The 57,671-nt window shown below is 59.7% G+C and carries 42 protein-coding genes, 2 tRNA genes and 1 pseudogene; 20 read left to right on the top strand and 25 right to left on the bottom strand.

The genetic code is table 11. The annotated features are described in order from the left end of the window. Positions 1–1,185 (top strand): autotransporter outer membrane beta-barrel domain-containing protein (locus tag LB529_RS25235; RefSeq protein WP_224712612.1); only part of this gene is annotated, 1,185 nt, incomplete at its 5' end. Positions 1,186–1,283: 98 nt separating this feature from the next. Continuing rightward, a complete protein-coding gene (locus tag LB529_RS25240; protein ID WP_224545080.1) occupies positions 1,284–1,820 on the top strand; it encodes an invasion associated locus B family protein in 537 nt (178 codons plus the stop codon). Between the two features lie 400 nt (positions 1,821–2,220). On the opposite strand, the pseudogene LB529_RS25245 reads toward LB529_RS25240, so the two are convergent. Beyond that, positions 2,221–3,422, bottom strand: a pseudogene (locus LB529_RS25245) (tyrosine-type recombinase/integrase); the annotation flags it as partial. Positions 3,423–4,421: 999 nt separating this feature from the next. Between LB529_RS25245 and LB529_RS25250 the strand changes: the two are divergent. Further along, positions 4,422–4,862 carry a MucR family transcriptional regulator gene (locus tag LB529_RS25250; protein WP_224712613.1) on the top strand — a complete coding sequence of 147 codons (441 nt, stop codon included), beginning with the start codon at positions 4,422–4,424 and terminating at the stop codon, positions 4,860–4,862. Between the two features lie 921 nt (positions 4,863–5,783). On the opposite strand, the gene LB529_RS25255 is transcribed toward LB529_RS25250, so the two are convergent. Then, positions 5,784–7,775, bottom strand: coding sequence for a caspase domain-containing protein (locus LB529_RS25255; protein ID WP_224712668.1), 1,992 nt, complete (start codon positions 7,773–7,775; stop codon positions 5,784–5,786). A 40-nt stretch (positions 7,776–7,815) separates the two neighbouring features. Next, complete coding sequence (locus LB529_RS25260) at positions 7,816–8,781, bottom strand: glycoside hydrolase family 25 protein (RefSeq protein ID WP_224712614.1); 966 nt, start codon at positions 8,779–8,781, stop codon at positions 7,816–7,818. Between the two features lie 1,328 nt (positions 8,782–10,109). Between LB529_RS25260 and LB529_RS25265 the strand changes: the two genes are divergently transcribed. Beyond that, a complete protein-coding gene (locus LB529_RS25265) occupies positions 10,110–10,637 on the top strand; it encodes a hypothetical protein (RefSeq protein WP_224712615.1) in 528 nt (175 codons plus the stop codon). A 1,404-nt stretch (positions 10,638–12,041) separates the two neighbouring features. Here LB529_RS25265 and LB529_RS25270 read toward each other — a convergent pair. Beyond that, positions 12,042–12,206, bottom strand: a complete 165-nt coding sequence (locus LB529_RS25270; protein WP_224712616.1) for a hypothetical protein — start codon at positions 12,204–12,206, stop codon at positions 12,042–12,044. Positions 12,207–12,349: 143 nt separating this feature from the next. Here LB529_RS25270 and LB529_RS25275 point away from each other — a divergent pair, with 143 nt between their 5' ends. Beyond that, positions 12,350–13,069, top strand: coding sequence for a hypothetical protein (locus LB529_RS25275; RefSeq protein WP_224712617.1), 720 nt, complete (start codon positions 12,350–12,352; stop codon positions 13,067–13,069). A 145-nt stretch (positions 13,070–13,214) separates the two neighbouring features. On the opposite strand, the gene LB529_RS25280 is transcribed toward LB529_RS25275, so the two are convergent. Beyond that, the gene (locus LB529_RS25280) at positions 13,215–13,478 is read right to left on the bottom strand and encodes a helix-turn-helix transcriptional regulator (protein ID WP_224712618.1); all 264 of its coding nucleotides are present in this window, start codon (positions 13,476–13,478) and stop codon (positions 13,215–13,217) included. A gap of 129 nt (positions 13,479–13,607) precedes the next feature. Beyond that, positions 13,608–16,655, bottom strand: a complete 3,048-nt coding sequence (gene traA / locus LB529_RS25285) for a Ti-type conjugative transfer relaxase TraA (protein ID WP_224712619.1) — start codon at positions 16,653–16,655, stop codon at positions 13,608–13,610. A gap of 173 nt (positions 16,656–16,828) precedes the next feature. On the opposite strand from traA, the gene LB529_RS25290 reads away from it, so the two are divergent. Next, entirely contained in the window at positions 16,829–17,155 is a 327-nt protein-coding gene (locus LB529_RS25290; RefSeq protein ID WP_224712620.1) for a conjugal transfer protein TraD, read from the top strand. A 1-nt stretch (position 17,156) separates the two neighbouring features. Beyond that, positions 17,157–17,375, top strand: coding sequence for a conjugal transfer protein TraD (locus LB529_RS25295; RefSeq protein WP_224712621.1), 219 nt, complete (start codon positions 17,157–17,159; stop codon positions 17,373–17,375). A gap of 322 nt (positions 17,376–17,697) precedes the next feature. Here LB529_RS25295 and LB529_RS25300 read toward each other — a convergent pair whose 3' ends face one another. Next, positions 17,698–21,840: a hypothetical protein gene (locus LB529_RS25300; RefSeq protein WP_224712622.1), complete on the bottom strand. Its 4,143-nt coding sequence runs from the start codon at positions 21,838–21,840 to the stop codon at positions 17,698–17,700. A 371-nt stretch (positions 21,841–22,211) separates the two neighbouring features. Here LB529_RS25300 and LB529_RS25305 point away from each other — a divergent pair, with 371 nt between their 5' ends. Genes LB529_RS25305 through LB529_RS25350 form a run of 10 tightly spaced genes read left to right on the top strand, consistent with a single transcriptional unit; the run spans position 22,212 to position 40,198 of the window. Further along, a complete protein-coding gene (locus LB529_RS25305) occupies positions 22,212–22,691 on the top strand; it encodes a GIY-YIG nuclease family protein (RefSeq protein ID WP_224712623.1) in 480 nt (159 codons plus the stop codon). Then, positions 22,682–23,938 (top strand): DGQHR domain-containing protein, encoded by a 1,257-nt coding sequence (locus LB529_RS25310; protein ID WP_224712624.1) that lies wholly within the window; start codon positions 22,682–22,684, stop codon positions 23,936–23,938. The genes LB529_RS25305 and LB529_RS25310 overlap by 10 nt, the downstream gene beginning before the upstream one ends. After that, entirely contained in the window at positions 23,938–25,167 is a 1,230-nt protein-coding gene (locus LB529_RS25315; RefSeq protein WP_224712625.1) for an HNH endonuclease domain-containing protein, read from the top strand. The genes LB529_RS25310 and LB529_RS25315 overlap by 1 nt, the downstream gene beginning before the upstream one ends. 2 nt (positions 25,168–25,169) lie before the next feature. Then, positions 25,170–26,120 carry a DUF4007 family protein gene (locus LB529_RS25320; protein WP_224712626.1) on the top strand — a complete coding sequence of 317 codons (951 nt, stop codon included), beginning with the start codon at positions 25,170–25,172 and terminating at the stop codon, positions 26,118–26,120. Next, positions 26,113–29,577 carry a hypothetical protein gene (locus LB529_RS25325; RefSeq protein ID WP_224712627.1) on the top strand — a complete coding sequence of 1,155 codons (3,465 nt, stop codon included), beginning with the start codon at positions 26,113–26,115 and terminating at the stop codon, positions 29,575–29,577. The genes LB529_RS25320 and LB529_RS25325 overlap by 8 nt, the downstream gene beginning before the upstream one ends. Then, entirely contained in the window at positions 29,574–30,392 is an 819-nt protein-coding gene (locus tag LB529_RS25330; RefSeq protein ID WP_224584884.1) for a phosphoadenosine phosphosulfate reductase family protein, read from the top strand. Before LB529_RS25325 ends, LB529_RS25330 begins: the two co-directional genes overlap by 4 nt. Beyond that, a complete protein-coding gene (locus LB529_RS25335) occupies positions 30,389–32,248 on the top strand; it encodes a hypothetical protein (RefSeq protein WP_224712628.1) in 1,860 nt (619 codons plus the stop codon). Before LB529_RS25330 ends, LB529_RS25335 begins: the two co-directional genes overlap by 4 nt. After that, positions 32,245–33,813 (top strand): hypothetical protein, encoded by a 1,569-nt coding sequence (locus LB529_RS25340; RefSeq protein WP_224712629.1) that lies wholly within the window; start codon positions 32,245–32,247, stop codon positions 33,811–33,813. Before LB529_RS25335 ends, LB529_RS25340 begins: the two co-directional genes overlap by 4 nt. 1 nt (position 33,814) lies before the next feature. Next, positions 33,815–39,058 carry an FtsK/SpoIIIE domain-containing protein gene (locus LB529_RS29150; RefSeq protein ID WP_224712630.1) on the top strand — a complete coding sequence of 1,748 codons (5,244 nt, stop codon included), beginning with the start codon at positions 33,815–33,817 and terminating at the stop codon, positions 39,056–39,058. Between the two features lie 3 nt (positions 39,059–39,061). Continuing rightward, complete coding sequence (locus LB529_RS25350) at positions 39,062–40,198, top strand: cysteine desulfurase family protein (RefSeq protein WP_224712631.1); 1,137 nt, start codon at positions 39,062–39,064, stop codon at positions 40,196–40,198. Positions 40,199–40,281: 83 nt separating this feature from the next. Here the strand turns inward: LB529_RS25350 and LB529_RS25355 are convergent, their stop codons facing one another. The 13 genes from LB529_RS25355 to LB529_RS25415 form a co-directional block, all read right to left on the bottom strand. Next, complete coding sequence (locus LB529_RS25355; RefSeq protein ID WP_224712632.1) at positions 40,282–41,037, bottom strand: hypothetical protein; 756 nt, start codon at positions 41,035–41,037, stop codon at positions 40,282–40,284. After that, positions 41,034–42,458: a dGTP triphosphohydrolase gene (gene dgt, locus LB529_RS25360; RefSeq protein WP_224712633.1), complete on the bottom strand. Its 1,425-nt coding sequence runs from the start codon at positions 42,456–42,458 to the stop codon at positions 41,034–41,036. Before dgt ends, LB529_RS25355 begins: the two co-directional genes overlap by 4 nt. A gap of 1,088 nt (positions 42,459–43,546) precedes the next feature. Next, a complete protein-coding gene (locus LB529_RS25365; RefSeq protein ID WP_224712634.1) occupies positions 43,547–44,734 on the bottom strand; it encodes a tyrosine-type recombinase/integrase in 1,188 nt (395 codons plus the stop codon). 169 nt (positions 44,735–44,903) lie between these two features. Then, positions 44,904–44,979, bottom strand: a tRNA-Phe gene (locus tag LB529_RS25370). 165 nt (positions 44,980–45,144) lie between these two features. Then, the gene (yacG, locus tag LB529_RS25375; protein ID WP_095765709.1) at positions 45,145–45,366 is read right to left on the bottom strand and encodes a DNA gyrase inhibitor YacG; all 222 of its coding nucleotides are present in this window, start codon (positions 45,364–45,366) and stop codon (positions 45,145–45,147) included. A gap of 13 nt (positions 45,367–45,379) precedes the next feature. Beyond that, positions 45,380–46,006 (bottom strand): Maf-like protein, encoded by a 627-nt coding sequence (locus LB529_RS25380; RefSeq protein WP_095765708.1) that lies wholly within the window; start codon positions 46,004–46,006, stop codon positions 45,380–45,382. A 128-nt stretch (positions 46,007–46,134) separates the two neighbouring features. Then, positions 46,135–46,353, bottom strand: a complete 219-nt coding sequence (gene infA, locus LB529_RS25385) for a translation initiation factor IF-1 (protein ID WP_006200926.1) — start codon at positions 46,351–46,353, stop codon at positions 46,135–46,137. 198 nt (positions 46,354–46,551) lie between these two features. Further along, positions 46,552–47,001: a low molecular weight phosphatase family protein gene (locus tag LB529_RS25390; protein ID WP_224608971.1), complete on the bottom strand. Its 450-nt coding sequence runs from the start codon at positions 46,999–47,001 to the stop codon at positions 46,552–46,554. 100 nt (positions 47,002–47,101) lie between these two features. Further along, complete coding sequence (locus tag LB529_RS25395) at positions 47,102–47,587, bottom strand: UPF0262 family protein (protein WP_224712635.1); 486 nt, start codon at positions 47,585–47,587, stop codon at positions 47,102–47,104. A gap of 2 nt (positions 47,588–47,589) precedes the next feature. Further along, the gene (gene hisD / locus LB529_RS25400; protein WP_224712636.1) at positions 47,590–48,882 is read right to left on the bottom strand and encodes a histidinol dehydrogenase; all 1,293 of its coding nucleotides are present in this window, start codon (positions 48,880–48,882) and stop codon (positions 47,590–47,592) included. A gap of 6 nt (positions 48,883–48,888) precedes the next feature. After that, positions 48,889–49,323 carry a DUF2948 family protein gene (locus LB529_RS25405; RefSeq protein ID WP_224712637.1) on the bottom strand — a complete coding sequence of 145 codons (435 nt, stop codon included), beginning with the start codon at positions 49,321–49,323 and terminating at the stop codon, positions 48,889–48,891. A 341-nt stretch (positions 49,324–49,664) separates the two neighbouring features. Continuing rightward, positions 49,665–50,957: a UDP-N-acetylglucosamine 1-carboxyvinyltransferase gene (gene murA, locus LB529_RS25410; RefSeq protein WP_224549125.1), complete on the bottom strand. Its 1,293-nt coding sequence runs from the start codon at positions 50,955–50,957 to the stop codon at positions 49,665–49,667. 140 nt (positions 50,958–51,097) lie between these two features. Beyond that, complete coding sequence (locus LB529_RS25415) at positions 51,098–51,298, bottom strand: hypothetical protein (RefSeq protein ID WP_224712638.1); 201 nt, start codon at positions 51,296–51,298, stop codon at positions 51,098–51,100. 223 nt (positions 51,299–51,521) lie between these two features. Between LB529_RS25415 and LB529_RS25420 the strand changes: the two genes are divergently transcribed. Continuing rightward, positions 51,522–51,596 (top strand) — tRNA-Thr (locus LB529_RS25420). 135 nt (positions 51,597–51,731) lie between these two features. Here LB529_RS25420 and LB529_RS25425 read toward each other — a convergent pair. The 5 genes from LB529_RS25425 to LB529_RS25445 form a co-directional block, all read right to left on the bottom strand. Then, complete coding sequence (locus LB529_RS25425; RefSeq protein ID WP_411962577.1) at positions 51,732–52,208, bottom strand: DoxX family protein; 477 nt, start codon at positions 52,206–52,208, stop codon at positions 51,732–51,734. Next, a complete protein-coding gene (locus LB529_RS25430) occupies positions 52,205–53,005 on the bottom strand; it encodes a DNA-binding domain-containing protein (RefSeq protein WP_224712639.1) in 801 nt (266 codons plus the stop codon). Before LB529_RS25430 ends, LB529_RS25425 begins: the two co-directional genes overlap by 4 nt. Beyond that, on the bottom strand, positions 52,992–54,026 hold the full coding sequence (locus LB529_RS25435) for a DUF692 domain-containing protein (protein ID WP_224712640.1): 1,035 nt from the start codon (positions 54,024–54,026) through the stop codon (positions 52,992–52,994). Before LB529_RS25435 ends, LB529_RS25430 begins: the two co-directional genes overlap by 14 nt. 43 nt (positions 54,027–54,069) lie before the next feature. Further along, positions 54,070–54,339, bottom strand: a complete 270-nt coding sequence (locus LB529_RS25440) for a DUF2282 domain-containing protein (RefSeq protein WP_140700495.1) — start codon at positions 54,337–54,339, stop codon at positions 54,070–54,072. 232 nt (positions 54,340–54,571) lie between these two features. Continuing rightward, positions 54,572–55,594, bottom strand: a complete 1,023-nt coding sequence (locus LB529_RS25445; protein ID WP_224712641.1) for a patatin-like phospholipase family protein — start codon at positions 55,592–55,594, stop codon at positions 54,572–54,574. A gap of 496 nt (positions 55,595–56,090) precedes the next feature. On the opposite strand from LB529_RS25445, the gene LB529_RS25450 reads away from it, so the two are divergent. Together LB529_RS25450 and LB529_RS25455 are read left to right on the top strand one after the other, a co-directional pair. Then, the gene (locus LB529_RS25450; RefSeq protein WP_224523767.1) at positions 56,091–56,366 is read left to right on the top strand and encodes a hypothetical protein; all 276 of its coding nucleotides are present in this window, start codon (positions 56,091–56,093) and stop codon (positions 56,364–56,366) included. 205 nt (positions 56,367–56,571) lie between these two features. Further along, positions 56,572–57,483, top strand: a complete 912-nt coding sequence (locus tag LB529_RS25455; protein WP_224523769.1) for a LysR family transcriptional regulator — start codon at positions 56,572–56,574, stop codon at positions 57,481–57,483. Positions 57,484–57,671: the final 188 nt, after the last annotated feature.

The following is a 57,671-nucleotide window of genomic DNA, read 5'->3' on the forward strand; positions in this document are numbered from 1 at the left end:
GAAGGCATCAAGATCGTCGACATCGACGGCAGCTCGGCCGGCACCTTCACGCTTGCCGGCGACTATGTCTTTGAGGGTGACCAGGCGGTGGTCGGCGGCGCCTACGCCTACCGGCTCTACAAGAACGGCGTCAGCACGCCGGCCGATGGCGACTGGTATCTGCGCTCCACCCTGATCAACCAGACCGGTCCGCTCTATGCGCCCAGCACGCCGCTCTACGAGGCCTATGCAGGCGTGCTGCAGAGCTTCAACGAACTGGGCACGCTGCAGCAGCGCATCGGCAATCGGGCCTGGGGCGAGGGCGCGACGCCGCAGGGCGCGGACGTGCCCGGCCAGGGACCTGTCGACGGCAAGGCCATCTGGGCGCGTATCGATGCCGCCCATGGCAAGTTCGAGCCCAAGACCTCGACCACCGGCACCGACTACGACGTGACGACCTGGAAGCTCAATGCCGGCGTCGACGGCCTGCTGCATGAGAGCGAGGCCGGCATCCTGCTGGGCGGCATCACCGTTCACTACGGCACCGTCTCGTCGGACGTGTCATCGAGCTTCGGCACCGGCTCGATCTCGGCCACCGGCTACGGCGTCGGCGGCACGCTGACCTGGCTCGGCAACAGCGGCTTCTATGTCGATAGCCAGGCCCAGGCGACCTGGTATGACAGCGACATCAACTCGGCCGTGCTGGGCAAGCTTGCCGACGGCAACAAGGGGTTCGGCTATGCGCTTAGCATCGAGAGCGGCCAGAAGATCGCGCTGCGCTCCAACTGGTCGCTGACCCCGCAGGCGCAGCTGTCCTACTCGGCAGTCGACTTCGACAAGTTCACCGATCCGTTCGGCACTGTCGTGTCGCCCGGCAGCGGCGACAGCCTGATCGGCCGCCTTGGGATATCGGCCGACTATGAGGACCAGTGGGCCGACAGCGCCGGGCAGGTGAGCCGGGCGCATGTCTACGGTATTGCCAACCTCTACTATGACTTCCTCGACGGAACCGATATCGATGTCTCGGGCGTGAAGCTTTCCAGCCAGAACCAGAAGGTCTGGGGCGGCGTCGGCCTCGGCGGCTCGCTCGACTTCGGCGACGGCAAATACTCGGTCTATGGCGAGGCGCTGGCCAAGACCAGCCTGGCGAGCTTCGGCGACAGCAATGCCATCAGCGGCAAGCTCGGCTTCAGCGTGCACTGGTAGCGGCGTCAACGAGGCTGGACAATCGGAATGCGGGCAGATGTGCGCACTCTCTCCGTTCGCCTCTTGGGCGTGATGAATTTCTTGAAGATGGAAACGAGATGAAACGAATTGGATATGCCACGCTGATCGCCGCAAGCCTGCTCTCCCTTGCGGCCGCATTCGCGCAAGACACGGCAGCTCTCCCTGGCGGTGCGACTTCGCTCAGGGAAGGGCATGGCGACTGGACCGTCTCCTGCAATCTCGCCAGCGAGAACGGCGCCGCCGTCAAGGTCTGCACGCTGTCGCAGGAGCAGACCGACAGCCAGTCGCGCCAGCGCGTGCTGGCGATGGAACTGCGCCCGACCGGAGAGACAGTTCAGGGAACGCTGGTCCTGCCGTTCGGCCTGGCGCTGGATCAGGGGGTGACGCTGCAGATCGATGACGGTCTGGTGCTACCGCCGCTGCGCTTCCGCACCTGCCTTCCCGGCGGCTGCATCGTCGATCTGAACTTCGACGCCCAAACACTCACAAATTTGCGCGAGGGCAAAAGCCTGAAAGTCAAGGTGGTTGCCGACGGCGGCAAGGAGACCAACCTGGCGCTTTCGCTGAACGGCTTTCCCAGCGCCGTCGACAGGACGGTGGCGCTGTTGAAGTGACCCGGTTGCGCGACCGACGTTCCTTGCAACTGGGCAGAATGTCCGTTCTGAGACGCAATGCAAAGCTTGGCTTTGGCCGGTCGCTCCGGAAGCGGTTAGACTGCTTGTTGGCCTAAAACCGTCATTAGTCGCGCCAACGATGGTAGCCAACGATCTTTAAATCAGCTGCGAAATCGTGCGGGACCATACGGGAAGATTTCTGATTTTGGCCCGCGAAAAATCCAATTGAATCAATATTCTGGATACGTCCTCCGGGCCCACCATTTCGCTTTCAGAATTGCCGGTGTTCGATCAGTAGGTTTTTCGGGCGTGGGATATTCGTCTCACCGTTTGGTGAATTCTCGACATTGGGTTCAAAGTCGACCCTGCCGGTGGCGTATAGACAGCTGGGCTTGCCACGTCCTCCGATTGAGATCACCCGTCCGCTGTTGCTCTCGAGTTCATCCAGATAGTCGGCCCACCATTGCATCATCTTGACGCGCTCTTCCCAGTGCTCAGCCCGGGCGTAGGCTCGACGAACGTCGTTGTTCTCAATGTGGGCCAGTTGGCGCTCTATCGCATCCGGATGCCATTTTCCGCATTCGTTTGGCAGAGTTGATGCTGTTGCTCGAAAACCATGCGCGGCGCTTCCTCCTTGCCGTAGCCCATGCGGCGAAGGGCGGCGTTAAGCGTGTTGTCGGAAATCGGACGCGAAACCGATCGAACGCCAGGAAAGAGCAGCGATCCACCACCAGAGATTTCTTTAAGCGAAGTCAAGACGCTTATGGCCTGCCTTGAAAGGGGTACGCGGTGCGGCCGGCGCATTTTCATGCGTGCTTCAGGAATGATCCACATCGAGCTTTCGAAATCGAACTCTTCCCATTCTGCCGCGCGAAGTTCGCCGGGGCGGGGAAACATCAATGCCATGAGCTTCAGGGCAGCTCGGGTTGTAGGCTGTCCGTCAAACGCATCGACCGCCCTCACCAAGCCGCCGAAGGCCTTAGGATCGATGATCGCGGCACGCGGCGTGACCGTTGGAGTGATTAGTGCGCCCCTTAACGCGATCGTCGGATCAGCCTCGGCGCGTGCGGTCGCAATTGCATATCGAAACACGGTGCCGATGGTGGAGCGCAGTCGCCTCGCCGACTCATATCGACCACGAACTTCCACGCGGCGAAGGGCAGTAAGGACGGTGGCCGGATCGATCTCCCGAATGCACTTGTCACCAATTGTCGGATAGGCAAAGTCGAGCAGCCATTTGACCTTGCTAATCGTCCGGTCGGCACGTCCCTCCTTTTTCAGCTTGTCAACATATTCGTCCGCGATTGAACGGAAGGTGTCTTTTTGCGAAGTGGCCTTATGGAATCTTCGCTCCTGAGCTGGGTCGGCACCAGCCTTAAGGAGACGTTTGGCTTCATCGCGTGCTTCGCGGGCATCGGCGCGAGAGATGACCGGGTAGGTGCCGAGAGACAGCAGCTTCTGCTTTCCGTCAAATCGATAGGCTAGGCGCCATAGCCTGGTTCCCGACGGCTGAATCCATAGCTGCAGCCCGCCGCCATCGGACAGTTTCTGGAGCTTGGACGCGGGCCGGGCGTTGCGGCATTTCACGTCGGAGAGAGCCATTGTGGGACCTCCTGTTTTGGCGCTTCGATACCAACAGGGTCTCAGATACCAACAAAAATACCAACACCTCGCCCCGTTGGACGAAATCTGCCGAACTGCGATGAAATTCGCTCAAGCACACTGTTCGTGCCGAAAAGAGGGGAAATTCAGTGGCTTGCGGAGACTTGAGCGTTAAAGCTTCGGCGAGACGGAATGTCGGGAGAAGAGGGGATGGTGCCAGAGGCGGAATCGATTAAGTGAGTTATCTGTTTAAATTTGTTGATTAAAATTCAGTGTGGATAACCTCGAATACCCGCCTAATTACCCAATCCAAATTCATGCCGGTGATTCGAATCCGTTATCCACAGGAAATTGCCCTGTTTAGACCTGTGACGACCTTCTCTCACTTGCATCAGCCACCGATTTTACGGCCCCGAAGGGCGTTGGTCCGCACACTACTGAAACACAATTTCCCAGCGCCGCTTGGTCGAGCCGCTGTGGGTGATCTCAAGGTTGGCCACCGCGCACGACGACCGGCACCCGGTTCGATGCATTGTCCATAGGTCGTCAGCCGGCAGCAATCCTGGCGAATTTGTTCGGTCTGGCCCCATTTCCCGCGCCGCCGTTCGGGCAAATCGGCCAATCGATCCCGATTGCCACGGCAGAACAGCTTCGGCAAACGGGAAAGGATTTCGCAAACTGCCTGAAAGGGGGGGCGAGGAACTGGCTATGCCTGACATCCTTACTGACCGGTCAGCGCTATCGCTGGAACGGTGATCACCCGACGCAATCTCATTCTGCAAATGTAACCAGCAGGGTGGATTCTGGCCGAACCTTCCGGTCCGAGAAAATGCCCGCGTTCGGAAGTGCTGAGACATGTGCCTAATATCTTCGTCGGCAACCGTGGGGCAGAAATGCTGGGGTGGATCTGTTCGTGTTAGACACGATGGCCTTTGGTCGCCTGTTGATTAGCTTTTCGCCAGAAGCTACGAAGATTGGCTGCTCTGAAGGAGAACAATCTTGGCGGACGACACCCTGAATCTGATCGAGCTAACTGCAGAGATCGTGTCTGCTTACGTCGGCAACAACGCAGTGCCGGTAGCCTCACTACCGGACCTGATCCAGAGCGTGAATTCGTCGCTTTCAAAAATTGGCCAGCCTGCTGAGCCGGAAAAGGTCGTCCAGACTCCGGCGGTCAATCCGAGGCGGTCGATTTTCCCGGACTACGTGATTTGTCTCGAAGACGGGAAGAAGTTCAAATCGCTTAAGCGTCACCTGATGACGCACTACAATCTGACACCCGAACAGTACCGCGAGAAGTGGGGTCTTGCGCGCGAATATCCGATGGTAGCGCCGAACTATGCGGAGCAGCGGTCGGCGTTGGCGAAGGCGAGCGGGCTCGGGCGGAAGATGGCGGCTAAGCCTGCCAAGAAGGCCAGCGTGAAGCGTAAGGCCAGCTAGCCACAGAATTGCAAAGCGCCAGCCGCCGGCGTCGGTACTGTTGAGACTGCAGCCAGATCAACCAGCCCCCACCGGCTTGACGCTGAAAAACTCAGGAGGTGCCTTTGCCGACTGCCCCTTCCGAGTAGGCGGCCAGTGTCCAGGCTTTCCCGAACTGCCCGCTTCGATCGCCTGAAGTGTCTTGTTGGATCCGGTCTGGTGAACCCAAATGCCGTGCAACGCCCTCTATCGCCGCTCGGCCGCGTGCCGGCGGTCTGTCAGGTGATGCATTCTGCGTCGTCGGGCGACAATCTCAGCGCGGCCCGCAGCACCCCCCAATTGATACGCCGCAAGAGACAGGTCCCAAATCTCCTGTAGGTCATCTCGGATCGACATGGTGCCCTCCTTCGCTACACGAGACGCGATAGCTAATGATTGCGACTAGGGCCGTCGAAAGCCTCATTCATCTCCGCGAGATCACGCTTCTCCCACCGGATTTCGACCAGCCGCCGAAACGGATCGTGTGGGCCTGCTCGCCGGTCGCGTGGAATAGCTGCGCGCTCTTCCGCCCTTCTGAAAGCGAGCAACGCGACGCTCACGCGCTGGGCGTTGGCCGAGCGTACCGCGACGGATGATCTTCGTCACCGTTGCCGCGGCCGGCGCGCTGGTCGCCCAAACCGACCCACAGCACGGCGATGGCTTGCCCGAGATCAATCAATACTGCAGAACTTGATCGGGCCGAAGCCGCAGCCGATCACCGGCGTCGCCTCTGTCGTCGACCGCGACACGATCGAGTTCAAGCTTCCGGGGAGCAGGGCCTAGTCAAGCAGACAACGAAGGCTCGACCTGGGCGCTGGATGTCCCATCAACGGCGATCGAATGAAGAGCTAAGAGGCAGTGCGCAACCCCCGAGGGACCAAGTCTGACCCAAGCATCGCTGCGTTACTGTTGCATCGCTACGACTGCCTCTTTGTCATTCCTCGATACGATGATGTGTGCTTTAACCCATGGGGACTGGTACAGGGGCCCTTGATCTCCGACTATAGTGAAGCGCAATCGATGATACGATGACCTCTCCGGCACCAGCGCCACAATCCCTCTGAACACATCGCCGGCTTTTATTAATTTCTTGCCGATCGCCTTGTGTATGTTGTGGTTTTTTCCATCCACTGGCAACTTTATCCGCTCATGCAAATCGTATTCGAGGGCGCCACCTCCGACTCCCGGTGCAATCAGCAAAAGCATCGCTGCGAAATCGGCGACTTGCGTTTCACCACGACGGTTAGCCGATTTCATTCGGCCAGCTATATTCAAAGTGTAAAGGTCGGTGGACTCAAAAGCACCCTTATTCTTCTGATACCACTCTTTGAACCCTGCTGGCAGTTTGACCTTTTTATTGGTATCATAGTCTGTAACTGTGATTCGCCCTGTGCTGTCCTCTTCGACCGCCCTTCCCCACGTAAGTGCAAAAAAGTTCAAATCGTCCACGTGCGGGGCGAGGACCTCTTTGAGGTCGAAATTCTCGTATCGATCGATGCCTTTCGCGACGTAACTAATGCCGTACCTTGCATCGCGAGGCTTACTGTCCACGTAAGCCAGTAACTCCTCATACGTTGTAGCACCTCGGCCAACTACATCAAATTCCAGTTCGACTTGGGAAATCGGTTCCCAGCTGTTATTTATTATAGTCAACGCGCAGCAATCCGTACCTGGCGCCTCCAAATCTACATATGGTGCCAAATCGAGGCTGGAGTCCGTGCTCTCTACGAGGAGTTCCTTCACTACGACTGCCTCAGGCCGCAGTTTTCTCGCGATGACATCCAGTATAGGGTACGAGAGACTCCACCCGGTAGAGGATTCCTCCGGCGCATAATAACCGTTATTTGAGGCCATAACAAATGGTCTGCCACGCGATTCCGCAGTCTGGAAATAATCCAGATCCGGAATTATCTCGGCCTCAGTTCGATCCCCCACCGCGGGGCGCCACGTATAATCAAAAGCAAATTCCTCACTAATATTGCCAAGCACTTGCTGCACGACCGGGTCCCCGGCCAACCCCATCTTGATACTGACCAAAAGAGGAGATTCAGCCGGTGATGTGGTGGAGGTCGTTCCCCAATAGATGGGAACGGCTCCAAGCGAGGTATACAGAGCAGGCCGCTGACAGAACACATCCTTTCTAGGAGGTGAGCCAGGCTTTGCGCCTGCCGTTGTCATGTCACAAACAGAAGTGCTAACACGATCAAATGTGTCTTTGACTGTCGCGCCGGACTCCTTTGCTAAAGTGAGCCAGGCTTTCGTAAAGGGACTCAGCCCAACGCCATCCCCATCTGCAGCGACATGGTCCGCCGCGGTCGAGTATGCGACGACAAACCGGTCTCGCGGTTCAATCGGCGCCAGCCCCTTCTTGATCGCAGCCTGTTGTGTGTCGAGAGGATTGTTGGCTAACGCGCTGACAAACGGATTGTCACGACATGCATCCAAGACAACGACCCCGATTGTGTCCGGGCCCAAATCTGCTTCGATGGCCCAATCGAGGGAAACCAACTGTTGCACACCAAAAGTCAGGTCGACTACATCAACCGGCAAAAGGTAATTTGTTCCGTCAATTTGCACCGCGTGGCCGGAGTAATAGAACAACGCCACGTCGAACAAAGCCGATTCACGCGAAAACTGGGAAACTACCGTCTGGAACTGCGAAGACGGTAGATCGTGATAGGAGACAACCTTGAAGCCGCTCGACTTTAAGAAGGCCGCGACATCGGTCGCATCGTGGATTGGAGACCGTAGGCTGCAATGTTTCCGACCGCAACCAATGGCACCATAGGCGGCGTTTCCAATAACGTACGCCATTCGTGAGTACTGTTGCGCCGGAGCAGCTTTGGAAGAACTCAAACCCGGGATCAGCAGGGAACCTCCGGCGGCCGCAAGCACGCTCAACAGGAATTCTCGCCGGTGAAGCAACATGTGCAACCTATTGTTGGTCGGCTATCCCCAGCGCACGCTTGAAGTCAGCGAAGTTCATAAGGACAGCATTAGTGTCTGTACAATGTGAATTCTTGTCCGAGGGATTGCATGTGTCGGTTAGCTTCCCATTGTCTGTAAACTGCCACATTATCGATTGTAACCCTGCGGGGATCGGCGGATTAGATGTTTTCTGGGACTTCTTCGTATAATCTGCTATCCACAATTTGTTAGCTGCGAGGAACGTTTTGTCGGAAGCGTCATTAAGGTGGCGCTCATTCCACCATACGTTGGATGTATAGACAAGCGCGTCCACGTTTAATTCCTTCTTCAGTTGTGCCAAGAAACTGGACACACGAGAAGTTATTTCGTCCGGGGTAAGGTCGGACCAATTATCATGGGCACACCGGCCGTTTTTATATATTGGCCGACCTTTGGCGTCCCGCTTGCAGTCCCATTCCAGATCGACGACCGGGGGCAAATCTCGCCCGACCTTATAGTCTGACTTTTCTTTGAGAATGTTGACAAACGTGACGGCTTGTTCTCGCGGATCGTCAAGCGCACGGAGGAAGTGGTATGCCCCGCGAACAGGCCCGTTTGCCATAGCACCTAGAGAATGCCAACTTCCCTCAAATGTTCCGTCGTAGTAGGATACCCCTTCGGAAGCCTTGATATATACAAAGGATACCTTTTTACTGCCTAGCTCGTCCCAGTTGATTGATGCGCCATTCGAAAACGTGTAATGAGATATATCAATCCCATAAGTAATACCGTCTTTAGCGCTCTGGGGCAGATAGAACGGCACGCCGACCCCCTTCGAGCCGGGCTCAGTTGTTCTGGCTGCCAACTCCCCGAGGAAGCCGCGAGGCACGTCTTGATACGTTAGCGCCGTGAGCTTATCGTCCGCATGACCGCCATATACCGACAACAGTACTGCCGCAGTCGACACAAGTGTTAATGACACTCGTCGCTTCATCTTGACCTCGCTAAGTGGTCTGGAAGGCGTAGCTCCTATTCCCGGTGGAATATTAGCACTTGTTTATCAGGATGAGAAGTGTGCGGTGAAAGCGCCGGGGACGGGAAGGACTCCGTCCCAAGCGTTTGATCAGTGATGCCGAGCTTTTCAGCGCCAAGCTCAATGGCCAGTCGCTGTAGTTTTGTCGGAAGTATACGCTATTCGGGACAAGCCGCACCTCACCGAAGATCTCGGCGTTCAAGACAAAAGCATTCTCGCCAACGCCTGTGAGGGCATTCTGCGGGATGAGGATCGCATGGCCCAGCTCTGGGAAGCGCTGCGGGGGTACTCGGTCTTACGACGGGTGGGAAGTGCAGCCGCTCCCGTGATTCCGTGGTCCCGGAAAGTGCGCCTGTGCGAGTCACTTTATCCGCAGGTTTCAGCGCAGTCTGCAGAAGGACAGCGCATTCTAAAAGAGGTGCGAGCGATTGAACGCAATCCGGCCCTATTTAGAGCAGTCAAAGAGCTCAATCGGGCCAGACACCGCGGCGCGATCGTTTGCGAAGGCGAATGTCTGGTCACGGTTGACGCCGGGCGGGTTTCGCCGCGATAGCCGCCCGCGTTTAATTAGCCACAATATCAGTATGGCTGAACCGCCGGGTTGCGGATCGCGGCGTCAGCTGAGAACGGACATTGCTGCCGCCGTACGAAGTGCCTTAGTCGCAGTGGGCACGGTGGCAGGCCTTATGACAGTCGCGCATCCTGCACCTAACAGCTCCATGCTTGACCGGCACCAGGTGGACCGGCGGTGCCGCCCATTGTGAGACGTTGCCTTCCACATCTAGCCTGTCGACCGCTTGACGATGAAAGTGCCGGACGCCGGCGATCGAAACTCTTGTATTTTAGGTACTTACCGTCTGTGCTTTGCCGGCAACCGTCACCTTAACATTCTGATTGAAAAAAAAGGATATTAGAATATTATTGAAAGGGGATATTCTCGGGCCTCTGGTTGCTCATGGCTGCCGGAGGAGAGTGATCGGATTGCACTGTTCCGATGAAAAGGCCGGGATTGCACGCCGGCATGAACCTGTTTGGTGTTGGTTAATAACAACGGTGCTGTGTGCCGAAGTAATCGCTGGAAATTGTGAGCCTCTTGCGATTACCTTTCATAGGGGGATGTCATGTGTGGTGAATGTACGCGCAGGTCATTTTTACTCGGAGGTATGGCGTCTGTGATTGCCGTTCCCGCATTGAGTCAGAGCAGGTTTGTCTACTGTTCGTGGGCTATGTCAGATCTTCAGCAATTTCAGAAATATTCAACGTCCGGGAACTCAAACGTAGACCACGCGATGATTGCCGAGATTAGGAAAATTCTGAATGTGTTTCCTATCGATCCCGGCTTTAAGTTTATTAGAGACGACAGCCCAAACGCTTTCGCAGTGGCGGAAAGCGATGTTCCAAATACGCGAGGAACGGTGTATATCGGGATGAACCTGATAAACGACGAGTTTACTCAAGATCAGTTTGGTGGGGTTGCTGTAGCGGGTATCTGTGCGCATGAGTGTGGTCACATCTTCCAATATGACAACGGATATATGCAATCGCTTCATGGCCCCACTGCACAGTGGATCGAGCTTCACGCAGATTATCTGGCGGGATTCTACTTAGGTAGGGATGGGTCTCACTCGAGAGATCACGTTGAGATATTTGCGAATAGCTTGTTTCGGAAGGGTGATTTTGACTTCAATAATGAGCGCCACCACGGCACACCGGACCAAAGGGTAGCAGCAATGCGAGAAGGCTACGGCGCTGGGCAAGCAGGAACGGATGTGAGGACAGCAGCGGAAAGCGGCGCCAGTTTCGTGAGGGCCTTATGATCAAGAGGCTCGTGAAAGTAGTCCTCCTAACATCGCTGCTAGGGATAGCAGATCAAGCCCACGCCCAACTGTTCCAGATGGTGTGCCAAACGCCAGCTTTTTGGTGTGGGTTTCAGGCTCCGTTTGCGGCACCAAATGGCACCTCTTGCTACTGCAATACATACTATGGGCGAGTTAACGGCTATTCGATCAATCCTCAGCTAGTGCAGTCTTTCCCCCAGCCCCAGCCCCAGCCCCAACCCCAGCCTGGTCCAGTGCCCCAGCCAACGCCAAATAATGGCACCGCAACGAAGGATGATTGCTTCAGAGGGTTGGGAAATTGTGGGGGCGCCTTCTCCAATTAACTTAAGCAACCGCTCGGCCGCTTCTATTCGTGACAATAGAGACTTTTCCTTGGTGAAGTCTGCGTAACAGTAGTGAGGCTAATCAGCACAAAAGGATGCTGTTGCTAGCACTCACGATGACCTTGAAGCTATTAAGTGGTGTATGCTGCTGCATCGTCATGTTCACCGCTGCTGACGTGGGAACTATTTCTAGGGTCGGTGACTATCAGCACTCCAAACAGGGCACGCGGAATTGGCAAATGTGCCACTCAAAGCCCTCAAAGACGGCTCACATCAGCATTGCCGACAGCCATTTCAAAAGCAACAGGAAGGACTTACGCGATGTCACTTTGGCGCGCTGCGCAGGTGCCCCGCAAATTGCTCATGTGCCTTAGGTACCATAGGTATGGGCACTTCGTGGTCGTTTGAGCAGCGAGCATGGCGCCGTTTAATTATCCACACCATCAGAATAAGCGACCCGCCCCTCCCATCGACCGGACTCTATGGTAGCAGACCCAGCTGTCGTAACCTTCACGTTTGCGGAACATCTCACCCCCGGCTGAGTACTATCCGGCTGGAGCAACTCTATGGTTTTGATGCTGGCGACCTTTGGTTTGACGCCGGCCGGTAAGCCCAGCTGATCTCGGGTCTGGTGACAAGTTCGTCACGCGCGTCCTCGCAGCTGGTTTGTGCTGCCCACGCAGGTTGCAGGATCCAAAGGGCGGGGAGAGCTGGCTGCCACCTGGGTATCAGGCTCAAAATAAATTATAGCAGAACGTCTGGCCCGGTCTGTTGATGCCTAGGACGCACTCCACATTCTATTGCCGCCTGTCGCCTGAAGCTGGCGAGCTTCCATTATGCGCCTCCCGTTAATGTCGCCGCACGAGCAGCAAGCTTGCCACCTGCCCTGTAGCGGAGGCGCCGGTCCCGCCGTCACCCGCTTCGCCGTCACAATAGTGACGCTTAGGCCGCTGGCTTAACCGATTTCAGCGACGCAATTTGTTTCGAAGCCCCGCCAACGAATCGCAACACAGTTGGCGCAGCTTAACCAGCGGGATTTCTCCAAATATCCCGACCAGGTTTACTGATCGTCGTCCTTGTGCGGCTTGAGTCCGCGTCGTTCCGCATATTCGAGAATTGCAACTTCGATCACGGCTGTGATCGAGCGCCGGTCAACTACCGCGAGTTTCTGCGCCAGCGTTAATATCGCTGGATCAATGCGGGTAGTGAAGGACTTCTTTGGCATTTCCACTCAGTGCTTGAACTTCGCGCTCGGCTGTGCATACATGTGCACGTGCTATGCAATTGCATTGCACGTGCATCGGCAGAAGAGGGCGCGCCAACGCCCTGATCTGCCTGACCACGTTCAAGCTGGTTGGAGCTCGGATCATGGCTGATTCCGACAATACCACGACTTTGCCCTACGTCACGCATCAGCGCGACGGTGGGAGAATCGCAACTGATCCTGTAGCGACTTCGCTATTGAAGACAGATAGGACTGTCTCCGTTCGTGAAGATCCTGCTATTGCCTTGTTGCGGGAATGGCGACGAGCGCAACACGTATCGTCGTTGCTTTGCCGGTTACAGCAGCGCTTGGAGAGACGTGTCATAAATGAAGCTGACTGCCCGAGGCCGGTGTTGGTTGAAGCCAGGGGAGCCAACGGGATTAAACTAGAACTCCGACACCAGCCGGAATCTGATCGGCTTTCTCGCGGAAAGGGTGCGAGCAATGCTAACGCGCAGGTATGGCGCGCATGCAGGGAAGTGGCGGACCAGAAGTTTGCCTATGCTGTTGCCTGCGAGGCGGAAGTCTTGGCGATGACTGCAGCCTTGAAGCTCAAGGACGAGCTTTCGAATACGCAGGCCCGAACTCTGGCGGGCATTGTCGCAAAGCTGGAAATCATAGCCAAGGCAGATCACGAGATAGATGATCCGACCGATTTTCCTTGGCTGCAAATCGTTTCGATCCTTCAGGATTTGAAGGGGATTGCCGGAAGTGTGCATGTCGAACATCCCGGCCGATCCACCATTCGCGCGGACGTCGCCGGTTACTTGACCATGGCGGAAAACCTGATGCGTCTGGAGAGGGGCGACGGTGACGCTCATTGATCCCCAGCGTCCGGATTCGGTTTAGAGCTCTGTCCGCGTTTGATTCTCGCACTGAACCGCGTCGATCGCAGCCGAGGCAAACACCGCCTCCTTAGTTTCCAACTAGCGGGGGCGTGCTCTGTCCTCGGCAATCCGCTCGATTGGACTAAGTCGGTCGCGGCTGGCCTTTCTGCATCCCGCTTTCATATGGCGCCCCGTCTAGCCGCTCGGCTTTGTCCTTCGGCTGCCACCGAACAGGATCGGCAACCCAGCAATCAATCTCGGATTCTTGCCAGCCTGCTCCATTGACGCTGATCTTGATCTGGGCAGGGAAGGTGCCTTCGGCGATCTTGCGGTAGAGAGTGGAGCGGGTTAGCCCGGTGCGGAAGAGGACGGTTTTGAGGCGGATGATCCGGTCTGGTTCTCGCATGGTTTTCCTGCCTCCTGCTGGTTGTTGCTGACCGCTGTCGGGACCAGTCGGGCAGGGTATTGGTAGGCACGCAAGAAGCATCATCCCGTCGAGCGGCCATAGCGTGGTGTCGGCGGCAGATCGGAGGGTTTAGATTCCTATGCCACGCCCGCTGCCAATGCCGTGGTTGAACGCGAGTTCCACACCCAGGCGGCGGCCGGATTCGACTTGGATGCCAAGCGCCTGCTTATGATTTGCAAGCAGCGATTCCAGCTGCGGATCGCGTTCGAGGCTCTTGGCCATGTCGGACATGGCCGAGCGCGTCGACTTGTAGCCGGACATATCGCCGGCTTGGTATTGGGCCTGGCTTGTCCGCTGGAGCTTTTGCCAACGTTCCACGAAACCGTCTGCGCGGCGGCCCGGATCGATGTCCAGTGCGGTTCGGATTTCGGTTTCAAGCTGGAGAGCTAGTACGATACGATTGACCTGGCCGGCGCCCGCCTCACGAACCAGCTCGGGATTCTTGACATAGGCCGCTTCGGCATCGCGCCAGCCATGCTGTCGAACCTTCTCGAACGCGCTACGCGCATCTCTCAATTCGCGCATCTGCTCATAACTGCCCTGCCCGTCTGCATCTCCGCTGCTGATAACCGCGTCGAGCGCACGCGCGTGGCGCACAAGCGCCTTGGTGCGAGCACTGCGCAACACCGCTTCCGAGTCCATCGGTGCATCCGTTTCGCGCTGCATGCCCCTTGAGGAAGCTTCCCTCCCGGGCGCGGCGCCGACATCGCCGTTTTGCCTTCCACCGTTTCCTCTTTCCGGGCTGCGCCCACGGTCCTGGCCGGCCTCGGCGTCTACGGGCAGGCGCAACCCGTCAAGCAACCCGCCGATCCTATCGCGCAACTTCTCCGGCACGACCCGGCGCACGATCTCCGCCACACGCTGTCGGAAGCGGATCCCGCGCCGCTCGGCATAGGTCTGCGCCGGGTCGATCTGCTCGTAGTCCGACGCCATGTCCTTGGCGCGGTCGCGTGACAGCGTGCGGACAAGTCGAGGCTGATTTCCGAACTCATCGCTGCCATAGTGCAGATCCATCCCGTCTCGATGACGCGATAACCCAACATAGCTCCCGTGTGCGTCCATGCCCGGCGTCGCCAGCACATGAGTTCGATCAACCGTCATGCCCTGCGCCTTGTGGATGGTCGCGGCATAACCGTGGTCAACGTGGGCGTAGTCTTTCAGGTCGAACCGCACAGACCTGCCGTCGTCGGTGCGCACGGTCATACTCTGTGTGCTGACCTCTTCGATCACGCCAAGTGTGCCGTTCTTGACGCCGAGTCCGCGCTCGTTGCGCAGGAACATGACCCGGTCGCCGCTGGCGAAGTTTCTTACACCGCGTTCCACATCCACGTGGACATCGTCGCCGAGATCGCCGGCAGCGCGCATGCGCTCGCGCGCTGCCTGGTTGAGTGCGCGCACCTCGTCGTTTGTGTGGGTGAGGATGATCCGGCTTGCCTCTGGAAGCGCCTGCCTGTCGCGATCCCAGCGATCAACCAGTTCAGCTCGCGCCTCCTCGCGCGTTGCAGCCTGATGCACCATGCCTTGCGCCTCGTAGGCGCTGATCGCGGCACCGATCCTGCCGGTTGCAAGATCACGCGTCGCGTCTCGCTGCCAGTCCTCGCGCTGCCGGCGCACCTGGCCGATTTCGACGCCGCCGTGGCGTTCATGGATCGACCGGAATGCAGCGCCGGCCTCGATCGCCTGCAACTGCTGAGGGTCCCCAACCAGCACGACCTTCGCACCAACGTCCGAGGCATGTGAGAGCACGCGCTCCAACTGGCGCGTGCCGACCATGCCGGCCTCGTCGATCACCAGGACATCACGGGCGGTGAGCAAATCGCGGCCCTGTCCCCAACCATGTTCCATGCTGGCGATGGTGCGAGACAAAATGCCTGATCCGCTTTCCAGATTCTCGGCCGCGATGCCGGAGAGTGCCGCGCCGCGAACCTCATAGCCCGCTGCTGCCCAAGCCTGGCGCGCAACCCCCAGCGTGGCGCTCTTGCCCGTTCCGGCAAAACCGATAACGACACCGAGATCGCGACCGTCCGTGATGTGATCCAGTGCATCGGCCTGCTCGCCTGAAAGGACAAGCCCGCCTTGCGCTGCCTGTGCGAGAGCCCGCTCGCGATGTGCATCACGCACCGCATGGTGCTCCTCCCCAGCCATGCGTTCCGCCGCGCGATGCAGGCGCTGTTCGGTCTCGATCATCTGTCGGGTAGTGAAGCGATCGTCGCCGCGTCCATCCTTGCCGAGTTGGACCAGATCGGGCGCATTGCTGATGGCTCCCTTCACGGCGTTGAACTGCTCCATTCCGTCGCTGTGTCGATGCGCGAACTTCGCAATATCCTTTCGGGTAAAGGTCGATTGCTGATGCGTGATCGCATCCAGCGCTACGGATGGATCCGCAATGATCCGCGCGCCATTGTTGCGCGCGATCTCGCGGTGCAGTTCGGCGCGATCTGCTTCAATGCCGGCAGCGTCAAGGCCGCTTCCCTCGATGCGTTGAGCCGGTGCACCAATCTGGGTTTGCGGCTCCAGGTCAATGCCCTGCGCTTCCAGGCTGCGATGATCGATGCGGGCGTCGATGTCGAGTTCGGCAAGGCGTTCATTGGCGAGCTCGGCCCATCGCTCGCGCCAGCGCTCGACCAGCTCCGTGCTGTTCCAATCTCGAACCTTTGACCCAAAACCGCTCTCGTCTACCGACCGCATGGTCAGCATGACATGGGCATGCGGCTTTGGACTGCCATCCTCTGCCCTGTCCCAATGCACATTGAGATCGGCGACCATGCCCCGGCTGACAAACTCGGCCTGCACGAAGTCACGCGCCAGTTCGATGCCTTGCGCCTGGCTCAGTTCGCGCGGAAGGGCAAACTCCACCTCGCGGGCAAGCTGCGCATCCTTACGGATCTCGAACGCCTCGACATCGTTCCACAGCCGTTCGCGGTCGCTCCAGGCACTCGGAGCATTCTGCGGCAACATCACCTCGGAATGGACAACGCCGCGCTTGGCCGAGAAGTCATGCGTGCGTCCAATCCGCTCGTCGCGCAGCCGCGAAGCCGAGCGGTAGGCGGCTGAGGCCACTGCACTGCTCCCGGCCTTGCGGCCAATGACCTTGAAGTGAAGATGATAGATCGCCATGGCGACCAGATCATTTGCACGTTAAAGCGTACGTCGGCACGACGTATAAGCGCGCCCTCCCTCGAAAAAATCTCGGAATGGACCAGCCCGTCCCGCGCTGTCTCGGCAACCCTGAAGCCTTCTAGCACTGGCTCCCCTATCATTGCCGCATCGACAATCGATGGAGATTGGCAATGCGGAAACCACGAGACTTCGACGCAGAACTGAAGGCGCTTGAAGATAAGACACGGGAACTCAAGACGCGAAAGGTGCAGCAGCTTGGCGAGCTGGTGATCGCCACCGGCGCCGATCAACTCAGCCTCGAGCAACTGGCCGGCGCGCTGGTCGCGATGGCCGAGACGAAAGATACCGCAAAGCATGAGGCATGGTCCAAGCGTGGGGCGATGTTTTTCGAGAGCTGGTCCCGGCGAACTGCTCCGGCATCTCAGCGCAACGTACGCAGCGCTCCAGCACAACAGGGCAGTCCACAATCGTCAGCAGGCGGTACGGGCTCGCAGTGACATGCGCACCTGGCAGATCGATCGCCGCAAGCGCACGCGGCATCTCATCGAACTAGGCGGCCTGGTCATCAAGGCCGGGATTGTGGACGTGATAGGTGATGATCGCGCTACACTCCTCGGCGCTCTGCTTTGGATGGCCGATAAGCTCAAGAGCGATCAGGGCGTACAGGCACGCAAGCTATGGGCCGCAAAGGGAAAGCAGGCGTTCGAGAATGAATGAAACATCAGCATCGCCAAATGAGACGGCCCGTTTGGCAGCGATCAAGGCAGGCGATTGCAAGGTCCTCGGACAGACGTGGCATGCGCTCATAGCAATTCAGCTGCCGATAGCCGGACAGTTTGTAAGCAACACTCTACGGCAAACTGATTCGCCATGTGCTCGTCGCAGTATGGGAGTTTGAGGAGGCGATGCTGGTGGGCCTGTCAGGCACGGCCCGCCCCACCAATCGCTTATAACTCCGGGTCTGTCATGGCCGCCCGTTCTCGCCAAAAAATCAAATCGCGCTGAGCGATCTTGATCATCGCCTAGCCTCAGGATCGAACTACTTCGACGGCAGCCAAGCCTTGCGATGATCGTCTGTGAAAAACAGGTGGACTTCAAATGGCGCCACGTCCAACTTCAATTTTGCCACGAAACCGGCCAACCGATATGGTTCAGCGGTATCGTTGGGAAAAGTCCGGACAGCGCTTTTTGCGCCGTCGAGAGCTTCACGGACAGCCTCCCGCGAGACTTGATCTCCAAGTAAGTCGTGGTGAAAGCGGCACAGCGCGAGCAGGTTCGCAGCGCCTGGGGCGCCCTTGTTCTGTAAGTGCTGGACATGGTGTGCCTCGATCAGGCTCTGTCGGTATTTCGGTAGCGAGACATAGGTATCGGGCGGCGTAGCCTGCGTCACTTCACGGTCGCCGAGACAAGCTTGGCAATGCCAAGCATAGTGATCCTCTTTCAGCCGCAGGATCTGTTCCAACTCTTCGACCGAGCCGCGGAGATGCTCGGTTGACGCCGGAGCGCGCGGGCGTGAGTTTCGGTGCTGCGAGGCCGACGCCCTAGGGGTGTTCGTGGCGTGTGAAAGCGGCTGGAATGGCGTTGGATGAGGCACGGCGGCGCGCCTGTCTGCTTCGCTAATTCCATGTCCCCGTTCAGCGCGGTCGATGGTTTCGTTAGACAATGGTTCAGGCACGTCGCTTGGCGGCGAATCGGCCTCAACGTCGCCGGTATCATCTGGCGCGCGCGCCGCCGCCTCGAAAGGCATCTCCACAGCCAGCATCAATGCGTACGAAGAAAGTGGGTCTGCATCATCGCCGAGCAGAAAATTACCGATGGCTTCGTAAATTTGGACACCGACCGGTCGACTGCCGTCGAGCCAAACTAGTCCGGTTCTGGGATCGACGCCGGCCGCGAAGGTGACGGTGTAGGATCGCCCAGTGAGCTCGAATGTAGCGCGAAGATCTCGCGCGATCCGGATGCCCGTCAGGTTGCGGAGCAGTGCTCGCCAACTGCCTCGTAGGTGTTCCTGGGCAACGCCGTGCCGCTCGAGCCGCTTAGGCAGCTCGAGTATCATTCGTTCCGATTGCAACCGCTGAAGCACAGACTGGAGAGCTGGACCGCCGGGAGAAGCATCGCCCGCTGCGGTAAAGGTAGTAGGACGACCGAGGGCACGACGCAGCGAGCGGACGCCTGCGCTTCGGAGGGCGCTGAATAGCGTTCCGCTGACGCCCTCCACGTCGGTGATGGCGAGACGCTTCGAGCGGTCATTCGCCAGCAGGACATCGTGTAATTGGGGGAAGTCTGGAAGATAGATTGAACTGCGGACGCTCGTGGCGCGTGCATGGCTCACGAACTCTATCTCGCCGTCTGGTCCACGCACCGGCAGGCAAGGCAGCGATGAACGACCCTCCCACCATTTGAGAGGGCCGTGTTGACGATCGCGTAAATGTCGGACCGCTTGGGCTAGGTGGCGCGCCTGCACCTTTTTATCCTGACGAGATAACCAAGTGAAAAAGCCGAGCGACAGAATCTCGGTGAGGAAACGAGCGACTCCACAGTCGACCAAGAGACTGACTCGATCCGGAGATAGGCCGGGAGGAGACCATGCGCGCTTCCACTCGCCCCACAGATCGAGATTCTGAGGATGGGATAGGTAAAGATCACCTGGACACAGCATCTGGTCGTCCAACGGAATAATTGCTCGGTCGGCCAGTAAATCTGGGTTCGAGCTTGAGGAAAGAGCATGGAGCCTACGGAACATGATTTCTCCAGGCGCGGGCCGCCCCTCAAGTGCTTCCAGGACAGCGTCAGGGTCGGGAGAGACTTTCACGCCGAGTTTTAGGTAGAGATTGCGGTGGGCGCCACCCGTCAGGCGCCGCGGATCAAGGTCGCAGACACGCACTGCCAACGCCTGGTCATCATGCAGACTTCGGACGTAGGCAAGGCTTCCAGTGCCATCGACCGTGCGATGGGCCGCTGCGATCGTTGCGACGAAGCCACTCAGTTGGGACTCGCTGAGCAGGTACTCCAGGTCGAGTTCTAGTTGTTCAATAGCCGCAGTCACCTGGAAGCGCGCGTCAGGGGCCGATCGGTTCAGGTCGTCGATTGCCATTGATTGCTGATTGTACCAGCGCTGCAGTTCGCCTTCCGAGGGCCACGCGCGCAAATAGAGCACACCTCGTTTGCTGCGCCTCATACCCGGAAAGGTCCGGAGGTCGGCCCTGGGGCTCGGTACAACCGTTTTGAGAAGGGCGGCCAGCCGGGAAGTTTTCGGCGCCAGAAATTCCTCAAGCGCGAAGAACCCGCCACCTTCGGAAGGCCAGATCGCCTGTTTCGCGAGGCGCGTCAACGTCTGCGGCAGCAACGCCGAATGATTCTTCGCCAGCCAGACGAAGAAGCGTTCCTTTGACGATCCCGGTAGGTCCGCCACCTGCGCGTGTTCCAGATAGTTGTCGATCTTGAACCGTTGCAGTTTTGTCGGGCCTTCGCGAAGGAGCCGCAGTGACGCCAATCCGCGATGGATTGTGGGCGGTGTGACGAGACCTGGAATCGTTGGTGCTGGTTGCCGCGTGAAGTAAACTTGAGGCCACGGTATCAAACTGTCTGAGGCCGTTGGTAGGAGCGCATTTGCCCGCAGTGCTTCGACCAAGTCGTCGGGCAGGGTGCCACGATCTAGCGCGCGTTGCGCGAGCGCTAGGCGCTTTCCAGTGGAACGGACGTGAGCAGGCGATACGCCTCCGGCTTGGAGTTTCTCGCGCGCGGCAGCACTTGGCGGTATGAGTTCACGAACTGCGTCAAGGTCAGTCCATGCTGAAATGCCGCCGCCCGCGAGTTGCCGCAGAGTCTCAACGACACAGGTTGGGGTTCCCGCCGCCAGCAGCTGGCTCCCCACAGGCGCGAGGCCGAAGAGCTGTGGGACGATCTCATTTGGCTGGTCGGCGTGAAATGCGGCCACTAAAGGGTTTTGGCCGCGCGGAAAGCGCTGCCTACCGATCTCGCCTCGGTCCGATCTCGGGCGCACGAGAAGTGCCTTGACTGTCAGGATGGTCTGGCAGAGCGCCGCCTCGGCGGTAGGATCGGGCCTGCTGGTCTGCCGAACCAGCCCGAGAATAGCTGGTCCGTATCTTGGAATTAGTTGCCGTTTGAACAAATGCGCCGCAGCATTTCGGGCGGCAGTGAGAAGACGGCTGTTGCGCTGGTTTGATGAGGCGAGGCCATGACGAGTTGTGTCGGAAATGAATGGGGCCGAGATATGAAAACCATGGCCTGAATACGCGTCTGAAGCCCCAGTTGGATAGCTGATAGGATAGCGAAGCTTGCCATCGCAGCCGTATGGGCGCCCGGTTGGGTCGATCGCTAACGAGATCTCGCCGACGACGCCCTCGGCGCGACGGAAGAAGCGGGGGACTTTTGCGCGATCGTCCCGAGCAAGCCTAATTGGGAACTCTGCAACGGCTTCACGGATCAAAATTTCCCCGTTGCCTTCCTTGTCGATGTGTTCACACGTTCGGCGGAGCAGGCCGGGCCATCCGCGGAGTTTGGCCGGCTTGCATTCAAAGATAAACCGGTGGGTCTCCGACCCTTGCCAAACCAACTCGAGTTCGTATCGGCTCCCCGCTAAAACTGTCGCAATAAGACGAGACGGTACATCACGGACAGCTTCGTCGAACATGGTGCGCAGCAGTTCAGGGCTCGGTGGTGCTAAGTCGAATTCTTCGCCGCTTGGCACATGTATGCTACGGGTCCGGTAGGGGATGGTGATCCGAGTTCCCTTCGACGGGCCGGATAGGTCGGGAATGCGCGGCCAGACCCCTGGATCCAACTCTCGCGATTTAGGAAATTGGAAGAGCACAAGATCCACACGCTCCCCACTCGAGCGGACTTGAATCTCGTCCCCCAGCCGGAAGCCGGTCCTGAGGCCATGGTTCTTAGCACCTATACCATCATGCTTAGCGCGAGTCTTACCGCCGGCACCGAGAACGAGCTCTAGTCGCTCCCAGCCCTCACCGTCGATGCTGGCCCCATCACCTTCACAGATGAGCGCGGTATCGGAGAAGCTAATGACCGTCTTGCATGAGGCAGCGTCAACTTCGTTCTGTACGAGTTCGACAATTAGATCATCAAGCTTAGCATTGCCCAGAAACTGTCCGACGATTCCGGGGAGATCGACCTTTTGTTGAAATGTTCTTGCTCGATTCATGTGATGTTCTTAAATGGATCCGCTTCAAATATAGGCTTGCATCGACGAGGGGGCGTTCGATCTTTTTACTCGAGTTGCACATAAACTTTATCTTCGTCGGGCTGAGGCCGTCAGGCGGGCCTCACAGGTCGCTATCGTGCCTCAGAACCGGCCCATCAGCTTCCGCCCTTAGAAACTCGGTATCGTACGAAACTGCCGCTACTTAAATGCTCTCGCAAGGTCAGAAACGATCTTTGCACAAGTTGCCACCTGAGCGATACTTGCGCTTGTGTAGAAATTTCTATCACCACTCGTTGGCAAGGGACGTTTCATGTGTAATGCCAGATGCGGCTATGAGAATCACCCGAGACGTGTTGCCAGGGAGTGAATTGTTGGAAGCATTCTTGGAGAGAGTCGCGGCCGATGAAATGCGGATCATCCGATGCGCTCCTTATCCAAGCCGATGGGAGAAGTTTTCGCAGGATCATAGACTTAGCTGGCAGGTGGTCCCATTCCGCGGAGGCGGTGCCACAGCGGTTCCGGAAAAGTCAGGGTTGTACTGTTTCATCGTGGGGCACAGTTTGGGTGGTCTGCCGCAAGTCCAGTATCCTCTCTACGCTGGAGAGACGGAAAACCTGCGAAGCCGCTACAGGCAATATTTGATTGAGAGGAAGAATGGACGAGGCCGCAAGCAGATCCGAAAATTTTTGAACGTCTTTTGGGGCGAGGCCGAATTTTGCTTCGCGCAACATGACGCCAATAAGGCACGATTGCGGGAGATGGAGCGCGCACTAAACGATAGTCTGATGCCTCCCTATTCGGTGCGCGATTTCAGCGCCGAAGTGAGAGCAAGCCGAAATGCATGGCAATGAATAAAGGTCTTTACCTTCCTGCCATTCAGGGTCAGTTCGGCAGTTGGGTCTACTATGCGGCGCTGATGAGGCTGGCCGATCTCCAGGCACGGGTGCGCTATGCTCGTGAAATACATGACAATCCAAAGCTCAGTGAAATGATCCAGCGCAGTCTAGACGATAAGACGCGCGCCCAGGACATTTCGGATTATCTGATCAAGACCAACGATCGGTTCTTCAATTCACTTGTGGTAGGCGTCCACGGCGGCCATCCCCAATGGCACCCCTTTGATGTGGCTGTACGCAATAACGCGCACAGCCTATCGGATATCGACGAGACGGATCGCGATGCGCTCGGCTATCTTGAGTTCAGCGGTAGCGAACATCTGTTCGCGCTCGATGGCCAACATCGGCTGGCGGGTATTCGACGCGCACTCGAGAAGAACGCCGAGATCGGTGATGATCGTGTGTCGGTTTTGTTCGTAGCACACCGGACCGATGCCAAGGGGGTGCGACGAACCCGTAGCCTGTTTGTTGCCATCAACAAGAAGGCGGTCCCAGTAGCGAAGCGAGACATAATTGCGCTCGATGAGGTCGACCTGGCCGCCATCCTCACCCGACGCTTTGTAGATGAGCAATCACTATTTAATCGTGGGCAGATCGACATCGATCGCTTCACTCCGAGCATTCCCGCCCAGGCACGCGCGCTGACTTCGATCGGCCATTTTTACGATCTCATCAAGCTGGTGCTGAACGACATCGGTGCAAGACGGGGCGACGACGAATTGAAACGCGCCACGCGTGTCCGACTCCCCGACCGCATGATTAACCGCTATGCCAGCGAAGTACTGGACTATCTCCTGCGGCTCATCGCCCTCGACACCGAGCTCGACGAAGCGATGCGGAGCAAGACGTTCGGCGAATTGATACCTTCAGGCCGCGCGGCCCCGAAACATCGGCTGCTGTTCCGCCCCGTTGGACTGACAATAATGATGCGGCTGATCGCCTCGATGCAGAAGGAGCATACGCTCGCCGCCGCCTTCAGGCTTGTCAAGAAAGTCCCGCTGGAACTGACTAAGCCACCATTTAAGGGGGTAATATGGGACGATCGGCGCAACCGGATGATTACTGCCAATGCCACTCTGGTCGTTGCTCTTTTGCAATACATGCTCGGTGAGCGAAAGGCCGATGCGAAGCTGCGGGAGCGGCTAGCCGTCGCGCAAGGTGTGACAGTTGACAGCGTTCGCCTGCCTTCACGGTTCAGTTGATGTCGGAGACGAGCGCGCGCCCTGCAATCATCACAATCTCTCCGCCCGGTCGGCGCCCAATACCTTTTTTGCGGACCGCAGAACTCGGGACCGTATTTCGCGACACAACGTCTTCCTACAAATACTTCTGGTTGCTGGCGATCATCCACGTATTGCCGGAATTTGAAGCGCCGTTGCCAACGGAAAGGCTCGTGCGGGAGATGATTGTTCGCGCTTGGGCGGCCGTGGCGCTTTTCCGGCTGTCGCTTGGTAGGGTGGATCGGCTCCAGGATTGTGTCCGCTCTCTTCAGGAAAGCTCAGGTCTGCCACCGCGATCTTCGGCGCGGCGATTGAGGAGTGCGCTGGATGCATGGGGAGCGTTCCCGAAGTGGGCCGACGAACTCGTGCGTTTCGTACCAGGCCGCTTCCTGGCAAGCTGGTTTCCCCAGGCTGCCCGCGAAACTCCGTATGATCGTCGAGGCTCGCGCGACCTCATGGCGGTGTCGGATCGAGCCTTTGGCAAAGCCGACAGCGGTCCTTATCGGCTTATCGAAATGCGTGACCGTCTGTTGGTGGAGCTGGCGCCTGGCTGGCGCGATTGGCTCACGGCAAACCAAGCGCTCGTGCTCGGCTTTGCGGAGCAACAGCTGGCCCGATACCTGCAAGCCCGCAACCCAAATGTTCCTGGCGTCATCAAGAAGCTTGAGCTGCCGCGCCGCCGCTCGCTTGCCCTGGCTCGCATCCGATGGGCACAAATTATCGACCGGGCTGGCGCAGAGGGCTTGGTGGACATCTTCAGCAATGAGGCGCTCCAAGAGCGCTTCGAAGTTGACCATTTCCTGCCTTGGTCGTTTGTGGTCCATGACGAATTCTGGAACCTGGCTCCCGTCAATCCAGCAACAAATCGCAGCAAGTCCGATCATCTGCCGGCACTCGACCTGTACCTCCCGCGGCTTGCCGGCCTGCATGCCGATGTTCTTCGCCAGCCGCGTCTGCCATCTGGCTTGGCCGAAGCCTATGCCGGCTTTTTCGGCGTGAGCCCTTCGCAGCTCAGCGGCCTTACCCAAAAGTGGATTGAAGAGCGCTACAGCCAACTCGTTCGGCCTCTGGCGCAGATCGCAGCAAATCAAGGGTTTCCGGCGCATTGGCACAATGTTGCAGACACGGGTGATGCACAGGATTTTGCCCGCGAGGGTGGTGGCGAGGCGAACGGCCTGATAGCGTCACGGCATTACGAGGATTATGGATAAACGTGACCAATATTGCAGCTGATTCGTTGACTTACCGGTTTGGTGGGCACCAGAGCTTCGCGCTCAGGACCGCTTGGCTGCCCAAGGCCGCGCAAGCCATTCAGGACGATGACGACGTCTTCAGTGATCCGCTTCGCGGAGTGGTGCGGCTTGGCCTCGGCAAGAATATGGTCGAATCACTGCGTGCCTGGGTAGAGGCCTACGGCATAGCCACCCGGCAGGACGGCAAATGGAGGCTCACGCCGCTGGGCGAAGCGCTGCTGGGGGCTGGCGGCTACGACCGGTTCCTTGAGGATGAGCAAACGCTTTGGCTGCTTCACTGGAACATCGCTACGCTACGCCAGAATCCCTTCTTTGCCTGGGAATTGCTGATCAACCGTTGGAGCGAGCGGTTCTTCACCGCTTCTGAGGTCATGACCGCCTTCGGGCGTGAAGCAGAGCGCGCTCTGCGCCCGCTTTCCAGTGTCAGTGCCCGACAGCATTTCGACGTCTGGCTTCACACCTATCTGCGCGGGCGCAATGGCCGAGGCGAGGAGGGTATTGATAGTCCCTTGTCGTCGCTCGCATTGGTGGCGCGAGCTGGCGATCGCGAGACGCTACAGGGTCGCCGTGAACCAGTCTTCGCATTCGATGTCGATCCCAAACCAACGATCAGTGACGCATTGTTTTCCTACTGTCTCCACGATTGGTGGAACAAATCGTTCGAGTTCGAGGAGACCGTTTCGCTTTCCTCGATCGCTTTTGGCCACAACGCGCCGGGTCGTGTTTTCCGCATGCCTGAAGATGAGGTATTGGCGCGCGTGATGCGACTTGCCTCTAGCCGCGGCGCCAGGGTCGAGCTCATCGAGAGCTTCAATCAGTTCATGTTGCGCCGCCCTGCATCCCCGCCTGCAACCGAGCTGCTTCGCGATCTGTTTCGTCAACAGCCTGCCGTGGAGTTGATCGATGCTTGATGCCGAGACACACACGCGGGATCATCGCTTCGCAGCCCTGCTCCAGGTGCGCCCGCACCATTTGCGTTCGGTGCAGATAGAGCGCGACTTCGCCGATCCCCACGCCAGCCTTTACTATGTGGTGACACCATTTATTCGCGACATCGCCAAACGAGTGGCCGATGGTTTTCGCGGCGGATCAACTGCGCGTGCCTGGCGCTTGACCGGCGACTATGGCTCAGGCAAGTCAAGCTTCGCATTGGCGCTTGCCCGGCTCGGGGTCGCGGACAAGAAGCTCTTGCCACAAGAGCTGCGGGCATTTTGCGCGCCTCAGCGCCTCGAACCTGTGCTGGTTGTGGGCGAGCGTGAGCCGGTGGGCGAGAGCCTCTTGCGCGCGCTGCGCGCTTGTGCCGAAAGATGCTTTGCTCGCCTGCCTCGCGCGCTCGGCAGTGCGCTCAATGTAGCGCCCGAGCCGCAGCGCGTGGTCATGGCGCTGGACGCGTTGCGTTCGGCACTCATAGCGCACGGCAGGGCCGCCGGTATCCTCGTGATCCTCGATGAACTCGGCAAGAATCTCGAATTTGCGGCCGCTCAGAATGAAGCCGACGACATCTATCTGCTGCAGCATCTGGCAGAGTACGCAGCGCGTAGCGGCGATCAGCCGGTGATGGTGATGGCCATCGTCCACCAGGCGATCGCCGGCTATGCCAGCAGACTGACGAGCGCGCATCGACGCGAATGGGAGAAAGTGGCCGGCCGCTACGAGGAGGTGGTGTTTTCGCCGCCCCTTCAGCAGGCCGCGACGCTGATAGCCGCTGCGCTCGACGTGGATATCAACGCCTGTCCCGGTCCGTTGGTGCGCGCAGCCGAGCGTGTGATGGCCAACGCGCTCGAGCAGAATTGGTATGGCAATGCCGTCAGCCGCTCAGCGATGGTTGAGCTCGCGCCGGCGTTGCTTCCTTTGGATGCCACGGTGCTTCCTGTAATCAGTCGTGCAATGCGCCGCTTCGGACAGAACGAGCGGTCGCTGTTCAGTTTCCTATCTTCCACTGAACCCTGCGGGTTGATGGCGCATGCCCAGCATGCGATCGAAGGATTCAAGCCCTACCGGCTACAAGATTTCTTCGACTATCTGGTTGCAAATTTTGCCAGTCTGCTCGGCTCGGGCGCTCATGCCACGCGCTGGAACCAGATACGAGAGATTTTGCGGTCAGCCGACACCCGTGGAGCTGACGAGGAGGCCGTTCTCAAGACGGTGGCACTCCTCAACTTTATCGACGATCCTTCACTCCCTTCAACGCGCGAGGCCGTGCTGCTTGCCGTAGCAGGGGCGGACAAGCGCGCCAACGAGCGGGCAAAGGCGGCGATCAGCCGGCTCTCGCATGAAGCACGCATCCTCTATGATCGCGGCGCTGCCGGGGCGTTGTGTCTGTGGCCGCATACCAGCGTCGATCTCGACGTGGCCTTTGCTGCAGCGGAGCGTGCGATCGGTCCGATCAACAAAACGTTCGACCATCTGAAGAGGTTGATACGCACGGACCCGATCGTCGCGCGACGCCACTATGTCGAACGCGGCACTCTTCGGCATTTTGAACTCATATGCGTCGACAGCGCAGTATTCGAGGCGGAGGTGCAGGCCAAGATCGAAGCTAACCCGCATGCTCCGGACGGTCGAGTGGTGTTGCTTCTTTCCTCTTCCGAGCGAGAACGTGACGATGCCTGGAGCCGTCTCGCGCATTGTAAGCTTCCCAGGACAACTCTTGTAGGTCTGCCAGGCCACACTTCGGGTCTCGACCCTCTGCTTCGTGATGTGCTTGCCTGGCGCTGGGTGCGGGATCACACGCCCGCGTTGGCTGGCGACCGTATCGCTCGCACCGAGGTTTCGCGGCAGCTGGCGCTCGCCGAGGAGCGTCTCGCCCGTACTCTTGGTGGCTTGCTCGACGTGCGTGGCAATGCCGCGTCCGCCATGCGCTGGCGCGACCACAACGGTGAGCGGCAGTTCGCGTCGTCCCGCAGCTTCGTCTCGCATCTGTCCGACCTGTGCGATGCTGCCTTTGCCAAATGCCCTTGGGTCGGTAACGAGCTGATCAACAGACGGACCTTGAGCACGGCAGCTGCGCGCGCGCGCTCGCTTCTCATAGAGGCGCTCGCCACCAATGCCGATCAGCCAGGCCTCGGCCTTCCATCTGAGAACACGCCGCCCGAGCGAGCAATCTATCTGTCCGTGCTGCAAAAGGGTGGCATCCACGTCCAGCATAAGGGCCGATGGGAAATCCGGATCCCTGATGGGCATGATGATCCCCTGAATTTCGGGCCGGCGCTCAATGAAATCGCCAAAACCCTCAAGGCCGTCGACAAGCCTGTTGGGTACGAAGTTTTGGCAAATGTCCTGCGCGGCGAAGATTTCGGTATGCGCGATGGGCTCATCCCTCTGGTGATCGCGATCTATCTGCGTGCGCGCTGGCATGAGACTGCGGTCTACGAAGATGGGACCTATCTTGAGCAGGTGGGCGGTCCCGAATTTACGCGCATTACCAAGGAGCCGGAGCATTTCGAATTCCAACATTGTGCAGTCGAAGGAGTACGGGCCGAGCTTTATGTTCAGCTCGGCGCAGCGCTTGAGGCTCGACTGAGCGAACGCCCGGCGCTGCTTGACATCGTTCGGCCCCTGATGACGTTTGTGGGCAAGCAGCTCCCTGATTACTCGCGCCGAACCCGCCGCCTAGCTCCTGCGACGCTTTCTGCGCGTTCAGCGCTTCTGAGCGGTCGCGACCCCAGCGCGCTTCTTTTCACCGACCTGCCCAAGGCCTTCGATCTGGAGACGATCGGTCCGCAAACGCTCCCCGGCAGCGAAACAGTGGTCCGCTACGTCAAGTCAATGGCAGGGGCGATACGCGAACTGCGCGATGCATATCCGCGTCTGCTCAATCGTCTCGCCGCGGCCCTCGGAGCAGCACTTGAGACCGACGAGGACCTTGAAAAGCTGCGCGCGCCAATCCTTCTGCGCGGCCGCGCTCTTGTTCGCGCTCTGGTGGAGCCTGAATTGCGGGCATTTGTGCTGCGCCTCGCGGACGAGAAGCTGGACGACACTGCATGGCTTGAATCGATAGCCAGCTTCGTGGCGCGCAAACCAGCCGAACGCTGGACCGACAGTGATGAAGAGGAGTTTCACCAGCGGCTGGCCTTCTTCACCCGGCGATTCCGTCAAGTGGAGACGATTCATTTCCCCGGTCAGGGCGATGACGACAGTGCCTATCGGATCGCGGTGACCTGCGCTGACGGGCGCCTTGTGGAGCGGGTATTTCGCACCACTGCCGAGCAGGAAGCGGCCATCAAGCTCGCCGAGGCCGAATTGGCGCCGCTGCTCGAGCGGACCGGGCGAATTGGGCGTATCGCGGCCGCGCGGTTGCTGCTTGCCTCAACCAGCGACGAAGATGCCGACAACGAGACTTCACAACAAGCAGGACGGACAACGTGATTGACTGGGAAGGCCCCTCAGTTCGCCATATTTTGAGCCTGTCGGGCGGTAAGGACAGCACCGCACTGGCAATCCATCTGCGAGACCGCGTCCCGAACATGGAATACATTTTCCATGATACGGACAAGGAATTGCCGGACACCGTAGCCTATATCGAGCGGCTTGAATCCTATCTCGGGCAGCGCGTCATACGCACCACGACGCGTCAGGGGTTCGATGACATCTTGCGGACAAAGGGCGGCGTGCTGCCTTCGGCGCGCCGGCGCTGGTGTACCGACTACCTGAAGCTCAAGCCTTTCGAGGCCTACATAGGTGACGAGCCTTGCATCAACTATGTCGGCATTCGTGCCGATGAGGATCGCGTGGGCTATATCAGCCACAAGCCTAATATTCGTGCTGTTTTTCCATTCCGCGACGACGGCATCGACTATGCCGGCGTTGTGCGCATCCTGACAGAATCCGGCCTGGGCATGCCGCCTTACACCGAGTGGGGGCGGACCCGTTCGGGCTGCTTCTTCTGCTTTTATCAGCAAAAGATTGAGTGGGTGCGCCTCAAGCAGCATTACCCGCAGCTGTTTGAAGAAGCCAAGGCGTACGAAAAGCCCAACCGCGTCAACGGCCAAGTCTTTTATTGGACCGACGAGCCGCTTGACCAACTCGAGCGGCCCGAGCGTATGGCCGCAATAGAAGAGAACTGGCAACGTAGTCAGGAGCGCAAGCGTGCGCGGCGCGGCCAGCGACCGCTCGTGGACGTGCTTGGCGGCCTGGAGACGGAACCCACTCCGCGCGAAGGCTGTATGATTTGCCAACTGTGAGCAGTATCCCACAGGGCCATGCCTCATTGGGTGAGCGTTGGATTTCGTTCCTGCGCAGCTATGGGCCGGCCAACAAGACTGAGGGCATGTACGCCGAGACTGTGTCACAGCAGGCACTGGCCTACGGCGTGGCACCCCTTGCCTTCGAACATCCCGAGGCGGAGGCGCTTGCCGAGGCGATCGCGCCGGAACAGGGCGCGCTCACCAACGTGGTCCTGACCGGCACTGCGGGCGATGGCAAGACGAGCCTGTGCAGCGAGTTGTGGTATCGGTTGACGGGCGACAAAAGCCGAAAGGAAGGAAAGGATCGCTCCAACTACGGCAAGGTGGTGGTTGCGACCCCGCAAGGTGATCGCACGCTCCACTTCATCTTTGAGTTCAGCGGTTTCACGCCCGAACAGCACCAGCCTTGGAAGGCCGAACAGATTGATTTGCTGAACCGCTTCGCACGGTCCGTCTTCGATCCAGAACCGAGCGAGTATTTCGTAGTGGCCGGAAATGACGGCAAACTCGTCCAGGCTTTTGATTCGCTGCCGGATGGTGCCGACACACGGCTGAAGCCGCTTATCGAAACATTGCTAACCCGCGACCAACGTAGCCAGGCCGGCGCGGCTTTGCTGTTCCTGAACCTTAGCCGCATGTCGACCAGGCAACTTTTGGGGCGTGCGCTCGACTGCCTGCTCGCGCGCCCGGAATGGGCGTGTTTCGAGGCCGAGGCGAACGATCCGGCCTTTAGCCCGTCTTCGCCTCTCACGAGGAACTTTCGGTTGCTTCTGGAGCCGCGCATTCGCGAAAGGCTGCAAGCGCTTGGAGAGTTGTGTGACAGCAATGGTTTCCATGTCTCGATCCGAGAGATCCTGCTGCTCCTCGTCAATGCGTTGCTTGGCTACAAGGGCGGCGATGGGTTGGCACGCGCCGACGCACTTCGAGAACTGGTGCGTGACGGCCGCCATCATGATGCGTGTCTCTACGACAATCTGCTTGGCGCCAATCTGGCCGAGGCGCGGCGTGAGAGATACGCGGTTTTTCGCTTCCTCACCGGCTTTCGCATCGGGCTCGAGACCAGCAACGCGCTCGACGCCTTGCTGGTTTTTGGCCAAAATGACACGGACCTCCAGGCCCATCATCAACGATTGCTGGGCGACGACCCGCAATACGGCGTCAACCCGGGCTTCGAGCGACTGCGGGAAGCCTATCTGGAGGCCGAAGAGGATCGTGGCGCCGCCGATGAATTCCATGCCGGGTTGATTGCAGAGCGCCGGCGGCTATTTTTCCGCCTGACCGAGGCGGATCCCAGGTTTGACCCTTGGCATTTGAGTGTCTTCCAGTCGGCCGGTGACTATCGCGGCCGGATGCTAACTCCTTTGCGCGCGGGCGGCGCGGTGGATCCGGCGCTGCTAGCGCGCCTGGTGCAGGGACTGAACCGTGTCTGGACGGGCATGCTAGCCGGCTCGCTGGACAAGCTCTACCTGACCACAGGACTTGATTTCACCACCGCGCGGGTCAGCGATCTCTATCTCAACGCGGTCCCGCTCGAGCTCGACTTCAACGGCTCAGGGATAAGCTTCAGTTTCGATCCCGATCGCCATGTCCCGGTGCTGCACGTCCATTTGCGCCAACATCACGACGCAGCGCTTCCACTCACGCTGATGCGCTTCGAATTTCTGATGCGCGTGGCACAGGGCGCGCTGCCCTCAAGTTTTTCGAAAGAGTGCTATGAGGACATTATTTCGTTCAAGACTCGCGTGCTTTCCGACTTTTACCGGATCAACGAGGGGCGTTCCGTACCGCTGTCGATCCTCAGTACAGGCACAGATGGTGCTCTTGTCACGCGGCAGCTTGGGATTCGGCTATGAATTTCTTGGCGCAAGGCAATAGAGCCGATGTATCGAGCGCATCCGGTGCGCCAGGACAAAGCACAGTCTGGGTTGAAGAAGCGCTGTTTGGCCATCGCTTGTGGCCTCGCCAGACGCCATGGCTACTGTTTCTGGAGTTTCTGAACGTAGCAGAGGCCTTTCATCGCATGGACGCCGAAACGGCCTTCACGCCGCGCGCTCCCGACAGGCTCCACCCTTATAGGATGCGCTTCCGCTTGGGCTTGCGAGCCATACTGTTCAGCAATGATGACATGGAACGGATTGCAGCAGCGTCCGATGACAACGAAAGCCAATGGACCGAATGGCTCGCATCAATGCAGGGCCTGAGTGCTGGCACCGACTTCGAGTATCTGCGGGATCGCTTCAGCAGCTTTCGTGACTTCGCCGAACTTGTGGGTCTGGTGCGCCAGACCAAGCTTGAGAACGAACATAACCGCCGCGCTACCTCGCGCTTCATCTTCCCTTTTGGCGTTGACGCACTTTTCAGCGACGCCATTCAAAATGACAAGACAGGCACGATCACAGCCGACTTCAACAATTTTGGCCGGACCGGTGAAATTCTTTACATGATGGCAAGTCGAGCCAAGCGAGGCTCCGAATTGCGCGCGTCGTTCGCAGCCCTGTTCGATCCAAACCAGTCCAAAAACCGACTGATCGCGAGGCTTTCGGCGCCAAGTGATGATGAGGCGAACCGTGACCAGAAAGGTGAGACTTACCTGCCCTATCGGCAACACCCGGCGTTTGACCGGCTGGCGCAGGACTGGATAGCGATCTTCGCGCTAGGTCTGCCTGGGCAGGACGCGTTTGCGCATCTGGTGCCGATCGGCACCTTCCATGTCGTCCTCTATCAGCTTGAAACTGCGGCGGCTCTCGCCGGGCGCCCGGTCCGCCCGGCCCTGGTATGCGAACTTATTGCTCCAAAGCGCGAATTCGTGCGCCAGCGTTCGATCATCTCCTACCAGGATAACGACAGCCTCACGCTGCGTGCCCTCGACGCTGTGATCACCAGATTCGAAGAGGAATTGGAGTGGGTTGCGCTGCTCAACGAGGAAGTATCCGATCAAGAACGGGCGGATCGCGCTGCCGATTTGATCGAAGCGCGCTTCCATTACCGTGAAACGGCGGGCCGCAGCACAGCGCCGCACGACCTTATCGCCAACCTTCGTCGCGAAGTGGAAGAAAAGCACGAAGTTGGCGCTGGCCGAGTGCACAGCAGCTACACCAAACAGATAGGGCTTTCCTCCTCGCGCGGAACCAACCGCATGCGCTACGCGCCCAACGACGCGTTGCTTAAGACGCTCGTTGTAACGCGTGTGGCCGAGCGCATTGAATTCAAGCGCTTTCTCTCGGACCTTTATGAGCACTATGGGCTTGTCTTTGGTGAGACCGAGGCGCGCGCCGCGCTCGACCCGGCGGAATTCGACGCCGCTGCTTTCGAGCGCAACCGTGCGCGATTGGAGGCTCGGCTAGCCAGCATGGGGTTACTGCAGCGTCTGTCGGATGGCTGCGCTTATGTCGTAAACCCCTTCTCGGGGGAGCAGTGAAGTGACCGATGGTTTGACGCTCATCGGCCGCGTGGGGCGCGACATCATCCGCTCAGGAATTGATCGCGTGCATCAGGATTCGGGCACCGCGCGCTACGTACTGTCTGGGCTTGAGCTCGCTGAAATGGCTGCGATTGTCCTTGCGATACAAGAGGACAAAGGGTTGTGCCAGCGCCTCGACATCTGCCTTCCGGCTTACGGATTTGCGAATATCGAAGGCATAGCGCCCGAGCATCTGACCGTGGTCAACACCACCGATCTGCGTCATGCAGAGTGCGGCAAGGAAGCGCGGCTGCTGGCCCTGCTCGACGAATCGCAGGCGCAGTCTCTTTCGCAGGTGGAACCAATTGATGCTGGGGCCTTGCTATCGTCGGATCATCTCGACCTTTGGTTTGGCCACAGTGGCGCTGCCGCCGAAATTCCGGACAGCGATCGCGCAATTCAATGGCGTGCAGCAATCCGAGCATTGATGGAACTCGACCGCGTGTCGATGCGCCAGTTTGCCGACTATCTTGTGGCCGTAGCAGCCAACCTCCGCGGTGGCAGCCCCTTGCCAGCCGCCTTGGGTGGCGCGCTGCCAAAATTGCATCTTCCTCGCTTTGACCAACTCTTCGACGATATTTCACCGGCGCGCCGTGGCCATTATTCGCAGTGGCGGACGCGTTTCCTCGCGCATTGGAAACGCGATTGCTACATCTACAAACGCGACCAAAGCCAGACGCCTTTTTCGACGACGAGGCTGCGCGAGAAACTCGACAGCATGTCTTCGATCTTGCCAGGCGACGTTTACGCCGTGCTCGCGGCTTACGTGGATGGCCCGCCCGGGATCGGTCCTGCATCCTTTGCCCCATTCGAGCTCGACTGGCCTGACATACGACAGTTCTTCGAGGAAGCGCAGCGTGCAGATTCCAAGTCGATCGGAACCGAAACCCGCGTCTTCTACAAGCTCTCGCGCGATGACCGGCTGACGCAGGCCGAGTGGCGCTATCTTGATGATCTGGCCGACGAACGCGGTCGCAATCCCAGTAAGGATGAGCGCGACGAGGAGTTTTACAGCGACCACATTGTTGAGATTCGTCAGGAACCAAGGCTTGCCGCCTTGTGGGACCGCTTCATCTTCGGCCCTGAAGTTCCATGCACCAACCTTGTCGAGGGGCTGCTTCAATGCGTCCGCCGCCTCTACCGTCCCGGCGCTTCGGGACGACAGACCCTCATCGTCGAAGCAGTAGAGGATGAGAAACGCGCCTTTCTTTCGCTCAATGAGGATATCTGCGCGATGTTCGCCGCGCGCTACCGCGGGCTAGAGGCAGCGCTCGAAGGTTTGGTAAGCTTCAAACGCGTTCTCGCGTTTCGCCATGACAGTTTTGTCGACGAAATTGCCAGCCGCCGACGCGGTGCGCAGAGCACTGCGCGCAAGGCCAGGCAGCTTCGCTTCAAGGTGCGCGTGGAGGAAGAGGGGACCAGCGGCGCATCCGTCAGGTTGGTATGGGAGGGATCGCTCGACGCGGTAGGGATTGGTCTTGCGAACGATCTCGAGCGCCTGCGTGACAACAAGGCACGCACGCCGCTTATACGCTGTTCCGCAGGCTATCGCCCGCGTTCCCGCGCCGCTCAGGCTGGTATCAATTTGCGCGACCTGTCCGAACTTGACCCGGCGGCGCAACGCAATCGCGGTTCGTTCGTGCCAGCGAGCTCGCGCTGTGAATCGCTTGCGCTGGATTGGCGCCGCGCGCTTGCCGATGCCCGCAAGGCCGGAGTGCTGGCGTTGGACATTGGTGACCACCTTGCCGACGCTTTTGGGACCTTTGAACGCTCCTATGAAGGCGCATTGGCGGACTGGGCTTCACTGGGTCTACGGTCGCAATCGCTGGCAGATCAAGCACAAGCCTATGGTTCGCTGATCGATGCCGTGTGCACCTCTGTTTCCAACCACCCGATGGTGGTGGAAGCCCTTCTTCGTCCTTTGTTCGAGATTGGTGTGGCGCCGATCGAGGGCGCCACCAGCGCTCGCGCGTCCGTCATCGTCTGTCCGTGGCATCCGCTCCGGCTTGAGGCGCTCAACGCTCAGCTGGCGAAATTTCGTCGCGCGCTCGACGCACTGTTTGCGCCGCAAGCCCCAGAGTTCGCCGACGGCGGCACGATGTTTTTCGAGGAGCTCTCGCGCAATCTTCGCAACCCCGCACGCCCCGATGTCACAATGACATGGCCGAGCGCGCAGGCGATCCTCATCAGCGAGGTCGATTCGCTGCACGGCTACTCGTTGCTCGAACGACCTGTCACTCGCGCTGGTGCGGATGCACCGAGCAACGAGAATGTGCTGCCCACGGCCAGGCAGATTGCCGATCTAGCGCAGGTCTATCTCCATCTGCAGCCGCACGAACGCGATAATTTATCGATTGTGCTTTTCAACTGCGATGCTGCGGCGTTGCCTCAAGCGGTGGTGGATGCGGTCCGCAAAGACGCCGAGCGAGAAGGCGAGGAGGCGATGTGCCAGGTCATTTTGCGGCACACCGACGGCAAGCAGCTCCGCGCGCTCTACCAGCAACTCGTCCACCGCGAACTCCAGCAGGACGGGCTGCATGCGAGTGAGGCGGCGCGCGATTTCATGTCGCGGCTGCGGATCTCGATCCTGGTCAACGAGCAACGGCCGTCACAGAGCAGCGATGGTCCACCGTTCGATATTGTCTTTTGCCACGATGTGATCTCGCGCCAGGCTGAGCTTGGCTGGTCTGATGTGCCGCGCATCGAACGCGCCGCCGTCGACATCGACCCGGCACAGTGGTCTCGGCGCAAGGCGATCGGGCGTTTTGACCGAGACGCGATATTGCATCTCACCTGTCCCGCCCAAACCGCCGCCGGCTGGAACTATCTTGATGCCGTAGCGGTGCTCGCCGATGCGGGGCTGGCAATCGCCGCCCGCGATCGCGGCCTTTGCCGCGTGCCCGATCGGCGCACGGTGCTGCAGTCCGATGAAACCCGCCAGGTGCTCGACGAGACCCATCGCCTGGGCGCGTGGGTGGTGAATTTCGATGACCTCCTCGACCGCCGCCAGCTTCTCAACAACGGTATCTCCGTCATCCGCTACAAGCATGCCGCGGGGAGCAATCGCTCACTCATCATCTCCTCGAAGGCATCCGACACGCTGCTGCGCGCCACATTGTGCAGTCGCCTGCGCGGGGTCGATGCGAATTATGATCCAGATGCTGCCGCCGCACTTGCCGGCAGGCTCATCAACGACGCGAATTCGGTATCTGGCGATATCGTCCTGCGCGCGGCGAGGCGCGGGACCAGTGCAGGTGAGTTGATCGGCGTTGTTCTCAGCAAATACCTCGTGGACAAGGAACTTGGTGATCGCGCGCGAGCATGGCTGTTTCTGGACGATTACGCGAGCTGGCTCGGCCAGGTAGAGGGCCGAATGGCCGATTTGCTCTGTCTCGCCCCGTTGGTCGATGCCGACGGCAATCGCTTCCTGGATGTCATCGTGACCGAGGCAAAGTTTGTCTCCACCACCAACTTGCGCGACAAGGCCGATCATAGCCAAATCCAACTGAAGGCCAGCTTACGGCGGTTCGAAAAAGCGCTGTCAGCCGAAGGCGAACCGGCCGACGCCACCATCTGGCGTGCTCGGCTGGCCGAAATGTTGCAAGATGCGCAACGTGACGGCTCCAGCCTTGATTCCAACTGGCGCACGGCCATCCGCGACGGCAAATGCACGATCCGGGTGGCAGGTTACAGCCACGTCTTCAGCCACGGCTTCGGCGACTCCGAAATCGGTTCGGCCGACCACATGGTGGGGGTGGAGGGCACGCAATCCGGCTACCAGGAGCGATTTGCGCCGGCGACGGTCCGCGAGATCGTGCGGACCTATGCCGACAACCGCGACCCCACGCCGCTTCGGCTGGAGCTTGGAGCAACGCTGCTAGCCCAGACATTGGAGCATCAGCCGCGGCGCACGCAGCCTTCATCCGACGCTCAAGTGGCTGTCCCGCAGAGTTCCACCGAACCGATGGCAAAAGTCGAAGATGGAAGCACCGTGGCGGCATCCGTGGATATCCCCGTTTCAGATCCCAATCCGCGACCGGACGCAAGCGAAGGGTCCCATATTTTGCTTGGCTTCAGGGCATTGCTCGAGCATTGGGCTGAGGAGCGGCCTTCGCAAGAAACCGACACGCTATGGCTCGACGATACGGCCCAGCGATGCCGTGCAGCGCTGCTGCGTTACGGCATGTCGGCACGTTTGGAACAACAGGTTCTGACCCCCAATGCCGCGCTCTTAAGGTTCCGAGGCTCGGACGATCTCACCGTTGCCAAGGTAGAGAACAAGCGCGAGGAACTCGAATCGACGCACGGCCTCGAACTGATCGGCGTGCGCGCCGAACCGGGCTTCGTGGTGGTCTCGATCAAGCGGCCGCATCGGATGACGCTCGGTCTGCCGGAGGTCTGGGCTGGTTGGAAGACCAATACAGACACCGCAAATGCAAAGCTTTTGATCGCGGTGAAGGAAGACGACGGCCTCCCGTTGTTCCTCGAGCCGGAGCCTGCGCCACACACCCTCGTGGCCGGAAGCACCGGCAGCGGCAAATCCATTCTGATCCAGAACATCATTCTGGGTATCGCTGCCACCAACCGTCCCGATCAATCGCGCATCATCCTGATCGATCCGAAGGGTGGCGTTGATTACTTCGCCTTTGAACCACTTCCCCACCTCGACGGGCCAATCATCGACCAGGAAGACGTAGCACTCACCCGCCTTGAGGCGTTGGTGATGGAGATGCAACGTCGCTATGCTCTGTTCAAGGAGGCTCGCGTCTCCAACATAGCCGCCTACAACAAGACGGCGAGCGAACCCCTTCCGCTGCTGTGGCTCGTTCACGACGAGTTTGCAGATTGGATGCAGCTGGACAGCTACCGCGCCGGCGTTGAAGCGGTGGTCAATCGGTTGGGCATCAAGGCGCGTGCCGCAGGCATCTACCTGATCTTTGCCGCCCAGCGTCCGGACGCCAGCGTCTTCCCGATGCAACTGCGCAGCAATCTGGGGAACCGCCTCATCTTGCGAGTGGACAGCGCGGGCACCTCGGATCTTTCACTCGGTGTAAAAGGGGGCGGAGCCGAGCGGCTGCTGGGCAAGGGCCACCTCGCTGCGATCATAGGCGGCGGGACTACTCCGATCTATGCCCAAGTACCCTTCATCGATACCGATCGTCTCGAGCAGCTGGTAGCCGCGCTGGTGCGTGGGCTAGGCTAACGCATGGAGATCAACGTTTATCTAGACAACAACGCGACCACTCGCCCCCACCCTGAGGTGATTGAGGCAGTGCGCTACTACCAAGAGACACTTTTTCTCAACGCTTCCTCCACAGCGGGCGAGCTGTTAGGTGCGGCAAGGCCGCTCAGGCAGGCGCGTGTTGCGATGCTCGACCTGCTAGGTGGGGCGGAGGACACCGATCAGATCGTTTTCACCTCAGGCGCGAGCGAGGCCAATAGCTGGGTCATGTTTGGCGCACTTGCGCCGGGATCACATGTAGTGACCTCGGCTAGCGAACATTCATCCATACTGCGTGCCGCGCGGTCAGCACAGGCGCGCGGGCATCACATCGATGTCCTACCTGTTAATGAACAGGGATTGATCCACGGTGAGAGTCTTGCCGCCGCTGTTCGTTCAGAAACGCGGCTCGTTTCGATTCACCTTGCCAACAACGAAACCGGCGCGGTTCAACCGCTCGCGTCCCTTGCCAAGCTGGTTCGAGAACTGGCGCCCTCTGCACTGCTCCACACCGATGCCACCCAAGCAGTGGGGCGTATTCCCGTCGATCTTTCTAATGTGCTTGAGCACGTCGATCTCCTCTCCTTTTCCGCACATAAGTTTCATGGCCCCAAGGGAATTGGCGGGCTCTTCATCCGCGGCGGTGTGTCGATAAATGCTCTGATTTCGGGAGAGCAGGAGAACGGCCTTCGTGGTGGGACGTCGAACGTGCCCGGCGCGGCAGGTCTGGCAGCCGCAGCGCGGCTGGCCACGGCGGGGCTCGACCAAATGGCGAAGGTGGGTCGGTTGCGCGATCAGCTGGAAGCGCGACTTGTTGCCTTGCGACCCGATGCAACGGTTCATTCTCGCAAGACGCCGCGCCTTCCTAACACGAGTTCCATGTCTTTTCCCGGCATCGCGGCTGACGACGTCATCGAACAACTTGCTTTGCGCGGCATTTGCATCGCTACCGGATCGGCGTGCTCCGCTGGTGCCACTGCGCCATCACATGTGCTGACAGCAATGGGTGTGTCACCGGACGACGCCCGTGCGACGCTGCGTTTTAGTCTGTCAATCAAAACCACCCAGGAAGAGGTTGATCGGACGATAGTCGCGCTTGAACCATTACTGACCCCAGTATAAAGCCCTGCCGCTCTCCGCGCCGGTATCTTCCCTCCGGCTAGACTAAACGTTTGCCGCTATGCGGTGGTCCGACGCCACCGACGTCAAATGTTAATCGGAGTTGGGAACTCATGGCAAACGACTTCCTCAAGAGCCTTGGCTCTCCAAGAAACGAGCGCGTTACCAAGATCAATTTCGGTCGCCGAACCGATTGGACGACGATCGCGTGCGGCGTAGTCCATGATGTCCTTTCGGCTGCCTTCCACGCCCCTCGCCAAATAACGGGCTAGCCGAGGCGCAAGCTTTTGCTTCTTGTCGAAAAGAATGCGCAATGTACGCACGAGCGTACCTATATAGTTAGGATTGGGCTCAAGATTGATATCGACGATACCCTGTCCGATGCTTGTCCAAAACCGATCGGACCGACTGATCTCCAGGGTGCGGCAATCGAACAGAACTGCATCGCAATCAAAGAATGTCGTCCTAGCGAGGTCCGTCAGAGAACGGACTTTGACGTGACCCACTCTGGCGGCCCAGGTCATTTGCAGCGGCCATATGTCAAAGTCGAAGCGCCCATACTCGAGGCGATATCCGCCAAACTGGTTGCGCCGGCCGCTCATCTGAGAAAGTAGCGCGTCCAACACGCCCGGGAGGCCGTGAACTACTATATCGACATCCGATTTGAAGGCATCGCGGCCCTCGCGCGCAAAGTCTCGGGCGAGGCCGCCAAAGATCGCACAATTCCCCACGGGGCTCAGACGGTCTATCATATCACCGATCTCGTGCCCATGTGGCCCTCGAATGAAATCGGCGATATCTGCGCTCAGACCGCGGTCTAACACTTCCTCTGAGGCAGTCATGAGGCGCCTCGTGCCCGCAACTCCCTGAGCATTGAAACGGCGAAGCTGTCTGTCATACCTGATACCATATCAGTTAGCAGTTGCAGCTCGCGGTAGCGGATCGGCATATGGTTCTTCGGGTTCTCGGCTACGCGGCGGTAGTTCTCCGAAATGCGAGAATAGACATAGCTATGTAGCGGCGAAGTACGCTTCGAGGCGAGATTCGCCGGATCCACTCTGTCTGTAATGGCTGCCCAGAACACATCCATCAGCCCATGAATCGTTTGATGACCCGTCAATTCCACCTCGAGCACCTCCCGACGCGGGTATATGTGCGTGCCGGCAAAGTCCTTGAGCAGGCGCCACAGACGAGCCGCTTTGGAAGCCGCCATCAATTCGTAGCCGAACGTGCCGGCCATAATGGCGCTCAGATTCGCGACGAACGTATTGGTCGCTTCGACAATCATCACGTGGATCGCACTAACGCGAAACATTTGCATCGTGATGTCGTCGAGTTCGGGGGCGGACAAGGATTGCTCGCGGAATTTTTCATGCTGCGCCTTGGCGTCTGCTATCACCTTCAGCACAACCTCGTCCCCTTCTGCCCTGTTCAGTAGGTAGCCTATGAGGCTATCGAAATTGACGAGCCCCTTCTTTGCCGCATCCTCCACGTCCACAACCGAATATGCGATGTCGTCACAGGCTTCCATGATAAAGGTCAGCGGGTGGCGCACGCCCTCTGAAAGCCCGGTTTCCTCCCATACATCCTTGACGATCTCGGCTTCTGATTGGAAGAAATTGAACTTCTTTCGCGCCAAGACAGACTTGGTCACCTTGTCCGAAGGACTTGGGTATTTCAGAAGGGCGGCAAGGAATGCGTAAGTCATGTTTAAGCCGAAATCATCGTTGAGAATCTGCAAGCGTGTCAGCAACCTGAACGCCTGAGCATTCCCTTCAAATCGCAGGAAATCTTCACGCAATGCCCCTTCTTCAAGCCCCTCGAAGATTCTCGGGGCCTTGGACGCTATCCAGGACTGGATTGCGTTCTCACCCTGGTGACCGAACGGCGGGTTGCCTAGATCATGGGCTAGGCCAATAGCTTCAAGCAGGGCAGGGATGTTCCGCTCGGCATTGAGATCCTTGGGCAAGCTGAACTGCTCGGGATAGGCGTGGACAAGTGCAGTCCCGAAGCTGCGACACATATTTGCTACTTCATGACTATGTGTCAGGCGCGTTCGCACGCTGTCGTTTGGATCGAGCGGGAACACCTGCGTCTTGTCCTGCATGCGCCGCACAGGGGTGGAAAACAATATGCGGTCGTGATCGCGCTCCAGCTCGGTCCGTTGCTCAACAGCCTTGGGCGAGCGTTCGGTACCCTGACCGTTTGCCTTATCCTTGCGACGTCGGGCATTAAGCAACTTTTCCCAATCCAGATAAGGCATTTGTATCATCCCCGTCCGCGCTCAGCATCAGCTCGGTGTCATGATTCGTCAATTGTAGGAAGGGCTGGTGAAGTCACCGAGTTACCCCGCGCATAAAGGCCGCCAAAGGGCCCTATGTTCCTAGTTTGTTCTATGGCGGAATCTCCGCATAGTCAACATAGGCAAGGGCTGCGAAGTACCATGTTTTGGTGTCAGCAAAAGCTTGCCGATTCGAGGCACCATCTATGGCTGGCTAACTCAGCCCTGAAACTCGTCGTTTCTTTCCGGCCGGCAGATACAGGTATGGATTCTTCAATCCTAATTATTGCCTGCCATGCAGTATAGATTTGAACCGCGTCAGGCGTCTATTGCGGTATGTCCCCATGGATAAATATCGAATATTCCAAGGCGGCTGGGAGCAGATGCGAGAATCGGCCCCGTTTTCGCTGATCCACAACGAATATTAGCCAGTGGGCAGAGAAGGTGATCGCTAAGATGGCGGCTCGCGACCGACAAGAGACGCTCGATGGCGGTGCTTTTTGATGTATTCCGGATTGCATGAAATGTGGCCTATGCGCAGGCTATCCAGAAACTTGCGACCCCGCCGGCGAAGGTTCTCTCCTGACCGAGCAAGCAGGGCGCCTCAGGGTGGTGACTGGCGGTCGTCTAATCTTCTGCCGGGTCGGTTGTTTGCAAGCTCGCACTCTGAACCCAGCGCGTGCGATTAGTTGCGCTCGTGCATTGCTAGGAATAGTGATCGTCCATTGCCCAACAGGCCGAGTGCGTTGCTCGTAAAGCGCGGGGAAACGGGAAGCCATGCTGCCCAGCGTCGCTCGCCACGGATCTTATCGATGAGCCCCACGCCCGGAGGTGGCTTGTAAATCGGAATCTGCCTTCCGCGGTATTGACGATATTTGGTTGAGCCATGGTCATCGCGCTCCTGCACATCCTTGAGCGGGATTCGAACGCGAGAGGTCCGACGAAAGCGATCACCCTGCTTAGAACCTGAACGCAAGGTGGCCGGCCAGTGAGCAGCTTAAGTACCCATGCCTCTGGCGACGACTACGCCAACCTGGAAACGGTGCCCCGACCGTGGAATGCGCGTAAAGCTAGCGGCCCGCCTTTAGTGCGTCTAGCAAATTTCCCCACTCCTGCATCAGAGTCACTCGCTGCTCCCAGTAGGTGGCGCGGTTGTAGGTCCGCCGGATTGCGTCCTTGTCCTGATGCGCTAACACAGCCTCAATTACGTCTGGATCGCACTTGTTGGCGTTGAGGATGGTGCTGGCGGTCACCCGGAAGCCGTGGGCAGTCACTTCGTCTTTGCCGTAGCCCATCCGTCGCAAGGCGGAATTCATGGCGTTCTCGGAAAGCGGACGCTTGGTCGACCGGATCGAAGGGAAGACGAGACCGCCGTGCTCGGAAAGTGGCCAGATCTCTTCCAAGACACTGAGCGCCTGTTTAGATAGCGGTACATCGTGAGGAGCGCGCATCTTCATACGCGCGGCCGGGATGTACCAGACAGCCTTATCTCGGTCGAACTCGCCGCGAGTCGCTCCTCGCACCTCGCCAGGACGGACGCAGGTAAGAGCAAGAAACTGGAGGGCGGCTTTGAGGGTTGGCCAGCCGTCGTACTCGTCGATCGCCACGAGGAGCTGCCCAAACTTCTTTCGATCGGTGATAGCAGCACGGCCGTTGGCTTTCGGCGGCTGGAGTGCGCCCTGGAGGGCCAAGGTGGGATCGGTCTCGGCCCGAAGGGTGACAATCGCCAACCGAAAGACACTGCCGATCACGCCGCGCAAGCGCCTAGCCGTCTCCCTTCGGCCGCTCTTCTCGATTTTCTGGAGGAGCTGGAGAATCTCGGCCGAGGTGATCTCTCGAATAGGACGTTTAGCGAGCCGGCTGGCCAAATCTTCGAGGAGCCACTTGGTTTTGGTCACGGTGGCCGCCGCGGCGTCCCGTTCCTTCATCCGCGTGATATATTCCTCGGCGATCAGCCCGAAAGTGGTGCGCGCTTCTGTGAGAGCCGCAACCTTCTCCTCCTTACGCTTGGTGGAAGGGTTGATGCCGGCGATCAGCAGTCTCTTGGCATTGTCCCGTCTTTCTCTCGCGTCGAGAAGCGAGACAAGCGGGTACTTGCCAAAAGAGAGGATGTTTTCCTTTTCCAGATAGCGATAGCGCAGTTGCCATAGTTTCGAGCCGCTTCGTTGTACAAAGAGATAGAGCCCGTCGCCATCAGCAAGGCGATACGGCTTGTCTTTGGGCTTGGCGTTCTTACAGGCGAAGTCGGAGAGTGACATGGGTAACGGACCTTCTGAGCATGGGTATACCCGGATCGTTACCCACAAACTGACGGGTTGCAACGGTACGTCGCAGGCCGCCGTGAGCAGGCCTAGCAAGCTAACCAATTGATTTATTTGAGCTAGTGAGCTGCTATGAGAAGCGGTGGGAAGCCATGAGAAAGGCAAATGGTGCCCAGAGGCGGATTCGAACCACCGACACGCGGATTTTCAGTCCGCTGCTCTACCAACTGAGCTATCTGGGCCTGTGCCGGCTAACGGGATGCGCCCGCCGGGTTTCACGAAGGCGCCAGGCGGCGCCCCTTGAAAGCGCGTGGGTTATAGCACGGGAATCTTGCCTGTCCAGCGCCTAGGTGTTGATTTCGTCAGGAAAGAAAAATCGCTGGAAAACGACCGGTCGCCGGCTGCGCTCACGGCTCGTCCTTGGGCGTCGGGCCCGGCTTCGGGCTGTCGTCTTCTTCCTCTTCGCCGTCGCGGCCGGGAATGACATAGGCGCCCTTCAGCCAGCGGTTGAGGTCGATGTCCTTGCAGCGCGCCGAGCAGAACGGATAATGCTCGCGCGCCGACGGTTTGCCGCATTCGGGGCAGGGCCGTTTCGGCCTCAGCGGCGTTACCTTGTCGCCCGAACTCATGTGTAGACTATGCTCATGAGCGCGCGGCGTGCCAGTGCTGGTGCGCCTTGAAGCCTTCGCCGGAAAGCAGCGCCACGCTCTCGTAGAGCGGCAGGCCGACCACGTTGGTGTAGGAGCCGACCAGCTTGACGACGAAGGAGCCGGCCAGGCCCTGAACGGCATAGCCGCCGGCCTTGCCCCGCCACTCGCCGGACGCGACATAGGCGTCGATCTCCTCGCGCGGCAGCCGCTTGAAGCGCACCCTTGTCTCCACCAGCCGCTGGCGCAACTTGCCGCCGGGCGTGATCAGGCAGATGCCGGAATAGACCCGGTGCGAGCGGCCGGAAAGCAGGCCGAGGCAATTGACGGCGTCGTCGATCGTCTCGGCCTTGGGCAGGATGCGCCGTCCGACCGCCACCACCGTGTCGGCGGCGAGGATGAAGGCTGGCGCATAGTCCTCCTCGCTCTTCAGCGAGGCCAGCGCCTTCTCGGCCTTGTCCTTGCAAAGGCGCTTGGCCAGCGAGCGCGGATGCTCGGCGCGCAGCGGCGTCTCGTCGACATCGGCGGGCAGCACCCGGTCCGGCTCGATGCCGGCCTGCTGCAAGAGTTCGATGCGGCGCGGCGAACCAGAGGCAAGCACCAGCTTCTGCAGAATGCTCATGGGGGCATGATGCCGAAAAGTGTGAAGCGGTTTTCGGACGACATCATGCTCCACTCTCTGATTTGGAGCCGGATGATTTCGGGTCAACCAGACCTGAAATCATCCGGCTCTGGGTCCGCGCTAGATGGTTACTTGAAGCGATAGGTGATGCGGCCCTTGGTCAGGTCGTAGGGCGTCATCTCGACCAGGACCTTGTCGCCGGTCAGCACGCGAATGCGGTTCTTGCGCATGCGGCCGGCCGTGTGGGCGATGATTTCGTGTTCGTTTTCGAGCTTCACCCGGAACATCGCATTGGGCAGCAGTTCGGTGACCACACCTGGAAACTCGAGGACTTCTTCCTTCGGCATTCGATACCTTTGCTTGGATGGCGGTTCCGGCGCCTAGAGCATGATGCCGAAAAGTGTCAAGCGGTTTTCGGGCAACATCGTGCTCTAGTTCTTTGATCCGGAGTCGGATGATTTCCGGCCGAACCGACCGGAAATCATCCGACTCCGGCCGGAATTTGCGGCGGAACCTATATGATAATCGCCCGCTTGTGAACATGCTTAATCGGCCGCGTTTTTTGCCTCGGGAAGCAGAAAACGTCGGCTTATGCGCGCTTTCAGCCGCTCGCGCACATCGCGATAGGCGGCCATGATATGCTCTCGCGTGCCGCCTGTGTCGGTGGGGTCGGGCATCGGCCAGTATTCGACCTCGACGGCCAGCGAGCGCGTCAGCTCGAGCGCCGCATGATGCGCCTCCGGCGCCAGCGTCACGATCAGGTCGAAATAATCGTCCTCCATATCCGCCAGCGTCCTGGGTTGGCGCTCGCCAAGCGACAGGCCTTCTTCGGCGAGCACCGCATCGACGAACGGGTCGCGCTCGCCGGCCCGCACACCGGCCGAAGCGACGAAGGTGGTGGCGGGAAGCATGCGGCGCGCCATTTGCTCCGCGATCGGCGAGCGCACGGCGTTCATGCCGCATAAAAACAGGATCGAATGGGGCAGGGCGGCCACTAGAGCATGATCCCAAAAAGTGGGAACCGGTTTTTGGGAAAAATCATACTCCAACAAAGAACTGGATCAGGACGGTGTTTCAACGAAACATCATCCTGATCTAGCCCCGCCAGTGCAGCACGCAGACCAGCGTGAACAGCCGGCGCGCCGTGTCGAAGTCGATCTCGATCTTGCCGGCTAGCCGGTCCATCAGCGTCTGCGAGCCTTCATTGTGCAGGCCGCGCCGGCCCATGTCGATCGCCTCGATATGGCTCGGCGTCGAGGAGCGGATGGCTTCGTAGTAGCTTTCGCAGATCAGGTAGTAGTCCTTGACGATGCGCCTCAGCGGCGTCAGCGACAGGATGTGGGTGACCACCTCGGCGCCGTTCTCGCGGCTGACGCCGAAGACCAGGCGGGACTCGGCCAGTGAAAGCTTAAGCTTGTAAGGACCCGCGCTGTCATCATTGACCGGCCGAAAACGGTTCTCCTCGATGAGGTCGAAGATCGCCACGGCCCGCTCGTGCTCGACGTCGGGCGTCGAACGTCCGATCGATTCGTCGAGCTCGACGTCGATCAGCCTGTCGCGGGTCTGGTCGCGGCCGGACATCGTTACATGTTCAACCTGATCGCGACGGAGCGGGCATGGGCATCGAGCCCTTCGGCCTTGGCGAGCGCGATCGCGGCGGGCGCCAGCGCCTTGAGCTGCTCCGGGCCGAGCTTCAGGATCGAGCTGCGCTTGACGAAATCGAGCACGGACAGACCCGACGAGAAACGCGCCGACCGCGCCGTCGGCAAGACGTGGTTGGAGCCGCCGACATAATCGCCGATGACTTCCGGCGTATGGCGGCCGATAAACACGGCGCCCGCGTTGCGCATCCTGGAAAGGAATGCCTCGGCGTCGTCGAAGGCGAGCTCGACATGCTCGGCCGCGATCCTGTCGACCAGCGGCAGAGAGGCCTCGAGCGTCGGCACCAGGATCACCGCCCCGAAATCGCGCCAGCTGGCCCCGGCCGTCTCGCCGCGCGGCAGCAGCTTGAGCTGGCGCTCGACCGCCTGCTCGACCGCCTTGCCGAATTCCGGCTCGTCGGTGATCAGGATCGACTGCGCCGAAACATCATGCTCGGCTTGCGCCAAAAGGTCGGCCGCGATCCAGTCCGGATCGTTGTCGGCATCGGCCACCACCAGCACTTCCGACGGCCCGGCGATCATGTCGATGCCGACCGTGCCGAACACCTGGCGCTTGGCCGCCGCGACATAGGCGTTGCCCGGGCCGACGATCTTGGCGACCGGCCTGATCGTCTCGGTGCCGTAGGCGAGCGCTGCAACGGCCTGCGCGCCGCCGACGCGGTAGATCTCCGAAACGCCGGCAAGGTCGGCTGCCACCAGCACCAGCGGACTGATGACGCCGCCCGAGGCCGGCACGACGATGACGATGCGCTCGACGCCGGCGACCCTGGCCGGCACCGCGTTCATCAGCACCGAGCTTGGATAGCTCGCCGTGCCGCCCGGCACGTAAAGGCCGACGGCTTCGATCGCCGTCCAGCGCGAGCCGAGCTCGACGCCTGCGGCATCCGTATAGCGATCGTCCGTCGGCTTCTGTCGCTCGTGATGCGAGCGGATGCGGTCGCGCGCGAATTTGAGCGCCTCGACGGTCGCCGGATCGGCCGCTTCATAGGCCTTGGCGATGTCGTCCTTCGACACCGCGATGCCGAGCGTGTTGAGATCGGCTTTGTCGAACTTCAGCGTGTAATCGACAAGCGCCTTGTCGCCTTCGGCGCGCACGCGGGCGATGATGTCGCGCACCACGGCCTCGACATCGGCCGACACCTCGCGCTTGGTGGTGAGGAAGGCCGAAAAACGCTGTTCGAAATCGGCGTCCTGCTGTCGGAGCGTTATTGCCATCGCGCTTCAGCCTCTGTGCAGGGGGCGCGAGGTGGCTTCCCAGGAGCCGCCGATGTCGGCAAGCCTGGCCTCGATGCATTCGACGTCAAGCATAATGGTGCCGCCGCCCGAAAAGATCAGCTCGACGATGCCGGCCGGCTTGCTGATGGCGATGAAGCTGACCGCCAGCAGCGACAGCACCTCGGCCGGCTTGTCGCGCGCAATGCCGTTGGTCTTGGCGCCGAGCACGCGATCGAAATGCAAGACGCTCTGGCGGCGTTCATTGTGCTGGCGGAACAAGCCGGATTTCGCTTCCCAGACGAAGCGGTTCATGGTCAGCACGAAACGCTTGGCCGACGGCAGATATTCGAGGTCGGAGACCTTCATCACGGCGTCCTGGACATGCGCCGAGACGATGCTCAGATCCTGGTCGTCGAGCGCGATGAGCTTGAGAGCTGCCATGCGGAATGCGCACCTAAGGTTGGTTTCAGCCTTCTGTTAGGCGGTCTTTCCAGTCCGTGCAACCTCGATACGGACGCAGCAAAAGGCAATCACGTCAGCTCTGTGCTGCCCCTCATCGCCCTGCTGGGCACTTCTCCCCGTATAGTGACGGGGAGAAGGGGCGCTTTCGCCGGCGGCTTCGCCAATCGGGAATGTTTCAGGAAGGGCGCCAAGGCTGCGGACAGCCCCCGTTCACGGGGAGAAGATGCCGGCAGGCAGATGAGGGGCGGCGCCGATTTCGAAAATTGGCGGCACCAACACGCGAGAGGTTTATTTTGTCTCGGGCACCTGCTTCGTGCGTATCAGCCCGAAATGCGCTCGATCACCGCGCCGCAACCGGAGAGCTTCTCTTCGAGCCGCTCGAAGCCGCGGTCGAGGTGATAGACGCGGTTGACCGTGGTTTCGCCTTCGGCGGCAAGGCCGGCGATCACCAGCGACACCGAGGCGCGCAGGTCGGTCGCCATCACCGGAGCGCCCTTGAGCCTGGCGACGCCGTCGACGATCGCCGTCTGGCCGGAAAGCGTGATGTGGGCGCCCAGCCGTGCCAGCTCCTGCACATGCATGAAGCGGTTCTCGAAGATCGTTTCGGTGATGCGTGACTTGCCCTTGGCCATCGTCATCAAACCCATGAACTGCGCCTGCAGGTCGGTCGGGAAGGCGGGGAAGGGAGCGGTGGTCACGTCGACCGGCGCAATGCCTGTGCCGTTGCGCTTGACGCGGATGCCCTCATTGGTCGGCGTGATCTCGGCTCCGGTCTCGACAAGCACGTCGAGCGCGGTCTGCAACAGGTCTGGACGGGCGCCAGCGAGCATCACGTCGCCGCCGGTCATGGCGACGGCCATGGCATAGGTGCCGGTCTCGATGCGGTCGGGGATGACGCGCACGCGCGCCCCCGACAGCGCCTCGACGCCATGAATGGTGATGGTCGAGGTGCCGGCGCCATGGATCTTGGCGCCCATGGCGATCAGGCATTCGGCGAGATTGACGATTTCCGGCTCGCAGGCGGCGTTCTCCAGCACCGTCTCGCCCTTGGCGAGCGAGGCCGCCATCATCAGCACATGGGTGGCGCCGACCGAGACCTTCGGGAACACGTAGCGATTGCCGATGAGGCGGCCATTCTGGGTCTTGGCGATGACATAGCCATTGTCGACGTCGAGCTCTGCGCCGAGAGCCTGCAGGCCCTCGAGGAACAGGTCGACCGGGCGCGTGCCGATGGCGCAGCCGCCGGGCAGCGACACCTTGGCCTCGCCCATGCGGGCAAGCAACGGCCCGATCACCCAGAAGGAAGCGCGCATCTTCGACACCAGCTCGTAAGGCGCGGTGGTGTCGACGATGTTGCGGGCGGAAAAATTGATGGTGCGCGAATAGCCTTCCTGCTGCTTTTCGCGCCGGCCGTTGACGGAATAATCGACGCCGTGATTGCCGAGGATGCGGATCAGCTGCTCGACATCGGCCAGATGCGGCACGTTTTCCAGCGTCAGCGTGTCGTCGGTGAGCAGTGAGGCGATCATCAGCGGCAATGCCGCGTTCTTGGCGCCCGAGATCGGAATGGTGCCGGCAAGCTCATTGCCGCCGACAATTCTGATGCGATCCATGAGAAAACGTCCCCTCGGCCCGAACAGGCCGCTTCAATCGGTTTGAGTGTGCCCGGCTTAGACTATTGGCCGGCTTGGTTCAAGAAATAGGATTTTCCTAAAACCGGACCGACTGTGGCCGGCCAGTATGGCTGATTTGGTCAGTCCTTGTGCATTTTTCCTGCAGCCGGCAACTCTTCCGGCCGATCATTGGGATCGCGGGCGCGCTGCTTGTCACGGTCGCCAACCCGTCGCGAACGTGCCTGCATCTTGCGCTTCTGCAAATTGGCGCGCAGCGCCTCGGCCAGCCGGTCCTTGCGCTCGCCGCCGCCTTTTTTCGGTGGATTTGCCTTGTCGTCCATCGTCCATTCCTGACCGGCGGTCAGCCGGCCGCGATTCCGCAATGGCTAGCATTTTCGCGCGGCCATGTCATGAAAGCGGGCCGAAAGTCGGGTTCATCCTGTGGATCAGCCGCGCATGCCGCCCCAAACCGCATAATTGCTGGCGGGAATCACATGCGACGCTTTGGGTTTTTCTTGGCCTTGCGCTTACCGGTTCGATATGGCAGAAGCGCCGCCATCGCAGGCTGCGGTAGCTCAGTGGTAGAGCACTCCCTTGGTAAGGGAGAGGTCGAGAGTTCAATCCTCTCTCGCAGCACCAGCCTATCCCGTTGAATTTGCTGAAGCTCTTGAGAGCCAAAGGTCTGCGTCCGTCTTTCGCGCCGATTTCAAGACATGACTATCGTCAAAGTCCGCAAGCACGGGGGGTAAGCGATAGCCTCACCCGTCGCGATGTTCATCCGCCGGACGCCGAAAGGTTCCGCTCCGCGACATAGTCGAGCGAGAAAACGCCGGCGCCGCGCGTCAGCACGAGAAGCAGCAACGAGGCCCACAACAGGTGCTCGGCCCAGTTCTCGGGATAGACGAAGAGCTGGATGACGGAGACGACGCCGAGCAGCATCAGGGCCGCCAGGCGCGAGAACAGTCCAAAAAAGATCAACACCGAGCCTGTGATTTCGGCCGTTGTCGCCAATGGCGCCGCTATCGAGGGATCGATGAACGGCAGGTTGTATTCGTTTGCGAACAACTGCAGCGTCACTGGCCACGAGGCGAGCTTGCTCTGGGCCGATTGCCAGAAGACATGCGCCACCGCCACGCGCGCAGCGAGTTGGACCAGCGAAAATGGAATATGTTCGGGCAGCTTGATGGCGCGCCTGTAGAGGCCGACAAGGCCGGCCGGCATGGATGAGGAATGTTCTGATGCTGCGCTCATGACTGTCTCCATGTGTTTGAGAGGAAATTCGCGGCGACGCGCACATTGGTGACGAGACCGTCGCCGAACAGACGCATAAGGGCGGAAACCAGATCGAAGGCAGGGTCGAGGGCCAACGCACGGCCGGTGGCATGCTCAAGGCCGAGACCATGCTTCAGCGAATGCCAGAAGGCGAGGCTCGCACGGTCGAGCAGAGCAAGTCGCACGTTATCCCCTGACCGCCACAACGCCACGCGTTCGGGGCGCCTTGTCCAGGCGCTGTTCTGGTCGACGGGTCCTTCCTGCTGATGCGCAGTCCATACCGAAAGGATCGACCAGTGCGAAATGATCAGCCCCAGCGAAGGCTGCAACACGATATCTGGCGATGGGCCGAGCTCGGTGTTGTCGTATTCGGCGAGGCTGCGGGGCTGCGACGAAGGTGCATCGAGCGCCTCGGCTATGGCCCATTCGAGCCGCGCCGTTTCGGCAACGATCGGCATGTCGGACAGCGTGTCGGTTGATTTGAGGAAGCGCGGGAAGCCGGCGCCATAGCGCGCCAGCCGCGATTCTGTTGGCGGATGGCGTCGAATGAACTCGCTTGCTGCGTAGCGGAAGAAACGTTCGTCGACCAGGCGAACAGTGACCGGAAAGACCGCCATCAGCACCGCTGTCAGCGAGCTGCGGGTGTTGTTCTGGTAGATGCGCAGGCGGCCTAGCGGATCGGCGCTGCCCGCGGTCAGCAATCTCGCGGCGATTGTTGGATCCGTGGACAGCACCGAGCGCGCCATCGTGGTCTGCAGGTGCTCAAGCGGCAGCATAGTATTCCTCCTCGAGCGGAGGCAGCGCCACGGAGATGGATGGTCTCGCGGTCCTGGCAGCCGCGAACGCCGCAAGGACGGGCATGCTGGTTGTCGTTTCGGCTTCGATCGGCAGGCTGATCGGCATCGCTCGGGCTTCTGCCGTTTGCTCGCGCCGCACCGCCTGCTTGCGGCTGAACATGATCGATGCGGTCAGCATGTCGGCCCACATCGCTTCGCCCAGCAGCACGTCGAGAACGGGAACGTCGGTGTCCCACTCGATCAATGTCGGGCGCGGCCCAAGCCGATCCACGGCATGCTGGTAGAGCGCCCAGACGACCGGCGGCACGCGCGAGCCATGATCGTCGATCAGCACGGTGTCGGTTCCGACCTTGTTGGTCGCATGGCCGGCGAGATGGATCTCGCCGATAGCCTCTTCAGGCAGCGCGTCGATGAATGCCTTGGCGTCATATTGCAGGTTGTGCGCGGAGACCTGGACATTGTTGACGTCGAGCAGCAGGCCGCAGCCGGTCCGCGCCACGAGCGTCGCGAGGAACTCGGCTTCGTTCATCGAGGAGTCCGCGAATGCCAGGTAGGCCGACAGGTTCTCGATCAGCACACGTCGCTTCAGCGTGTCCTGAACCGTCTCGACGTTGCGGGCAACGATCGCCAGCGCCTCTTCGTCATAGCGCAATGGCAGAAGATCGTTGAGGTAGGCCCCGTCGGCGACGCTCCAGGCGAGGTGCTCGGAAACCAGATCGGGCTCAAAGCGCTCGCAGACCTTCCGCAGCCTTTCGAGATGGTCGCGATCCAGGCCTTGCGCGCTGCCCAGCGACAGACCGACGCCATGCACGGACAGCGGATAGGTCTGGCGCAGTCTTTCCAGCGCCTGGACGCCCGCGCCGTCGCCCATGTAGTTCTCTGCGTGGACCTCGAGCCAGCCTGCGGACGGGCGCCGCGTCAGCATCTCCGCGATGTGAGGCGAGCGAAGACCGATGCCCGCCGATGCGGGGATTGCGAGTGGCGAAAACATATTGGACATCGGTCTCCTCCTTCTGGTCTGATTGCTCGAGGTGGAAAGTCGGCTAGGCCTTGGGCTTGTCGCTGCCCCCGGAAATCTTCGCGCAGCTGCCGGCCGGCACGTAGAGCCAGGAGTCAGGCTGGTTGTCGGCGGTGGAAGTGCCGGCGCATGAATGCGTCGCGGTCTGGCAGTCGTTCTGGCCTGCCTTGACGACGCCGTAGCACTTCTCGAAGGCGAAGCCGGGCTTGGCGGCGGGGCCGCTATATGCCGCCGTGGCGGCGAGCGAGGTGGCGGCCGCGAGGGCCGAGCCGATAAGGGTCTTGGTGTTGATCACAGGCTTGTCTCCTGGTTGGCGTTTCGACGGAAAGACCGGCCCTGAGGCCCGTCTGCAGATCAGTTTCCACGATCGCCATGCCGAGCTGAAATGCTGTCTCGGCATGGAATTGATAAGCGGGCCACGATATGCCGAGGGCGGCGCGAAAAGGCCCTCCGGCCGGGAACCGGAGGGCCTGGCGCCTGCATTCGGGAGTATGCGAAGCAGGCGCGGCTAGGCGGGAGGAAAGCGCCTATATGTATTGGGTTCTGCAGTCGTTAGCCGGGCGCTCGTCGGTGCTGGAAAGATCAGCCGCAAGCCAGTCTTCGGCACATTGCCGTCCCCTGTCGCGAATGTCGGTCAGCTCGCCCCAATCGATCCAGGGCCTCAGAAGCAGCGGAGCTCCAGCTCGATAGTGGCTGTCGAAGATGCTGTGAACCGGGGCGCATCCGGTCGCGCATTGGGCGGCGCCGGGGCTGCGATCCGGACAGCGCGCCATGAATATCGACGGCTTGCCGCTGACCACCACACGATGGCAGGCTCCGATTGATGCCGCAGGCGGCAATTGCGAGATGTCGCCGTCGCCCCAATAGAGATCGCCATCGATCTCAATGGCCGGCGAAAGGAACGGAACAGCCGCAGCCGCCACGATCGCGTTTATCGACAACTGTTCGCCTGAGAATATCTTCACCGCATCTGTGCGGGCGTTGACGGCCACGACGCGCAGCTTCACCGGGCAGTCTTCGTCGCGGATAGGCTGAAGCTCGATCGACTGTTCCAGCATCGATCTAAGCAGGCTCGTTCTGTCGATGGCGAACATCGAGGCATGGCTGACGCGCCGCCAGAAATTGGCGAGTGCCGTCCGCGCGCCGCGCCTTCCGCCGACGCTCAGCCCATAAGCAAAGACCGCCGCCTGCATCGCTGCAAAGCCCGACGCGGTAACGCCGCTCACGCTGCAGTTCGGCTCGTCCAGTAGCCGATCGAGCACACCCCAGACGAAAGCGGCATGCGCGTCGTTTGCCAGCACGATGTCGATCGTCCGGCCCTCGACATTAGGATCCGTCACTGACGTGATAAGATCCGTCGCTGACGTCATCGATTGGACTGTGCTCACTGCGGACTGGGCAAGCATGGCCTGGTCTCCATCCCAAGGTCGCCAGCAAGGGCGATTGGAGAGAGACTGCCGCATCTTCTTGTTCAGCCGAAATGCCAAGGTGGCATGAAGTCCATAGGCAGATTGCATCGGCTGCCGGCCCTCGCGCGCGACAATCTTCATCCCGATCAGGCTGGCGCCGTTGCCGGAGCCGCGCCTGGAAGGGAGATGAATGATGAGAAGACAACTTGCCTGTGTGGCTGTGCTTGCAGTTTGTCTTGGCGTGAGCCCGGCGTCCGCCGACCCGTTCAGCGACCTCGCTGCATTCCCGACCTTCTATGCAGACTCCACAATGAAGACGATGAAACCGATGGCCGGGTTCAAGAAGGCCTGGTTCGCTCTGTCAAAGCATGACCGGGTCAAGATGACGAAGGCGTGCAACGCAAACCCCACGCACAATACTGCGCCAACGTGCTTGTTTTGGGCGGAGCCAATTAGCGGCGCACGCCCGGAATGCAGAACCGGCATAAACCCCATTCGCAGATGGCATTGGCGAATTGAGCGCCGGATGAAGCAAGGTCCACCTCGGCAAGCGGGAACAATAGAGTTCCAAAATGCTGCCGGTCATCAACGCAGTCGTCAAAGGGGCGATTGCACAACTCCGGAGAAGGATCCCACCATGAATATCAAAGCCATCTGCATCGGCGCATTTGCACTTTCCATGCTCGGCGGCGCTGCGTTCGCCGGCGCGCTCGACGAGCCGTCCAACATGCAGCCCTTCTTCACCGACGCCAGCATGAAGACGATGAAGCCCAAGGCTGAATTCAAGGCCGCCTGGGACGCGATGTCGAAGGACAAGCAGGGCGCGATGATGAAGGAGTGCCAGGATGCGGCGATGAGCAAGCCGCACGCCGAATTCTGCGCCAACCTCCAGGCGCTCGGCGGCGCCAACTGAGCGCTCGACAACCGTTTCGGGCAACATCGGACGGCGGCACGATGGCGAGCAGCTTGCTCGCCATCATCCTTTTGAGAAAGCGAGGGCATTCGCCGGAAGCTCATCATGACCGATTGCTATCGACTTTATACCCCCCGTGCATTGGCGTGATGGAATGCATTGCGGCAGGGTTCGAGCCTGCAGATGCAGTTGAGGGACGACCCGCATGGACATACATCACATTCGCTATTTCCTGGCCGTCTGCGAGACCCGGAATTTCACGCGCGCAGGCGAGAAGTGCAACGTTACCCAGCCGGCGCTCTCGCGCGCCATCCAGCAGCTCGAGGATGAGGTCGGCGGACTGTTGTTTCGCCGCGAGCGGAATCTGACGCACCTCACCGATTTGGGCGCTTTGCTCCGCCCCAGATTTCAGCAGATCCTCGATGAGGTGACCGGCGTTCGCCAGGAGGCGTCGAGATTCCTTTGCCTGGAGAATGCAAATCTCAAGGTTGGCGTGATGTGCACGATCGGTCCGCGGCGGTTTACCGGGCTGCTGACGGACTTCAACCGGCGCCAGCAGGGCATCCAGCTGCAGCTTGTCGAGGGGGTGCCGGCGTCCCTGTCGCAGCTGCTGGAAGCGGGTGAGATCGATGTCGCCATCATGGCGTCGAGCAACAGCTTTCCGGAGAGGTTCGATGTCACGCCTCTCTACCGCGAGCGGTTCGTGCTCGCGTTTCCCAACGGGCACCGGCTGGCCCGAAACGACAATGTCGCCATCTCGGAGCTCGACGGCGAGAACTATCTCAGGCGACTGAACTGCGAGTATCGCGACTATCTTGCGGGCCTTTGCAATGAACGTGGCGTCAAGCTCAGGATCTCCTACGCCAGCGAGCGCGAAGACTGGATTCAAAACATGGTCTCCGGCGGGCTGGGCATCTGCTTCATCCCGGAATTCAGCGCCGTCATCCCGGGATTGCAGATCAGGCCCGTCATAGATCCGGAGGTTTGGCGAGAGGTATCGCTTGTCGTCGTAGCCGGGCGCCGGTTCTCGCCGGCCACATCGACTTTCGTCAACAGCGTCAAGGCGCATAGCTGGCCGGAAAGCGGCATCGATCTGGTTAGGAAAACGGCTGCATAGCAAGTCGAAGAAAATAAACGACGCCATGGTCTATGTCGTGGCGTGGATTGCTGCGCCGGTATGATGAACCACGATAGTTTTCAGGTATCGATTTAAGAGCCAGTCAGCATTTCTCTTTCGGGGAGGCTCCGGTCACTCTCCTCGTCATGCCCCGCCTCCCGCGATTGGGCACCGACAAAGGAGAAATA

Origin of the sequence: Mesorhizobium sp. CA5 (assembly GCF_020165105.1) — a bacterium.
GTDB lineage: Bacteria > Pseudomonadota > Alphaproteobacteria > Rhizobiales > Rhizobiaceae > Mesorhizobium.

What these genes read in the sequence shown, in the direction of transcription:
- LB529_RS25240 (WP_224545080.1), top strand. Translation starts at nt 1,284, where the DNA reads ATGAAACGAATTGGATATGCCACGCTGATCGCCGCAAGCCTGCTCTCC.
- LB529_RS25260 (WP_224712614.1), bottom strand. Translation starts at nt 8,781, where the DNA reads ATGAAGCGACGAGTGTCATTAACACTTGTGTCGACTGCGGCAGTACTG.
- LB529_RS25265 (WP_224712615.1), top strand. Translation starts at nt 10,110, where the DNA reads ATGATTGCCGAGATTAGGAAAATTCTGAATGTGTTTCCTATCGATCCC.
- LB529_RS25270 (WP_224712616.1), bottom strand. Translation starts at nt 12,206, where the DNA reads ATGCCAAAGAAGTCCTTCACTACCCGCATTGATCCAGCGATATTAACG.
- LB529_RS25275 (WP_224712617.1), top strand. Translation starts at nt 12,350, where the DNA reads ATGGCTGATTCCGACAATACCACGACTTTGCCCTACGTCACGCATCAG.
- LB529_RS25280 (WP_224712618.1), bottom strand. Translation starts at nt 13,478, where the DNA reads ATGCGAGAACCAGACCGGATCATCCGCCTCAAAACCGTCCTCTTCCGC.
- traA (WP_224712619.1), bottom strand. Translation starts at nt 16,655, where the DNA reads ATGGCGATCTATCATCTTCACTTCAAGGTCATTGGCCGCAAGGCCGGG.
- LB529_RS25290 (WP_224712620.1), top strand. Translation starts at nt 16,829, where the DNA reads ATGCGGAAACCACGAGACTTCGACGCAGAACTGAAGGCGCTTGAAGAT.
- LB529_RS25295 (WP_224712621.1), top strand. Translation starts at nt 17,157, where the DNA reads ATGCGCACCTGGCAGATCGATCGCCGCAAGCGCACGCGGCATCTCATC.
- LB529_RS25300 (WP_224712622.1), bottom strand. Translation starts at nt 21,840, where the DNA reads ATGAATCGAGCAAGAACATTTCAACAAAAGGTCGATCTCCCCGGAATC.
- LB529_RS25310 (WP_224712624.1), top strand. Translation starts at nt 22,682, where the DNA reads ATGGCAATGAATAAAGGTCTTTACCTTCCTGCCATTCAGGGTCAGTTC.
- LB529_RS25315 (WP_224712625.1), top strand. Translation starts at nt 23,938, where the DNA reads ATGTCGGAGACGAGCGCGCGCCCTGCAATCATCACAATCTCTCCGCCC.
- LB529_RS25325 (WP_224712627.1), top strand. Translation starts at nt 26,113, where the DNA reads ATGCTTGATGCCGAGACACACACGCGGGATCATCGCTTCGCAGCCCTG.
- LB529_RS25340 (WP_224712629.1), top strand. Translation starts at nt 32,245, where the DNA reads ATGAATTTCTTGGCGCAAGGCAATAGAGCCGATGTATCGAGCGCATCC.
- LB529_RS25350 (WP_224712631.1), top strand. Translation starts at nt 39,062, where the DNA reads ATGGAGATCAACGTTTATCTAGACAACAACGCGACCACTCGCCCCCAC.
- LB529_RS25355 (WP_224712632.1), bottom strand. Translation starts at nt 41,037, where the DNA reads ATGACTGCCTCAGAGGAAGTGTTAGACCGCGGTCTGAGCGCAGATATC.
- dgt (WP_224712633.1), bottom strand. Translation starts at nt 42,458, where the DNA reads ATGCCTTATCTGGATTGGGAAAAGTTGCTTAATGCCCGACGTCGCAAG.
- LB529_RS25365 (WP_224712634.1), bottom strand. Translation starts at nt 44,734, where the DNA reads ATGTCACTCTCCGACTTCGCCTGTAAGAACGCCAAGCCCAAAGACAAG.
- yacG (WP_095765709.1), bottom strand. Translation starts at nt 45,366, where the DNA reads ATGAGTTCGGGCGACAAGGTAACGCCGCTGAGGCCGAAACGGCCCTGC.
- LB529_RS25380 (WP_095765708.1), bottom strand. Translation starts at nt 46,006, where the DNA reads ATGAGCATTCTGCAGAAGCTGGTGCTTGCCTCTGGTTCGCCGCGCCGC.
- infA (WP_006200926.1), bottom strand. Translation starts at nt 46,353, where the DNA reads ATGCCGAAGGAAGAAGTCCTCGAGTTTCCAGGTGTGGTCACCGAACTG.
- LB529_RS25395 (WP_224712635.1), bottom strand. Translation starts at nt 47,587, where the DNA reads ATGTCCGGCCGCGACCAGACCCGCGACAGGCTGATCGACGTCGAGCTC.
- hisD (WP_224712636.1), bottom strand. Translation starts at nt 48,882, where the DNA reads ATGGCAATAACGCTCCGACAGCAGGACGCCGATTTCGAACAGCGTTTT.
- LB529_RS25405 (WP_224712637.1), bottom strand. Translation starts at nt 49,323, where the DNA reads ATGGCAGCTCTCAAGCTCATCGCGCTCGACGACCAGGATCTGAGCATC.
- murA (WP_224549125.1), bottom strand. Translation starts at nt 50,957, where the DNA reads ATGGATCGCATCAGAATTGTCGGCGGCAATGAGCTTGCCGGCACCATT.
- LB529_RS25415 (WP_224712638.1), bottom strand. Translation starts at nt 51,298, where the DNA reads ATGGACGACAAGGCAAATCCACCGAAAAAAGGCGGCGGCGAGCGCAAG.
- LB529_RS25425 (WP_411962577.1), bottom strand. Translation starts at nt 52,208, where the DNA reads ATGAGCGCAGCATCAGAACATTCCTCATCCATGCCGGCCGGCCTTGTC.
- LB529_RS25430 (WP_224712639.1), bottom strand. Translation starts at nt 53,005, where the DNA reads ATGCTGCCGCTTGAGCACCTGCAGACCACGATGGCGCGCTCGGTGCTG.
- LB529_RS25435 (WP_224712640.1), bottom strand. Translation starts at nt 54,026, where the DNA reads ATGTCCAATATGTTTTCGCCACTCGCAATCCCCGCATCGGCGGGCATC.
- LB529_RS25445 (WP_224712641.1), bottom strand. Translation starts at nt 55,594, where the DNA reads ATGAAGATTGTCGCGCGCGAGGGCCGGCAGCCGATGCAATCTGCCTAT.
- LB529_RS25450 (WP_224523767.1), top strand. Translation starts at nt 56,091, where the DNA reads ATGAATATCAAAGCCATCTGCATCGGCGCATTTGCACTTTCCATGCTC.
- LB529_RS25455 (WP_224523769.1), top strand. Translation starts at nt 56,572, where the DNA reads ATGGACATACATCACATTCGCTATTTCCTGGCCGTCTGCGAGACCCGG.